Annotated in this window: 57 protein-coding genes and 3 pseudogenes (2 of these 60 cut by a window edge); 34 read left to right on the top strand and 26 right to left on the bottom strand. The window is 72.2% G+C overall.

Annotation, left to right across the window (positions count from 1 at the left end; all coding sequences use genetic code 11):
• Positions 1-280, bottom strand: partial view of a helix-turn-helix domain-containing protein gene (locus ABT112_RS07210; RefSeq protein WP_351506495.1) — the 5' portion only. Its footprint begins 1091 nt before the window's first position; 280 of the gene's 1371 nt are visible here — the first part of the coding sequence; it begins with the start codon at positions 278-280; its stop codon lies off the left edge, out of view.
• Positions 281-478: 198 nt separating this feature from the next.
• Here ABT112_RS07210 and ABT112_RS07205 point away from each other — a divergent pair, with 198 nt between their 5' ends.
• From ABT112_RS07205 to ABT112_RS07190, 4 genes and pseudogenes are all read left to right on the top strand, one after another.
• A complete protein-coding gene (locus ABT112_RS07205) occupies positions 479-1210 on the top strand; it encodes an LbetaH domain-containing protein (protein WP_351506493.1) in 732 nt (243 codons plus the stop codon).
• 5 nt (positions 1211-1215) lie between these two features.
• On the top strand, positions 1216-2535 hold the full coding sequence (locus ABT112_RS07200; RefSeq protein ID WP_351506490.1) for a UDP-N-acetylglucosamine 1-carboxyvinyltransferase: 1320 nt from the start codon (positions 1216-1218) through the stop codon (positions 2533-2535).
• Positions 2526-3560, top strand: coding sequence for a serine hydrolase domain-containing protein (locus ABT112_RS07195; protein ID WP_351506488.1), 1035 nt, complete (start codon positions 2526-2528; stop codon positions 3558-3560). Before ABT112_RS07200 ends, ABT112_RS07195 begins: the two co-directional genes overlap by 10 nt.
• Before the next feature lie 14 nt (positions 3561-3574).
• A pseudogene (locus tag ABT112_RS07190) lies at positions 3575-4009 on the top strand (FAD-binding protein); the annotation flags it as partial.
• 201 nt (positions 4010-4210) lie between these two features.
• Here the strand turns inward: ABT112_RS07190 and ABT112_RS07185 are convergent.
• The 3 genes and pseudogenes from ABT112_RS07185 to ABT112_RS07175 all read right to left on the bottom strand — a co-directional run.
• Positions 4211-4306, bottom strand: a pseudogene (locus ABT112_RS07185) (DUF5999 family protein); the annotation flags it as partial.
• 226 nt (positions 4307-4532) lie between these two features.
• Positions 4533-5006: an ATP-binding protein gene (locus ABT112_RS07180; RefSeq protein ID WP_351506486.1), complete on the bottom strand. Its 474-nt coding sequence runs from the start codon at positions 5004-5006 to the stop codon at positions 4533-4535.
• Between the two features lie 46 nt (positions 5007-5052).
• Entirely contained in the window at positions 5053-5616 is a 564-nt protein-coding gene (locus ABT112_RS07175; protein ID WP_351506484.1) for a hypothetical protein, read from the bottom strand.
• Between the two features lie 224 nt (positions 5617-5840).
• Between ABT112_RS07175 and ABT112_RS07170 the strand changes: the two genes are divergently transcribed.
• Positions 5841-6692: a helix-turn-helix domain-containing protein gene (locus ABT112_RS07170; protein WP_351506482.1), complete on the top strand. Its 852-nt coding sequence runs from the start codon at positions 5841-5843 to the stop codon at positions 6690-6692.
• Positions 6689-6934: a DUF397 domain-containing protein gene (locus ABT112_RS07165; RefSeq protein ID WP_351506480.1), complete on the top strand. Its 246-nt coding sequence runs from the start codon at positions 6689-6691 to the stop codon at positions 6932-6934. Before ABT112_RS07170 ends, ABT112_RS07165 begins: the two co-directional genes overlap by 4 nt.
• Before the next feature lie 118 nt (positions 6935-7052).
• Here ABT112_RS07165 and ABT112_RS07160 read toward each other — a convergent pair whose 3' ends face one another.
• The 3 genes from ABT112_RS07160 to ABT112_RS07150 form a co-directional block, all read right to left on the bottom strand.
• On the bottom strand, positions 7053-7895 hold the full coding sequence (locus tag ABT112_RS07160) for an EI24 domain-containing protein (protein ID WP_351506478.1): 843 nt from the start codon (positions 7893-7895) through the stop codon (positions 7053-7055).
• Positions 7896-8170: 275 nt separating this feature from the next.
• A complete protein-coding gene (locus tag ABT112_RS07155; protein ID WP_351506476.1) occupies positions 8171-9301 on the bottom strand; it encodes a hypothetical protein in 1131 nt (376 codons plus the stop codon).
• Positions 9294-9968, bottom strand: a complete 675-nt coding sequence (locus ABT112_RS07150) for an RNA polymerase sigma factor (protein ID WP_351506473.1) — start codon at positions 9966-9968, stop codon at positions 9294-9296. Before ABT112_RS07150 ends, ABT112_RS07155 begins: the two co-directional genes overlap by 8 nt.
• A gap of 247 nt (positions 9969-10215) precedes the next feature.
• On the opposite strand from ABT112_RS07150, the gene ABT112_RS07145 reads away from it, so the two are divergent.
• Positions 10216-10695: a cupredoxin domain-containing protein gene (locus ABT112_RS07145; RefSeq protein ID WP_351506470.1), complete on the top strand. Its 480-nt coding sequence runs from the start codon at positions 10216-10218 to the stop codon at positions 10693-10695.
• Positions 10696-10938: 243 nt separating this feature from the next.
• Here the strand turns inward: ABT112_RS07145 and ABT112_RS07140 are convergent, their stop codons facing one another.
• The gene (locus tag ABT112_RS07140; RefSeq protein ID WP_351506468.1) at positions 10939-11367 is read right to left on the bottom strand and encodes an organic hydroperoxide resistance protein; all 429 of its coding nucleotides are present in this window, start codon (positions 11365-11367) and stop codon (positions 10939-10941) included.
• 140 nt (positions 11368-11507) lie between these two features.
• Entirely contained in the window at positions 11508-12527 is a 1020-nt protein-coding gene (locus ABT112_RS07135; RefSeq protein ID WP_351506466.1) for an NADP-dependent oxidoreductase, read from the bottom strand.
• A gap of 164 nt (positions 12528-12691) precedes the next feature.
• Here ABT112_RS07135 and ABT112_RS07130 point away from each other — a divergent pair, with 164 nt between their 5' ends.
• Together ABT112_RS07130 and ABT112_RS07125 are read left to right on the top strand one after the other, a co-directional pair.
• The gene (locus tag ABT112_RS07130) at positions 12692-13129 is read left to right on the top strand and encodes a MarR family winged helix-turn-helix transcriptional regulator (protein ID WP_351506464.1); all 438 of its coding nucleotides are present in this window, start codon (positions 12692-12694) and stop codon (positions 13127-13129) included.
• A gap of 186 nt (positions 13130-13315) precedes the next feature.
• On the top strand, positions 13316-13939 hold the full coding sequence (locus tag ABT112_RS07125) for a mycothiol-dependent nitroreductase Rv2466c family protein (RefSeq protein ID WP_351506462.1): 624 nt from the start codon (positions 13316-13318) through the stop codon (positions 13937-13939).
• A gap of 89 nt (positions 13940-14028) precedes the next feature.
• Here ABT112_RS07125 and ABT112_RS07120 read toward each other — a convergent pair whose 3' ends face one another.
• The 3 genes from ABT112_RS07120 to ABT112_RS07110 form a co-directional block, all read right to left on the bottom strand.
• Positions 14029-14802, bottom strand: coding sequence for an SCO2400 family protein (locus ABT112_RS07120; protein WP_351506460.1), 774 nt, complete (start codon positions 14800-14802; stop codon positions 14029-14031).
• A 426-nt stretch (positions 14803-15228) separates the two neighbouring features.
• Entirely contained in the window at positions 15229-16431 is a 1203-nt protein-coding gene (locus ABT112_RS07115) for a PucR family transcriptional regulator (protein WP_502975265.1), read from the bottom strand.
• 3 nt (positions 16432-16434) lie between these two features.
• On the bottom strand, positions 16435-16602 hold the full coding sequence (locus tag ABT112_RS07110; RefSeq protein ID WP_351506455.1) for a hypothetical protein: 168 nt from the start codon (positions 16600-16602) through the stop codon (positions 16435-16437).
• A gap of 458 nt (positions 16603-17060) precedes the next feature.
• Between ABT112_RS07110 and pgfA the strand changes: the two genes are divergently transcribed.
• From pgfA to ABT112_RS07060, 10 genes are all read left to right on the top strand, one after another.
• Positions 17061-17996 (top strand): cell envelope lipid trafficking protein PgfA, encoded by a 936-nt coding sequence (gene pgfA, locus ABT112_RS07105; RefSeq protein ID WP_351506454.1) that lies wholly within the window; start codon positions 17061-17063, stop codon positions 17994-17996.
• Between the two features lie 640 nt (positions 17997-18636).
• The gene (locus ABT112_RS07100; RefSeq protein ID WP_351506453.1) at positions 18637-19962 is read left to right on the top strand and encodes a glycosyltransferase family 4 protein; all 1326 of its coding nucleotides are present in this window, start codon (positions 18637-18639) and stop codon (positions 19960-19962) included.
• A complete protein-coding gene (locus ABT112_RS07095) occupies positions 19959-20708 on the top strand; it encodes a class I SAM-dependent methyltransferase (protein WP_502975264.1) in 750 nt (249 codons plus the stop codon). The genes ABT112_RS07100 and ABT112_RS07095 overlap by 4 nt, the downstream gene beginning before the upstream one ends.
• Positions 20705-25453, top strand: a complete 4749-nt coding sequence (locus ABT112_RS07090) for an alpha-(1->3)-arabinofuranosyltransferase domain-containing protein (protein ID WP_351506449.1) — start codon at positions 20705-20707, stop codon at positions 25451-25453. The genes ABT112_RS07095 and ABT112_RS07090 overlap by 4 nt, the downstream gene beginning before the upstream one ends.
• Complete coding sequence (locus tag ABT112_RS07085; RefSeq protein WP_351506446.1) at positions 25450-26907, top strand: condensation protein; 1458 nt, start codon at positions 25450-25452, stop codon at positions 26905-26907. Before ABT112_RS07090 ends, ABT112_RS07085 begins: the two co-directional genes overlap by 4 nt.
• Positions 26904-27689, top strand: a complete 786-nt coding sequence (locus ABT112_RS07080) for a class I SAM-dependent methyltransferase (RefSeq protein ID WP_351506444.1) — start codon at positions 26904-26906, stop codon at positions 27687-27689. The genes ABT112_RS07085 and ABT112_RS07080 overlap by 4 nt, the downstream gene beginning before the upstream one ends.
• A 16-nt stretch (positions 27690-27705) precedes the next feature.
• Positions 27706-28773, top strand: coding sequence for a hypothetical protein (locus ABT112_RS07075; protein ID WP_502975268.1), 1068 nt, complete (start codon positions 27706-27708; stop codon positions 28771-28773).
• Positions 28774-29007: 234 nt separating this feature from the next.
• Positions 29008-29217, top strand: a complete 210-nt coding sequence (locus tag ABT112_RS07070) for a Trm112 family protein (protein ID WP_351506439.1) — start codon at positions 29008-29010, stop codon at positions 29215-29217.
• The gene (locus ABT112_RS07065; protein WP_351506438.1) at positions 29214-29987 is read left to right on the top strand and encodes an FkbM family methyltransferase; all 774 of its coding nucleotides are present in this window, start codon (positions 29214-29216) and stop codon (positions 29985-29987) included. The genes ABT112_RS07070 and ABT112_RS07065 overlap by 4 nt, the downstream gene beginning before the upstream one ends.
• A gap of 309 nt (positions 29988-30296) precedes the next feature.
• On the top strand, positions 30297-30812 hold the full coding sequence (locus ABT112_RS07060; protein ID WP_351506436.1) for a hypothetical protein: 516 nt from the start codon (positions 30297-30299) through the stop codon (positions 30810-30812).
• A gap of 270 nt (positions 30813-31082) precedes the next feature.
• Here ABT112_RS07060 and ABT112_RS07055 read toward each other — a convergent pair whose 3' ends face one another.
• Positions 31083-31763 carry an HhH-GDP family DNA glycosylase gene (locus ABT112_RS07055; RefSeq protein ID WP_351506434.1) on the bottom strand — a complete coding sequence of 227 codons (681 nt, stop codon included), beginning with the start codon at positions 31761-31763 and terminating at the stop codon, positions 31083-31085.
• A gap of 419 nt (positions 31764-32182) precedes the next feature.
• Here ABT112_RS07055 and ABT112_RS07050 point away from each other — a divergent pair, with 419 nt between their 5' ends.
• On the top strand, positions 32183-32728 hold the full coding sequence (locus ABT112_RS07050) for a DUF6328 family protein (protein ID WP_351506431.1): 546 nt from the start codon (positions 32183-32185) through the stop codon (positions 32726-32728).
• Positions 32729-32791: 63 nt separating this feature from the next.
• Entirely contained in the window at positions 32792-33304 is a 513-nt protein-coding gene (locus ABT112_RS07045; RefSeq protein ID WP_351506428.1) for a hypothetical protein, read from the top strand.
• 226 nt (positions 33305-33530) lie between these two features.
• Here ABT112_RS07045 and ABT112_RS07040 read toward each other — a convergent pair whose 3' ends face one another.
• On the bottom strand, positions 33531-34025 hold the full coding sequence (locus tag ABT112_RS07040) for a hypothetical protein (protein ID WP_351506426.1): 495 nt from the start codon (positions 34023-34025) through the stop codon (positions 33531-33533).
• Positions 34026-34359: 334 nt separating this feature from the next.
• Between ABT112_RS07040 and ABT112_RS07035 the strand changes: the two genes are divergently transcribed.
• A complete protein-coding gene (locus ABT112_RS07035; RefSeq protein ID WP_351506423.1) occupies positions 34360-35202 on the top strand; it encodes a MerR family transcriptional regulator in 843 nt (280 codons plus the stop codon).
• 43 nt (positions 35203-35245) lie between these two features.
• Here ABT112_RS07035 and ABT112_RS07030 read toward each other — a convergent pair whose 3' ends face one another.
• Entirely contained in the window at positions 35246-35548 is a 303-nt protein-coding gene (locus ABT112_RS07030; RefSeq protein WP_351506421.1) for a hypothetical protein, read from the bottom strand.
• Between the two features lie 419 nt (positions 35549-35967).
• On the opposite strand from ABT112_RS07030, the gene ABT112_RS07025 reads away from it, so the two are divergent.
• Positions 35968-36663, top strand: coding sequence for a hypothetical protein (locus tag ABT112_RS07025; protein WP_351506418.1), 696 nt, complete (start codon positions 35968-35970; stop codon positions 36661-36663).
• A gap of 362 nt (positions 36664-37025) precedes the next feature.
• Here ABT112_RS07025 and ABT112_RS07020 read toward each other — a convergent pair whose 3' ends face one another.
• From ABT112_RS07020 to ABT112_RS07010, 3 genes are all read right to left on the bottom strand, one after another.
• The gene (locus ABT112_RS07020; protein WP_351506416.1) at positions 37026-37385 is read right to left on the bottom strand and encodes a hypothetical protein; all 360 of its coding nucleotides are present in this window, start codon (positions 37383-37385) and stop codon (positions 37026-37028) included.
• A 354-nt stretch (positions 37386-37739) separates the two neighbouring features.
• Positions 37740-38309 carry a peptide deformylase gene (locus ABT112_RS07015; protein WP_351506414.1) on the bottom strand — a complete coding sequence of 190 codons (570 nt, stop codon included), beginning with the start codon at positions 38307-38309 and terminating at the stop codon, positions 37740-37742.
• Positions 38306-39280 carry a helix-turn-helix domain-containing protein gene (locus tag ABT112_RS07010; RefSeq protein ID WP_351506412.1) on the bottom strand — a complete coding sequence of 325 codons (975 nt, stop codon included), beginning with the start codon at positions 39278-39280 and terminating at the stop codon, positions 38306-38308. Before ABT112_RS07010 ends, ABT112_RS07015 begins: the two co-directional genes overlap by 4 nt.
• Positions 39281-39426: 146 nt before the next feature.
• On the opposite strand from ABT112_RS07010, the gene ABT112_RS07005 reads away from it, so the two are divergent.
• From ABT112_RS07005 to ABT112_RS06985, 5 genes are read left to right on the top strand one after another with little or no spacing between them, the layout of a single operon-like run.
• Positions 39427-40590 carry a glycosyltransferase gene (locus ABT112_RS07005; RefSeq protein WP_351506410.1) on the top strand — a complete coding sequence of 388 codons (1164 nt, stop codon included), beginning with the start codon at positions 39427-39429 and terminating at the stop codon, positions 40588-40590.
• Complete coding sequence (locus ABT112_RS07000; protein WP_351506407.1) at positions 40587-41291, top strand: hypothetical protein; 705 nt, start codon at positions 40587-40589, stop codon at positions 41289-41291. The genes ABT112_RS07005 and ABT112_RS07000 overlap by 4 nt, the downstream gene beginning before the upstream one ends.
• Complete coding sequence (locus ABT112_RS06995; RefSeq protein WP_351506405.1) at positions 41288-42523, top strand: glycosyltransferase; 1236 nt, start codon at positions 41288-41290, stop codon at positions 42521-42523. Before ABT112_RS07000 ends, ABT112_RS06995 begins: the two co-directional genes overlap by 4 nt.
• On the top strand, positions 42520-43383 hold the full coding sequence (locus tag ABT112_RS06990; RefSeq protein WP_351506403.1) for a glycosyltransferase family 2 protein: 864 nt from the start codon (positions 42520-42522) through the stop codon (positions 43381-43383). The genes ABT112_RS06995 and ABT112_RS06990 overlap by 4 nt, the downstream gene beginning before the upstream one ends.
• Before the next feature lie 54 nt (positions 43384-43437).
• Positions 43438-43974, top strand: a complete 537-nt coding sequence (locus ABT112_RS06985) for a P-loop nucleotide/nucleoside kinase family protein (RefSeq protein WP_351506401.1) — start codon at positions 43438-43440, stop codon at positions 43972-43974.
• Between the two features lie 105 nt (positions 43975-44079).
• Here the strand turns inward: ABT112_RS06985 and ABT112_RS06980 are convergent.
• Positions 44080-44210 (bottom strand): annotated as a pseudogene (locus ABT112_RS06980) (transposase family protein); the annotation flags it as partial.
• 194 nt (positions 44211-44404) lie between these two features.
• Between ABT112_RS06980 and ABT112_RS06975 the strand changes: the two are divergent.
• From ABT112_RS06975 to ABT112_RS06950, 6 genes are read left to right on the top strand one after another with little or no spacing between them, the layout of a single operon-like run.
• Positions 44405-44986, top strand: a complete 582-nt coding sequence (locus tag ABT112_RS06975) for an SCO6880 family protein (protein ID WP_502975263.1) — start codon at positions 44405-44407, stop codon at positions 44984-44986.
• Positions 44983-46419 (top strand): putative type IV secretion/conjugal transfer ATPase, encoded by a 1437-nt coding sequence (locus ABT112_RS06970; RefSeq protein WP_351506399.1) that lies wholly within the window; start codon positions 44983-44985, stop codon positions 46417-46419. Before ABT112_RS06975 ends, ABT112_RS06970 begins: the two co-directional genes overlap by 4 nt.
• 59 nt (positions 46420-46478) lie before the next feature.
• Positions 46479-46796, top strand: coding sequence for a DUF6238 family protein (locus ABT112_RS06965; protein ID WP_351506398.1), 318 nt, complete (start codon positions 46479-46481; stop codon positions 46794-46796).
• On the top strand, positions 46796-47059 hold the full coding sequence (locus tag ABT112_RS06960) for a hypothetical protein (protein ID WP_351506396.1): 264 nt from the start codon (positions 46796-46798) through the stop codon (positions 47057-47059). Before ABT112_RS06965 ends, ABT112_RS06960 begins: the two co-directional genes overlap by 1 nt.
• Positions 47060-47096: 37 nt before the next feature.
• A complete protein-coding gene (locus ABT112_RS06955) occupies positions 47097-48413 on the top strand; it encodes a type IV secretory system conjugative DNA transfer family protein (protein WP_351506394.1) in 1317 nt (438 codons plus the stop codon).
• 11 nt (positions 48414-48424) lie between these two features.
• Positions 48425-48673, top strand: a complete 249-nt coding sequence (locus tag ABT112_RS06950; protein ID WP_351506392.1) for a hypothetical protein — start codon at positions 48425-48427, stop codon at positions 48671-48673.
• A 149-nt stretch (positions 48674-48822) separates the two neighbouring features.
• Here ABT112_RS06950 and ABT112_RS06945 read toward each other — a convergent pair whose 3' ends face one another.
• The 7 genes from ABT112_RS06945 to ABT112_RS06915 form a co-directional block, all read right to left on the bottom strand.
• A complete protein-coding gene (locus ABT112_RS06945; protein WP_351506390.1) occupies positions 48823-51009 on the bottom strand; it encodes a heavy metal translocating P-type ATPase in 2187 nt (728 codons plus the stop codon).
• Positions 51010-51011: 2 nt separating this feature from the next.
• Positions 51012-51341 carry a DUF1490 family protein gene (locus tag ABT112_RS06940; RefSeq protein WP_351506389.1) on the bottom strand — a complete coding sequence of 110 codons (330 nt, stop codon included), beginning with the start codon at positions 51339-51341 and terminating at the stop codon, positions 51012-51014.
• 11 nt (positions 51342-51352) lie between these two features.
• Positions 51353-52285, bottom strand: a complete 933-nt coding sequence (locus ABT112_RS06935; protein ID WP_351506387.1) for a metal ABC transporter permease — start codon at positions 52283-52285, stop codon at positions 51353-51355.
• Positions 52282-53166, bottom strand: a complete 885-nt coding sequence (locus tag ABT112_RS06930) for a metal ABC transporter ATP-binding protein (protein WP_351506523.1) — start codon at positions 53164-53166, stop codon at positions 52282-52284. The genes ABT112_RS06935 and ABT112_RS06930 overlap by 4 nt, the downstream gene beginning before the upstream one ends.
• Positions 53166-54086, bottom strand: coding sequence for a metal ABC transporter solute-binding protein, Zn/Mn family (locus tag ABT112_RS06925; RefSeq protein WP_351506385.1), 921 nt, complete (start codon positions 54084-54086; stop codon positions 53166-53168). Before ABT112_RS06925 ends, ABT112_RS06930 begins: the two co-directional genes overlap by 1 nt.
• Positions 54087-54320: 234 nt before the next feature.
• Positions 54321-54839 carry a gamma-glutamylcyclotransferase family protein gene (locus tag ABT112_RS06920; RefSeq protein ID WP_351506384.1) on the bottom strand — a complete coding sequence of 173 codons (519 nt, stop codon included), beginning with the start codon at positions 54837-54839 and terminating at the stop codon, positions 54321-54323.
• On the bottom strand, positions 54811-55007 hold the final stretch of the coding sequence (locus ABT112_RS06915; RefSeq protein ID WP_351506382.1) for a GNAT family N-acetyltransferase. Its footprint extends 349 nt past the window's final position; only the last 197 of its 546 coding nucleotides appear in the window; its start codon lies off the right edge, out of view — the gene reads right to left on this strand; its stop codon occupies positions 54811-54813. Before ABT112_RS06915 ends, ABT112_RS06920 begins: the two co-directional genes overlap by 29 nt.

The following is a 55007-nucleotide window of genomic DNA, read 5'->3' as shown; positions in this document are numbered from 1 at the left end:
GGGGATAGGGCCCGGTTGACTGACCGTGTTGCGCCAGGGGGGCTGCGGCCAGCCCGAGTGCCTGCGGCGGGATGTCCAGGGCGGCCCCAAACCGCCTCAGCACAGGAACTGACATCGGGCACACCCCGCGCTCGTAGCGGGAGACCTGCGCGGCGGAGTATCCGGTGAGTCTGCCGAGATGCTCCAGCGTCATGCTCTGCGTACGCCGCGTCTTGCGGACGAGTTCCCCAGGCGCGATGGCCTCTGATGGCGTGAGCTGGACTTTTCCGACTGCATCCATGACCCGTCCCGGTGATAGCCGAGGCTGCTGCCGTCCTCAGCGTAGGGGCGCCGCGGGGCGCTGGGGGGCTTTTGCATGACATGCAAGGTTTTTGCAGTCCTAGGACTACCAGCTCCCGGTGGGACCGCCTTTGCGGTGCTCTTGGAGCGGCGGCCGGCATCTGCGGGTCGCCACCCTTCGGGCACCTGGGAGGTACTGGTGCAACTCTCCAACCCCGCCCCCTCGGCGACGGCCACCCCGTCCGTGGACGTCCGTCTCACACCCGCCTACTACGTCCAGGCACAGGGACTCGGCAGCTTCATCGAAAGCCTGCTCACCTGCCGCACGGTCTTCGACATCAAGTCCGCCATGGTCCTTGCCCTGGACATGCCCGCCGCGGCCGGTCTCCTGTCCTCGGATGAGGGCGTCGTGGAGAAGGGCGCCACCGTCGAGGGCATGGTCATCGTCCAGGCCGGAGCCCGGGTTGAGGCTGGTGCCCGGATCGTCGGGCCGGTACTCATCTGCTCCGGCTCCGTCATCTCCAGAGACGCCCTGGTGCGCGACCACAGCGTGATCGGCCCGAATTGCCAGATCGGATTCGGCGCGGAGATCACCCGCAGTCTCGTCGCCGGCGGCTGCTTCATGAAGCACCCGGCGTTCCTCGGGGACTCGGTGGTCGGCCGGGGCGTCAACATCGGCTCGTTCTGCTCGACTACCGGGCTGCGCTGCGACGGACCAGTGGTCGAACCAGCCGTCACGGAGGTCACTGTGACCCTCGACGGCCAGCGCATCGGTACGGGCCAGACGAAGATGGGCGCCGTCATCGGCGACGGGGTGGCCCTGCCGGCCGGCACGGTCCTTTCACCGGGCACGCTGATCGGCCCCGGCACGGTGATCTACCCGCGTGGCCACATCGGCGGCGTTCTGCCCGCCGGATCCAGGGTTCGGTGAGCGCCATGACCTACTCTCCCGCTCCCGTAGCGGTCACGAACGACATGGTCGTCCAGGTCACCGGAGGCCGGCCTCTTGAGGGCCGCATCACGGTGCAGGGCAGCAAGAACGTCGCCCTGCATCTGTATGCGGCGTCCCTCCTCACCGACGCTCCGGTGATGCTTCTCGGCGTGCCACTGATCCTCGACACCGACGTGTGCGCCCAGATCATCGCGCACACCGGGGCGTGGGTCGACGTCACGGGTAGCCAGTTCCTCGTGGGCCCGGGTACGCGGGTACGCCCGGAGGTCCACCAGGAACTGGGGCGCCGGGTGCGCACCACGTGTGTCCTGGCTGCCGCGGTGCTCGCCCGGTGCGGTCAGGTCACGTTTCCGCATCCGGGCGGGGATGCCTTCTGCCCCCGGCTGATCGACCGGCACCTTGCCGCGATGGAGGCAGCCGGGGCGAAGGTCAGCATGGACGGCACCGGGATGCGCGCCCGGTGCGGGCCGGGAGGCCTGCGACCGTTCACCGTGGACATGGCCACGCCCTACGGGCCGAGCCTCGGCGCGACGGTCACGGCGCTCCTTCTCGCGGCCCGCGCCCCGGGGGCGAGCCTGATCACGAGCCCATCCCGCGAACCGGAGGTCACTGAGACCGTCCGGTTCCTCGCAGAGCGCGGCGTCTCGATCGACTGGGACAGCAGCGGGTTGCACGTCACCGGCACCGACCGTATCGACGGAGGGGCATTCGCGGTGGCCGGGGACCGGATTGAAGCTGCGACCATGATCATGGCAGCTGCGATGACCGGCGGCCGTCTGCGTCTGGGCGGCATCACGACCGCCGGCCTCCCCCAAGGCCTCACCACCACGCTGGCGCGAGCAGGGGTACCTCTCACCGGTGGCCCGGGGGAGATCCGCATGTCTCTGGACGGGCCGCTGCGCGCCGTCGAGACCGCGACGGGCCCCCACCCCGGCCTGCCTACAGACACCGCGCCCCAGCTGGCCGCGATGCTCACCCAGGCCCACGGCACCTCGCTCATCACGGAGCGCGTCTACCCGCAGCGGGACACGCACCTGGAGGGCCTGGCCGCGTTCGGTGCGGAGGTGAGTTCACGCGGCCCGGCCATCCGGGTCCACGGGACTGCCCGGCTACGCGCCACGCACGTCACCGCGGCGGACATCCGGGCTGTCACAGCTCTACTACTGGCCGGATTGGCGGCCGAAGGAACCTCTACGATCCGGGGCATCTACCACCTCCGGCGCGGCTACGGACATCTCCTGTCGAACCTCGCCACGCTGGGAGCCCACATCACCACCATCCCGGAGGCCAACCCATGCCCGTGACGTTCACCCCAGACGACCTGACCCGCCTCCAGGACACCCTCGATGAGGTGGTGGCTGACGGTGCTACGCCAGGAGGCGTCATCGTGTGCGGCACGCTCGACGGTCCGCGCGAGGTGCTGACATCCGGTCTCATTGCCCCCGAGCTGGGCAACGTCGCACCGGCCGAGAACACGACGTACGACGTCGCCAGCCTGACCAAGGTTCTCGCAACGTGGCCACTGGTCGGGCAGACGCTCGAGGCCGGGCTGCTCGACCTGGAGGCCCCCGTGCGGGACGTCCTGCCGGTGATGAGCGGCGAAACCCCCAGCGGCGACGCGACCGTCCGCCAACTCATCACGCACACGGCCGGGTTGCGCGCCTCCACCCGCCTGGACTACTACCGCGGGGCGGACGCACCACTTCACGAGCTGCTGTGCCGTGAGCCCCTGGAGGACGCGCCCGGCAGCCACCGGTACATCAACCGGGGGTACATCCTCCTCGGCCTTGCGCTTGCGTTCGTCCACGGCCAGCCGCTGGACGTTCTCGCTGCCGAATTCTGGCAAGGGCTCGGCATGACCTCAACGTCGTACGGGCCGGTCGGCCGCCGCGCCTCCGTTGCGCCGACCGAGCAGCGCCTTCCCGGAGCGCCCCGGATCTGGGGCACCGCTCATGACGAGAACGCAGCGCTCATGGGAGGAGTCGCTGGTCACGCCGGCGTGTTCTCCACGCCGGCGGACCTCGCCGCCTACGCCCATGGACTGCTCTCCTCCTACAGCCAGGGGAACGGCTTCCTCGGCGAGTGGCTGCGGGCAAGTCTGGTTCCCCACGCCACCATTGAGCCGGGCCTCGACCGGGGCCTGTCCTGGATCCTCGCCTCCGGCGGTGGAGTTGCGTATCACCACGGGTGGACCGGCACCAGCGTCTACCTCGCACCGGAGGCCGGCCGCTACCTGGTGGTCGTCACGAACGCCGTCTACTACGGCACCTCCCGCACGAGGATTGCGCCGCTGCGGGCAGCGGCGCTCAAAACGATCTCTGCTACCTGACTCAGGGGGTTCTCATGGCCAAGCTATTGGCCGACTGCACCACACTGCGTCTCGGGGGGCCTGCTGACCACTTGGTCGTTCACACCGACCCGGTCGCCTGGCGAAGCCTCGCCCGGGACCTGCCGGGGCGGCCGTTCGTCCTCGGAGGCGGGAGCAACATTCTCGCGGCCGACGCGGGGCACCAGGGGACCGTGGTACGAATGGCGACCCGCGGCGTCGCCGCCCGTGATCTCGGTGACGGACAGGTCGAGATCACCGTGGAAGCCGGTGAACCGCTGTCCGAGCTTGTGGGGTACGCGGTCGCGGAAGGCCTCTCCGGAGTCGAGTTCCTCGGTGGCATCCCCGGCACTACAGGGGCCGCTCCGGTACAGAACGCGGGCGCGTACGGGCAGCAGATCGCTGACAGCCTCGTGATGGTGTCCGCCTGGGATTGGAAACAGGGCCGCTTGGTGAAACTCGGCGCGAGTGACTGCCGCTTCGGCTATCGCTCCTCCGTCTTCAAGGCGGATCCGGGGCGGTGGGCGATCCTCACCGTCACTCTGCACCTCACTCGTAGCCGACAGGCGGCGCGTGTGACGTACGGGCATCTGGCCCAGGCCCTCTGCGTTTCCCTCGGCGCACGGCCGCCGCTCGCGGAGGCTGCTGCGGGGGAGGCTCCAGCCCTGCTCCGGGTGGTGCGCCGCGGGGCGCGCGGCCTCCCGGTCGGCGGAGTCGGCCGTCGGGCAGGTGGGCTCATGCTGACACATATTCATCCCTATCGGTCAGACCTCCTCCACCAGCCCGCCGGGGGGCAGCTCCGACTGGTGGAGGAGGAGTTGAGGGCAGCAGGGGGCGGCTGCGTGGGAGGGGTGCTCCAGGGCCGCTCGGCGTTCCGCGGCGGCCTCGGCCTCGGCGATGCAGTGGTCGGTGGCGCGGCCCTTTCCACGGCGCCGTCTCGCAAGGGTGTCCGCTGAGCGAGGCCCGTTGCGGCAGTCATGGGCTCCTCCGCGTAGTGGTGGGGATCGTGAAGGTGCACCAGGTCTTGGTGCCGTCGGGACTCACGCCGCACAGGGTGGACAGCTCGCTGACGATGAACAGGCCGCGGCCGCTCTCGTCGTACGGGTCCGCTTCGTTGACGTGCGCTCGTTCGAGGGAACCGTCGTCCACTTCGAGCGCGAGCACGTTTGCGGCGAGGAGGAGCCGGAAGGCGACCCGGTCACCCTTCCCGTGTAACAGCGCGTTGGTGACGAGTTCGCTGATCACGCTTTCGGCGTCTTCGACCAGGCCGGGGATCCCCCAGTGGCGCAGCTTGGCCGTGCTGATCCGGCGGAGGCGGCCGACCCACTGGCCCTCGTGTTCGGCGATGGGCTCGCCTTCGGGCCTGGGGTCACGCCGGATGCTGAGGGCCAGGTCGTCCCATACGGCCTCGGGTACCAGCCCAAGATCCTCGACTGTTCCGACGATCATGGTGTTGTCTCCCAGCGAGCCGGCTCACGTCGGCCGGGCGGCGGCCTCACTGCGGCACCACGTTCTCGGCGTGCGCCAGGGCGATGAAACCGCTGTGCATGGCGAACCAGTTCAGTTCGGTCTCGTACCTGTCGAGCTGCGGGCTGATGGCGGCCCGGGTCACCGCCACGACTCCATCGACGAACCCGCTCTTGACCCGCTGCCTTATCTGCAACCAGCCGTAGCGGTCCTCGGGGGCGGTCAGGCTGAGGCAGTCGGTGAAGATCTGCTCACGGCCGACCTGCCACTCCATCCGCTCCGTGAACTCGCGGGCCGCGGCCAAGGAGCGGTCGGGGCTCTGTCCGTTCACGGTGCGGGCGTACAAGGCGATCCGGGGGACACGGTCACTGGCCCTCAACGCTTCGAGCCGCCGCTCCACCTGCTGCCTGCGGAGCTTCATGAGCTGGACGGCCCGGTCCGGCGAGACGGGCGGGACGCCGGGACGGAACATCGGGTCGTGGTCGTTGTCGAGGTCCATCCAGTCGGTGGAGGCACTGGAGGTGCGGGTGGCGCTCTGGCTCGTCATCGCGGCCTCGGCTTCGTCGGAGGGGGTGTGGAGGCCCGCCCCCACGGGGGCGAGAGGGCGGACCTCCGCCGGGCCAGCGACCCGGCCCGTACGACGGCAGGCGTAACTGTGCGTCACAAGTGATCGTGACTTGATGGACAGTCACGTCCGCCGCGACCCCTAGCTTGCTCCTTTTTCGCTTTGGCGCGCAACATTTCGCCGACAATCCAAAAAGGCTGGAACACGCGTGCGCATGGCCAACGGTGACGCAGGCGTGCCAGACTGCGCCCATGACGCAGAAGAGAGCGACGCCGTCAATCAAGAGGCGACGCGTGGGCGCCCAACTGCGCCAGTGGCGCGAAGCGGTTGACATGCCATCAGGCGACGCCGCGCGGGCCATGGGGTGGAGCCAGGCACGCTTCTCCCGCGTCGAGCGCGGCTACTACCGCATCTTGCGCGACGAGGTGTTCGATCTGTGCGCGAAGATCGGCGTCGACGACCCGGAAGGCGTGGCAGAGGTCGCCCGCGTCGCCGAGGAGCCGACCGGCAAGGGCTGGTGGGCCTCATACGCCGACAAGGTCGGCGTCAGCGAGCAATACCTCGACTTCGTTGAGCTGGAGGCGGAGGCCGAGAGCATCCGCATCGTTCACCCGAAGGTCGTCCCAGGACTCGTTCAGTCGCCCAGCTACGTCAGAGAGATGCATTCAAGTGCGCGGTCGAACGATCCGGAGTCGCTGATCGCCATTCGCTTGGCCCGGCAGGAAGTCCTCAGCCGCGCCAAGTTCCATGGCCTGATCCCTGAATCCGCCTTCCACGCCCGCTTCGAGTCCGCTCCCGGACTCATGAAGGACCAGCTCCGCAAGCTGATCGACGCCTCCAGCATGGAGAACGTCACCATCCAGATCCTGCCGCTCACCGCACACCCGTCGTACGGGTCGAACGGGGCAATGACGATCCTCACCTTCCGTCATCCATGGACGCCCGTCGCCTCCATCGACAACCCGATGGGCGGATCGCACACCGTCGACCCGGATCAGGTCGCCTATCTGGAAGCCGAGTTCGACAACATCGCTTCCGCAGCACTTTCCGTGGACAAGTCACGGGACCTCCTCAACGAGCATCTGGAAGGACTGCACCAGTGACCACCAACAACGGACGCTCCCTCACCGCACCACAGCTTGAAGGGGCCGTCTGGAAGAAGTCTTCCTACAGCGGAGACTCCAACGGGCAGTGCGTCGAGGTCGCAGCCCTGACGGCCGCGCCGTTCGCCGGCATGCGGGCTATCCGGGACTCGAAGAACCCGGATGGCCCCGCGCTGCTCTTCCCCGAGTCCTCGGTCGCGGGGTTCCTTGCGGACGTTCGGGACGGCAAGTTCGACAACTGACCCGCTCAACGCGCGTCGAAGCCCGTCTCCCCCATCCCAACTGGGGGAGACGGGCTTCGTCGTACTTCTGTACCCATGGGCGAGGGCAGCGCACCCCGGGAGGTCGCTTTGCTCCTGGCTAGGTGTACTGGCCCGGGGTCAGGGTCTTCTGCGCGGGGCCGGTGGCGGGGTTCCCGGTGGTGGCGTTCCCGTGTGCGGCGCCCCCGGTGGTGGCGTCCGGCTCGTCCGGGCCGACGAGGTCCCGGGTCAGCAGCGTCGCCCCGGCCACCGCCCCCGGCATCAGGAAGACCGCCACGAGCGGGATCAGGAAGAGCAGCGCGAGCGGCACCCCGAAGCCGAGACTCAGCATGCGCCGGCCGCGGAGCAGAGCGAGGCGCTGCGGCAGTCGCACACCGCGGCGCTGGAGGGCGACGGCGGTGAGTTCCTCGGTGAGGAAGAAGCCGGTGACGCAGAAGCCGAGGGCGGGCACCACCGTCTGGCCGATGAGCGGGACGAAACCGAGCGCGAAGAACAGCAGCGAGTACAGGCCCACCCGCAGAAGGATCGCCAGGCTCTCCCGTGCGGAGATGAACAGTTCACGCCAGAACGGGAGTCCGGACTCGGGGGCGGTGCCGTCCTCCGAGAGGTCGACCTGCTCGGAGAGCGACTCGTAGAAGGGCTGCCCGATGAGCAGGGTGACGGCGGTGAAGGACACCACGGCGAACAGCAGGACGACCGCGAACAGCAGCGCAACGAGGAAGCCGCGGAAGAGGTCCTGCCAGGGCGAGCCCCAGTCGTCGGCGAAGGGCGTGGCCCAGGCCGTCAGGTCGGCGCCCCAGAAGCCGAGGCCGGCCAGCGCGGCGCCGTACAGCACCACGGTGGCGAGCGCGGGCAGCAGGCCGAAGCCCCACCACCGGCTGTGTGCGGCCACCCAACGCTGGCCCTTCCAGAAATAGCCGAAACCCGCCCCGAGATCATGCATGGGGAGAGCATAGTGCGGCGTCGTCCGGGGTCCGCCGGGGCCTGCCCCTGAGCGGACGCGGCGGTTCCAGAGCGGGGCGGCGGTCGTCTCCGGAACGGGGCGGTCGTCTCCGGGGTGATCGTCCGGCGGCGTCCAGGGCGGGCGGCGCACCACGGTGGGCGGCGCGCGGTGGTGGGCTCGGCGCGGCGGTGGGCTCGGCGCGGTGGTGGGCGCGGCGCGGTGGTGGGCGCGGCGCGGTGGGCCGGACGCAGTGGGACTCGACGGGCCGGGCGCTGTCAGTGGCCGGGGGTGTCGAAGTCGGCGGTGGCGAGAACCATGCCGTCGGCGCCGACCAGGCGGGCCCCGGAGAGGGTGTCCGGATCCACCGGGGCCGGGGCGGCCCAGTGGCCGTAATCGCCCTTGAGCGTGAACGAACCGATGGTGACGGTGCTGCCGTCGTCCCGCACGAACTGGCAGGAGACCTTGCCGTACGCGTGCGGGAAGTCGAGGTCGTCGAGCGACATGTACACCCAGCTCTCCGGGCCCGGATGGGCGTAGACCTTCCCCACGTGCCGGTTCCCGGCGGTGAAGTCGGCCGTGAGCAGCTGTCCGGCGGCGGCCGTCGTGGCGGCGGGAGGCCCTTCGAGGGCCTGGCCCACCGCCCAGCCGCCGAATCCGAAGCTGATCGCGAGGATGGCGGCGACGACGGTGGCCCGCAGCTTGCGCCGGGTCCGGCGGTGCCGGTGGCCGGACGCCGGCCCGTGCCGGGCGTGCTCACGGCTGTCGGCGGGCCCCGGGCGGGCGTGGCCCGGACGGGTGTGACCTGGGGTGCGATCTGGGGTGTGACCTGGGCGGGCGTGCTCCGGGCTGGCCCCCCGGCCGCCACTCCCCCGGCCGCCACTCCTCCGGCCTTCGCTCCCCTGACTTCCGCTCCCCCGGCCGCCGGGCTCGGAGCCGCCGGGCTCGGAGCCGCCGGGCTCGGAGCCGCCGGGCTCGGAGCCGCCGGGCTCGGAGCCGCCGGACGCAGGTTCGGCGGGATCGAGGCCGACGGGATCGAGGCCGGCGGGGCCGGTGGCGCCCGTCTCCTGGCTGTCGGAGTCCCGGTCCGCGGGGCGGCGGCTGGCCGGCCGCACGTAGGAGAAGCGCCGTCCGGCGGACTCCGGGCGCGAGGTCCGCCGTCCGGCAGAGCGGGCTCCCGCCATGCCCAGGCGGCGCAGGACGCGCTTCTCGAAACCGACCGGCGGTTCACTGCCCGGCAGCAGGCCCAGCAGCCCGTCCTCGGCGAGGGTCAGATGCTCGACGTACTCCCGGCAGCTCGGGCAGCGGTCCAGGTGATCGATGGCGGCGGCACGCTCCTGGCCAGGGAGGATCCCCAGTGCCAGCTCGGCACCGAGCTCCCTCAGCTCTGCGCAGGTCAGGTCAGTCATGGCCGTCTCGCTCGGGTCGTTCCGGTGCCTGCTCAGGCCGTCCCGGGGTGGTTCGTGCGTCCGCTCGGTGTGCCACCGCGCCGCCCTTCCCTGCCGCGTCCGCCCCGGCGGGGCCCAGGGCGAGGCGCAGCTTTCCCATCGCCGCCCGGATGCGGGTCTTGGCGGTGCCGACGGGGATGTCCTCGAACTCCGCGACCTGCCGGGCGGTCATCCCGTAGATCCCGGCCATCACCAGGGCCCGCCCCTGCGCCCCGGGCAGCGCGGCGACCGCCGCCCGGATCCGGGCCGCCGTGTCGTCGGCGACCGCCCGCTGCTCGGGGGTCTCGGTGACGAGTTCGAGCAGGGAGTCCAGGTCCTCGGGGGCCACGGGGGTGGGTCTGCGGGCCCGTACCGCGTCGATGGCCAGGTTGTGGGCGATCGCCGTGAGCCAGGTCTTGACCGAGCCGCGCCGGGAGTCGTACATCTGCGCGTGCCGCCAGGCGCGTTCGAAGGTCTGCTGGGCGATGTCCTCGGCCAGCTGGGGGTCGCTGACGACCGCGATCGCGACACCGTAGACCGTCCGCTGGAAGCGGCGCACGAAGGCGACGGCGATTTCGGGATCGCCGGTGCTGAGCCCCGCCAGAAGCGTCTCGTCCGCGGCGCGCCCGAGGGGGAGGCCCGTCCTCATACCTCTGGATACGGCCCCGCCACCCCGGGGGATTGCGGGGCGACTGCGGCGAGGGACGCGGGCGGACATAAAGGGCACCTCACCGCCATTCTCCGCCCCCGCGGCAATCCCGTCACGCGGCTGCCGCCGTATGCAGTGCAGGACGGGGTTCAGAGCAGGACCGGGCGCGGAAGCAGGACCGGATTCGGAGCGGGACCCGGTTCGGATCGGGACCGGACATGACGCCGAAGGGCCGGAGGGCCGAGCCATGACACGCATCGTGACCGTGCGCAGGAGCGTTGGAGCGGGGATCGGCGCCGGAGTCCTGGCCGGGGTGCTCGCGGCCTGCGGGGGCGGCGGCTACGGGGGCGGGTCGGGCGGTGACGGGAACGGATCGACGACCTCGCCGCCCAAGAACAGCGGGACGACCCGGGTCGCGGTGACGATGACGGACTACCACTTCCGTCTGAACCCCGACACCTTCCACGCCGGCGCCTACACCTTCGTCGCCACCAACGACGGCCACCACCCGCACGCCATGGAACTCAAGGGGCCGGGCGGTGAGCAGCGCAGCGCCACGGTCGGGCCGGGACAGTCCACCACACTCAAGGTGACGCTGAAGGACGGTACGTACCAGGTCTTCTGCCCCGTCGACAACCACACGGACCTGGGCATGAAGACCACGATCACGGTCAGCGGGACCGGCACCTCGGACGGGAACACCACCGGCGGCAACAACGGCTACTGACGCCTGGGGCGCACGGGAGCGCTGTGGCACCTGTGGCGCAGGTGGCACGGGGCGCTGTGGCACAGGTTCGCCGCTGCACGGAGGCGGTGTGGCGCCGAGGCCGTGCGGCGCGGGGGGATTGCCGCGGGCCGGGCACCATGCGCGGAGGGCCGCACCCCGCTGCTGCGGGTGCGGCCCTCCGAACGGCTCGACGCCTCAAGACATCAAGACTTCAATGCCTCGATACATCGAGGCCTCAACGCCTCAGACCACGCTGAGCTCCACGGCGATGTTGCCGCGCGTGGCGTTGGAGTACGGGCACACCTGGTGGGCCGCCTCGACGAGCTGCTCGGCGGTGGCCCGGTCCACGTTCGGGATGGAGACCTCGAGGGCGACCTCGATGCCGAAGCCCCCGTTGCCGTTCTTGCCGAGGCCGACCCGGGCGGTCACGCGCGACCCGGAGATGTCGGCCTTCTGCTGCCGTGCCACGACGCCGAGTGCACCCTGGAAGCAGGCGCCGTAACCGGCGGCGAACAGCTGCTCCGGGTTGGTGCCCGCACCGCTTCCGCCCAGCTCCTTGGGCGGGTTGACGACCACGTCGAGCTTGCCGTCGTCCGAGGCGACCCGGCCGTCGCGGCCGTTCTCGGCGGTGGCGACCGCGGTGTACAGGACGTCTATGGACTCGATGGACATGCGGAATTCCTCCTGTTGTCGCGCACGGGTGTGCGCGTCCTGACTCGGGTACACGTCCGGCTCACCCTCACATGACCGGGACGGTCCGGACCATACGTCCGGAACGACGGGAGTGAGCTCGGCGGTTGAGCTGTGCGAGGTCAGTCGCCGAGGGCGACGATCATCTTCCCGGTGTTGTCGCCGCGGAGCATGCCGAGGAACGCGTCGAAGGCGTTGTCGATGCCCTCGACGACGGTCTCGCGGTACTGGAGCTCACCGGAGCGGATCCAGGCGGACACCTCCTGGACGAACTGCGGCTGGAGCGCCTGGTGATCGCTCACGAGCATGCCCTGCAGCCGCAGCCGCTTGCCGATGACCATGGCGAGGTTGCGCGGCGCGGGGGTCGGCTCGGTCGCGTTGTACTGCGCGATCATGCCGCAGATGGTGGCGCGGCCGTGCAGGTTGAGGGAGCCGATCGCCGCTTCCAGGTGCTCGCCGCCGACGTTGTCGAAGTAGACGTCGATGCCGTCGGGGGCGGCTTTCGCCAGCTGCTCGGCGACCGGTCCGTCCTTGTAGTTGAAGGCGGCGTCGAAGCCGTACTCCTCGGTGAGGAGCCGGACCTTCTCGTCCGAGCCCGCGCTGCCGATGACCCGGGAGGCGCCCTTGAGCCGGGCGATCTGCCCGACCTGGCTGCCGACCGCGCCGGCGGCGCCGGAGACGAACACGGCGTCGCCCTCCTGGAAGGAGGCGACCTCCAGCAGCCCGGCGTACGCGGTGAGGCCGGGCATCCCGAGCACGCCCAGGTACGCGCCGAGCGGGGCCAGCTCCGGGTCGACCTTGACGGCGCGCTTGCCGTCGACGACGGCGTACTCGCGCCAGCCGAGGCCGTGCAGGACGTGGTCGCCGGGTGCGAAGCCCTCGGCGTTCGAGGCCAGCACCGTGCCGACCGCGCCGCCGTCCATCGGGCCGTCCAGCGGGTAGGGCGGCAGATACGACTTCATGTCGTTCATCCGTCCGCGCATGTACGGGTCGACGGACAGCAGGGTGTTGCGGACCAGAATCTGTCCGGGGCCGGGCTCGGTGACCGCCGTCTCACGGAGGGCGAAGTCCTCGGGCTTCGGCCAGCCGTGCGGGCGGGCGACCAGGTGCCATTCGCGGCCGGTGCTCGGCAGTGCGGTCATGGTGGGCGCGCCTCCTTCTGCCCCAGATGTACTGGGCTCCTGATGTGCTGGGCTGCTGATGTGCTGGGCTGTTGCCACAGGTCTACTGGGCAATGTTTCATGTACTGAAACAACCATGCTCCTGGATGTTTCATGTTGTCAAGTAAATGGGTATCCTGGAGACCATGGCCACTCGCACTGATCCCCTGACCTTCGAGGTCGTCGAGCTCATCGGCACCGTCGTGGCCCGCTACTACGACGAGTACGAGGACGCGGCGGCCGAGCACGCCCTCACCGGCGCCCAGGCGCGCGTACTGAGTCTCCTCTCCCACGAGCCGATGCCCATGCGCCGGATCGCCCAGAAGCTCAAGTGCGAGCCGTCGAACATCACCGGCATCGTCGACCGGCTGGAGAGCCGCGGTCTCGTGGAGCGACGCCCCGACCCGGCCGACCGCCGGGTGAAGCTGGCCGCCCCGACGGAGGAGGGCCGGGCGACGGCGGCCCGGCTGCGGGACGCGCTGGGCTTCGCCCGGGAGCCCCTCGCCGGCCTCTCGACCGAGGAGCGCACCACCCTGCGCGACCTGCTGCGGCGGATGCTCGGGGAGAGCGGCGCGGGGGGCTGAGCGTTGCGGGGAGCCCGGCGGCGCGGCCTGCAGGGCGGCGTCGTCGTCGGCAGGGCGGCGCGGCCGGCGGGCGCTATGGCCTGCGGGGCGCGGGCCTTCGGCGATCGTTGACCGGCGATTGGCCCACGCATCCCGCGGTCCAGTGGCCCAGAGCACAGGGCCAATCCCCGGATAGGCTCACCGCCCATGAGCGCTGACCAGACCACCCGGCACACCATCGACTTCTACTTCGACCCCATCTGCCCGTTCGCCTGGATCACCTCCCGTTGGATCCTGGAGGTCGAGAAGCAGCGGGAGGTCGACCTGCGGTTCCGGGTGATGAGCCTCTCCGTCCTCAACGAGGGCCGGGAGAACCTGCCCGAGAAGTACCGGGAGCTGCTGGACCGGGGCTGGGGCCCGGTCCGGGTGTGCATCGCCGCGGCGCAGCAGCACGGCGAGGGCGTGCTGCGCGACCTCTACACCGCGCTGGGCACCCGGATCCACAACGAGGACACCGACGACTACACCGCGGCGATCGCGGCGGCGCTGGCCGATGCGGGCCTGCCCGCGGAGCTCGCGGAGGCGGCCGGCCGGACCGAGTACGACGACGCACTGCGCAAGAGCCACCACGAGGGCATGGACCCGGTCGGTGAGGAGGTCGGCACGCCCACCATCCATGTCGACGGCGCCGCCTTCTTCGGGCCGGTGCTCAGCTCGATCCCGCGCGGCGAGGCGGCCCTGCGGGTGTTCGACGGCGTGCGGCTGCTCGCCGGTCACCCGGACTTCTTCGAACTGAAGCGCACCCGGACCGGAGGGCTCGACTTCAGCTAGGCCCTGTCGCTCGTTCCGGCGTGCCCGCCGAGGCTTCGACCGGCCCCAGCCTCCGCCGGCGGGTCGAGCTGGCGCGGCCATGTGCCGACTCAGGTGGCGCACCACCACAGGAAGCGGGCGGTGCAGGTGGGGCGTGGTTCCGGGCGGGGCCGGGGGCGCTGCGACGACGAGGGGGCGGGGGCCGGCGCGGCGGAGGTCCGGGGCGGCGGGGGCGCGTCGGGCGCCGTTCCGGATGCGGAGGAGCCGCGCGTGGTCGTGGCGGCACCCGGCTCGTCGGGGGTGCTGCTCCGCCGCTTCCGGGCGGCGTCGTCGGAGTTCCGGTCGCCCTCGCTCCGGTCGCTGCCCTCGGTTCCGTCGCGGGGGCTCCGGGAGGCCGAGGGGCCGCCGCTCGGCGCGCCGTCGCCGCTCGCGGGGGAGGCGCTGAGGGAGCCCGTGGACGCGCCGGGGTCCCGGTCGGCCGTGGGCCGTTCCGACCGGGCCGCGGCGGTTCCGTCCTCCCACGGCGCCCGGAACGGGCCCTCGGTGGCGACCTCCGCCACGGTCAGCGCGCCCAGGACGATCCCGAACACGGCGGCGGCAGTGACGACCCGGCGCCCCCGGCCACGACGGCCGCGCCGGCCGCGGCTCGGGCGGGCGCGCGGGCCGCGGTGGCCGCTCCCGGCCTCGCGTTCCCGGGCCGCGAGCCGTTCCCGGGCCGCGAGCCGTTCGGCGCGGCGCCCTGCGGGGGCCGCGGGGATGCCGTCGGACTGCTCCCCGGACGGGGCGGTCCCGGCCCGCGGCGCGGGGTCCCCGATGGGCGCGCCGCATCCCGGGCAGGACAGGGCGCCGTTGAGGTGCCGTCGGCACAGAGAGCAGTAATCCATGGCGCCCGCAGGCTATGTGCCGTCCGGTAACGATTGGAGCGGCCTCCTGTGAGGATTCCGTGTCGACCGGCGCGCCGGGATGACGCATGCACCGCGGTACGCGGGAAACGATCACAGATCCGGACTGATGCACCGAGAACCCCCGGTTCGGGCGCGGCGAATGGGCGCGGGGAACGAGCGCGCGGAGGTGGGCGCAGGGGGACGCGGGGTCGGCACGCCGGGTCCTTCCCCGGACCCGGACCGTTTCCCCGCACCCGGGCCCTTCCCCGAACCGTTCCCCGGACCCGGAGCCTTCCCCGAACCGTTCCCCGGACCCGGAGCCTTCCCGGACTGTTCCCCGGACTCGGACCTTCCTCGGCCCCTTCCCGGAACCGGGCACGGGGCCCGTTCACCGAGCCGCCGGCCCCGACACGGTCACGGTCAAGGTCAAGGTCCCGCCAGTTCGCCCCGCAGCCGGCGGGCCCGCAGCACCATTTCCAGTTCGAAGCGGCGGTCCGGGTCGTCCACCTCGTCGCCCCACAGCTCCCTGATCTGCCGCAGCCGGTAGCGGACGGTCTGCGGGTGCACCCCGAGCCGGGCCGCCACCTCCGGCGCGCCGCCGCGGGTCTCCAGCCAGGCCAGCAGGGTCTCCGCCAGGCGCCGGCCGTGCGCCGGGCCGCAGGCGGCGAGCGGTGCCAGCCGGCGGCGCGACAGGTCGTCGATCAGTTCCTCCGGCGGCAGCAGCACCAGCGCCTCGGTGTGTTCGGTGCACTGCAGCACCTGCCCGGCGGGGAGCAGGCCGCGCTCCATCAGCCGGACCGCGGTCCCGGCCCAGCGCAGCGACTTGGCGGCCTCCACCGGAGGCACCGGGGGGCCGATCGCGCCCGACCAGCCCCGCATCGCGCGGCGCAGCAGTTCGCCCCGGCCGGCGACGTCCGGTTCGGGCACGACCATGCGCGGCTGTTCGCTCTCCATGTCCAGCAGGACGTCCTGGCCGACGGCGGGCGCGACCGCGTCCCGGGCCGGGCGCAGCAGGACCGCGACGGCGACCCGGGAGGGCAGCGGCCAGCCGATGCGCGCGGCGCGTTCGGTGAGCGCGTCGGTGGGGTCGGTGCGGTGCTCGGCGAACAGCAGGTCCATCAGGCGGCGCTGGAGCCGCAGCCGCTCCCCCGCCTGCCGGGCGAAGGCCTCGGCGTGGCCGCGGACGGACTGGGCGACGAGGCCGTCGAGGTACTCGAAGCCGGATTCGACGAGTTCGTACATGGCGGGCGGGGGGATCTCGGCCTGCTGCCCGATCTCGGCGAGCCGGCGCCAGGCCAGCCGGACGCCGAGGCGGTAGATCGCCTGGAGGGAGTCGAGGCTGCGGCCCTGGAGGAGTTCGCCGCGGCCGAAGGCCTGGAAGACCTCGGGGTGGACGGTCGGCCGGCCGCGCCCGGCGGCGAGGTGTTCGACGAAGTGCTCCAGCGCCCGCCGGATCCCGACCAGGGCCATGGGCTCGCCGGACTCGTCGAGCACCAGCGGGAGTCCCGGAAAGGTGCGGCGGATCTCGTGGAGGATGAACTCGGCCAGCTCGGGGGCCTCCTTCATGACGAGGGAGGCGAACTGCCGGACCCGTAATCGCGGGACGTCCTGCCAGGCCGACCGGGGCACGGATCAGGGCCCCGTGCCCGGGGAGCCCGAGGGTGCGTCCGGGAACGAGACGAGCGGCACATTGGGCTGTTCCGGGGTGGCGTTCAGCGCGGTGACGATGCCGACGGCTGCCCCGACGGCGAGGGCGGCGGCTGTCACGCAGGTCAGAGCCGCGGCGAGCAGTCTGCGCATGGGACGGCGAGCCTCTCTGCTCGGTGAGGAGAACGTCCGGTGCACCGGCCCCGGTCCGGTGATGGCTCAGTGTGGGAGCAATATTGACACTCCGTCAAGAGTCCGCCTACGGTTCCCGGTTCATAGACCGTCTCCCGGCACACTCCGGACGAGTCGGCTCATCCCCTCCGGGGCGGGGACATCACGGAACGGCCCGGCTCCCGGCGGCTGAACGCGCACGGTCCCGGACCCACCCCCACCTTCCAGGAGTTGCCCGTATGCGCCGTTCCTCGTTGCCTGAGAACCCCCTCGGGAACCCGCCGGGGGAGCCGCCCGGGGGCCCCGGCGGAGATCCGACCGCAGGCCCGGCCGGGCCGTCCGGAGACCCGTCCGGGAATCCGCCCGGGTCCCCCGGAGAGCGGTCCGGGAGCCCGTCCGGTCCGGGAGGTCCGGGGCGCGGGCGGCCGTGGCCGTCGCTGGTGCTGCTGGGGGCCGGGGTGTTCCTGCTGGTCCTCGCCCCGCTGCTGGCCTGGTACGTGGAGCCGCGGGCGGAGCGGACGCCCATCGACGTGGACACCACGACGGTCTTCACCGGGCGGGGAAGCTACTTCGACACCGGCTCGCTCGATGAGAAGGACGGCCGGATCACGATCACCCGGCGGGTGCTGGGCGATGTGGCCGCCAGCGAGCGCAGCGGACGGGCGGTGTGGGACGTGTCGACGGCGATCGACACCCCGGCGACGCTGCCGCTGCGGGATCCGCGGAAGTCGTTGCAGTGGACCACCGAGCGGTGGGTGACCGACCGGCGCACCAATCTGCCGGTGCACTGCTGCGACGAGCGGCCGTCCTTCAGCGGGGAGGCGTACCTCAAGTTCCCCTTCGATCTGCAGAAGCGCGGTTACCGCTGGTGGGACAGCACGCTGGGGGCGACGGTTCCGCTCCGGTTCGCGGGCACCGCCACCGTCCAGGGGTACCGGGGCTATCGCTTCACCGGGACCGTGAAGCCGACCCGGACGGGCACCCGGCAGGTGCCGGGCCTGCTGGTGGGGCGGCCGAAGCAGGGTCAGGTGATGGCCGAGGAGTGGTACGCGAACACCGGCATCGAGCTGGTCGCGGACCGGCGCACCGGCCGGATCATCAACGCGAGCATCGCGCCGCGGAAGACCCTGCGGGCCCCGGGCGCCCGGCGGGACGCGGTCACCCTGCTGCGGAGCGGCCGGCTGGAGTTCACCGAGGCGACCCAGCGGGCGCAGGTGGATCTGGCGTCGGAGGACAGCGGACGGCTCGAACTCCTGGGGCGGACCGTGCCGTTGGCGGGTGGCGTGGTGGGCGCCGTCCTGGCGCTGACCGGGGGCGTTCTACTGGCCCGGGGACGGCCGCGCGGGACGCGGGGAACGGGCCGGGGCCGGGGCTGAGGCCGAACGGCCCGCGCCGAACGAGCCGGGGCCGGGACTGAGGCCGAACGGCCCGCGCCGAACGAGCCGGGGCCGGGGCCGGGGCTGATCCGGAGCGGCGCGCCGGGGAACCGACCGGGGCCAGGCCCGAGGCCGGCGCAGCCCGCGAGCCGGGCCGGGGCGCGCCCCACGGGGGCCTGTCCGACGCGCACCCCCGGGCCCGCCCCCCACGCGCAGCCCTCACGTGCAGCCCCCACGCGCAGCCCCCTGCGCCCCGAAACCCGCCCGGGAACCGGCCCGAAGCACACCTCGCACCCCCGTCTCCCCGAGCCCCCGCCCCGGAGTCCCTCGCTCCGGCGGCGGGGGCTCGCGCGTTCCCCGGGAGGAGGTCACCCCACAGGCCCCGAAGGCCCCTCCGGCACCGCCCGGACGCCTACCGTGCCCCGCGACATCGCACAATGCTGCGCGATGTGATGACTCGTCAGGTCGATACGGGGCGGAACTTGTCACCTCGGTGAGTAGCCGCACCGAACAGAGGGGCGAAAACTGACCACCCCGCGCCATCCGCCGTCCGTGGTCCCCCGGAACGTCACCCCGCACGGGCGGTGGCAGCGCACCCCGCCCCCATAGGTTCCGCACCCTGAGACGAGTTGGAGCCCGGATGCCCCAGCACGTACCTCCGCAGGCCGCCGCTGCCCCCACCCCCGCGCCGTCCCCCTCCCCCGTACCCGAGCCGGTGTCCCCGTCCGGGCCGGCGTCCGCGCTCGGGCCGGCGTCCGCCCTCGCCCCGGCGCCGCTCGGTCCCGCCTCCCCGGCGCCGCCCGGACCCGCCACCTCGGCGCCGGTGCCGCGGCGCATCGTCTTTCTCGCCCGGCGCGACCTCGGCAACCCGGCGGCGGGCGGCTCCGAACTGCTCGTGGACCGGCTCGCCGACGGCCTCACCGCCCTGGGCCACCAGGTGACCCTGCTGTGCGGCGGGCCCGCCGCCTACCGCGACTACCGGGTCGTCTCCGCCGGTGGCGACGCGGGCCACTATCTGCGGGCCAAGCGGGCGTTCGCCCGGCAGGTCGGCGACTGCGACCTGCTGGTGGAGGTCTGCAACGGCATGCCGTACCTCGCCCCGCTCTGGCACCGCGGGCCGACGCTCTGCCTGGTCAACCATGTCCACACCGATCTGTGGGACATGCGGTTCCCCGGCCCCGCGGCCCGGCTCGGCCGCAGGCTGGAGCACTGGGCGCTGGCCGGGAGCCACCGCGGGAATCTGCTGGTCGCGGTCTCCGGGTCGACCGCCGCCGCGCTGCGCGCCATCGGAGTGCCCCGGGACCGGATCCGGGTCGTCCACAACGGAGTCGAGGAGCCGGGCCCGCTGCTGCCGAAGGCGCCGGAGCCGGTGTTCCTCGCCATGGGCCGGCTCGTCGAGTACAAGCGGATCGACCTGCTGCTGCGGCTGTGGGAGCGGGTCCGGCCGGTCACCGGCGGGCGGCTCGTCATCGTCGGCGACGGGCCCGAACGGCAGCGGCTCGCGGCGATGGCCGGGCCGGACGTGGTGTTCACCGGGCGGGTCTCCGAGGCCGAGAAGCACCGGCTGCTGTGCGAGGCGTGGCTGCTGCTGCATCCGTCGCTGGTCGAGGGCTGGGGGCTGGTGGTCACCGAGGCCGCGGTGCGCGGGACTCCGGCGGTCGGCTTCGACATCCCGGGGCTGCGGGACTCGGTGGAGAACGGCGCCACCGGCCAACTCGTCGATGGCGAGAGTGCGTTCGCCGCCGCCTGGTGCACGCTGGCGCTCAGCGGGGAGCGGCGGGCCGCGCTCGGCCGGGCCGCGCTGCTGCGGGCCGCGCGGTACCGCTGGAGCAGCACGGTGCGGCAGTTCCGGGCCGTGGCCGCCGAGGCGTGTCCGGCGTACGGCGCCGCCCTGCCGGACCTCCCGCCCGCCGGCCCGTCGTGGCCGCGTCCCGCCGCCGGCGGAGCCGCCCGCCCGGGGAGGTGACCGGGGTGCGGGAGCTCTCCCTCAAGGACCCTTCGCTCCGCCGGTCCGTCGCCCTCTTCCGGGCGTTCCTGCGCGAGCAGTCCGACCCGGAGCACTGCTACCGGCTGCTCGCCCGGGACGCCGCCGACCAGCTGGAGCGGTACACGCCGCTGGCGGACAAGGTGGTCGTCGACGTCGGGGGCGGCAGCGGGCACTTCACCGCGGAGTTCCGGCGCCGGGGCGCGCGGGGCTTCCTCTTCGAGCCCGACCCGTCGGAGCTGACCGCGCACGGGCCGCCGCCGGAGGGTGCGGTGGTCGCCGACGGCTATCTGCTGCCGCTCGCCGACGGCAGCGCCGATGTGTGCTTCTCCTCCAACGTGCTGGAGCACGTGGCCGATCCGCGGACCTTCCTCAGCGAGCTGGTGCGGGTGACCCGGCCCGGCGGGCTGATCTATGTGTCGTTCACCAACTGGCTCTCCCCGTGGGGCGGTCACGAGACCGCCCCCTGGCACTACCTGGGCGCGGACCGGGCCCGCCGGCGCTACCGGCGGCGGACCGGGCGCACCGCCAAGCACACGCTCGGCGAGAACCTCTTCCCGATCCACATCGGCCCCACCCTGCGGCAGGTGCGCGACCGCCGGGACGTGAGCGTGGTCGCCGCCCGCTCGCGCTACTGGCCGTTCCTCCCGAACGCCGTCACCCGGGTGCCGGGCCTGCGCGAAATCGCCACCTGGAACCTCCTCCTCATCCTCCGGCGGTCGCCATGACTTCGAGCAGTCTGCTGTCCCACCCGGAACCCCCCTCCCCCGCGGAGCCGGGGGCGCCGCGGCCGGGCGGACGCCCGGCGGGACCCCGGCCCGCGCCGGGGCCCGGCTTCCGCCGCCGCGGTCTCCTGTGGTTCTGGGCCGCCGCGTTCGTGGCGTTCCTGGTGCCCGCGCCGGGGAAGGTCACCTTCGAGACCAAGCTGGGCGTGGCCCTGGACCCGCTGCGGTTCCTCGGTGAGCTGGGCTCGCTGTGGCAGGACCGGGCGGGCTTCGGCGGCCTCGCCGACCAGTACGTGGGCTACGTCTTCCCCGCCCTGCCGTACTACGCGGCGGCCCGGCTGGCGCACGTCCCGGTGTGGCTGGCCGAACGGCTGTGGCTGTCGCTCGTGGTCACCGCCGCGTTCTGGGGGGCGCTGCGGCTGGCCGAGCGGCTGGGCGTGGGCACGCCCGCCACCCGGCTGCTGGGCGCCGTCGGGTACGCGCTGTGGCCGACGTTCACCATCGTCATCGGCTCGACCTCGGCCGCCGCCCTGCCCGGTGCGGTGCTGCCGTGGGTGCTGCTGCCGCTGACCGCCGCGGCGGCGAGCCCGCGCACCGCCGCCGCCCGGTCCGCGCTGCTGATCCCGTTCATGGGCGGGGTGAACGCCGCCTCGACGCTCGCCTCGCTGCTGCCCGTCGGGCTGTATCTGCTCAGCCGCCCTGCCGGGCCGCGCAAGCGGGCGCTGATCGCCTGGTGGACGCCGGGGGTGCTGCTCGCCACGGCGTGGTGGGTGGTGCCGCTGCTGCTGCTCGGCGCGTACGGCGAGAACTTCATGCCGTACATCGAGCAGGCGGACACCACGACCGCCACCATGTCGGCGACCGAGCTGCTGCGCGGGGCGGGCAACTGGGTCGGCTATCTGCACTTCGGGGAGGCCTGGCTGCCCGCGGGCTGGACCGTGGTCACCGCGGCCGTGGCCGTGCTGTCGTCCGCCGTCGCCGCCGCGCTGGGGCTGGGCGGGCTGGCCCGCCGCGACCTGCCCGAGCGCCGCTGGCTGCTGCTCACCGTGCTCGCGGTCGTCCTCGTCGCGCTGGCCGGGTACGGCGGCGCGCTGGGCGGCCCGTTCCACGGCACCGTGCAGAGCTGGCTGGACGGCGGGCTGCGGCCGTTCCGCAACATCTACAAGTTCCAGCCCGGACTGGCTCTCGCCCTGGCCCTGGGCCTGGCCCATCTGACGGCGGTGGCCGCCGAACGGCGCGGCACCCGCCCGCTGCCGGGCCGCCGCTTCGTCCCCGCGCTCGCCGCGCTGCTGGTGCTGCCCGGCCTGGCCCTGCCGTACGCCAACGGCAGCATTCTCCAGCCCGGCGCCTTCGACCGGCTGCCGGACCACTGGTCGAAGGCCGCCGCCTGGCTGGAGAAGCACGCCCCCGACGACCGGGCGCTGGTCGTCCCGGCCACCGCGCACGGCCTCTACACCTGGGGCTCCCCCATCGACCAGCCGCTGGACGTCCTCGCCGGGAGCCGCTGGGCGCAGCGGGACTACGTGCCGTTCGGCACCGCCGGGTCGCGGCGCGCCATGGACGCCGTCGAGCAGGCGCTGCTGTCCGGCGGCCACGTGCCGGGGCTGCGGGACTTCCTGGCGCGGGCCGGGCTGCACACCGTGGTCGTCCGCAACGACCTGGACCCGGACCAGATCGGCTACGTGCCGCCGCGGACGGTGAAGCGGACCCTGGAGGCCTCCGGCTACCGCCGGGTCACCGGCTTCGGGCCGCTGCTCACCGGCGGCCGCATCCCCCGCGACACCCCGCTCCAGGTGGCGGGGCTGTTCCCGCGGCAGCAGGCGGTGGAGATCTACGAACCGGAGGCGGGCGGCGGCCGGCCGGGCCCGGTCGCCCTGCGTCCGGCGGCGGACACCGCCGTCGTCAGCGGCGGGCCGGAGGCCCTGCTCCAGCTCTCCGCGGACCCGGCGCTGCGGGACCGGCCGGCCGTGCTCACCGGGGACAACCACCCGGGCGTCGGCACCCCGCCGCTCCAGGCCGTCGCCGACGGGCTGCGCCGCGCCGACACCCGCTTCGGGCTCGTCAACTCCGGTACCTCCTACACCTATACGGCCACCGAGCGGAACCACTCCGGCAGCCTCCAGGACCCGGGTGCGGAGCCCCGGCAGATCCTCCCGGTGCACGGGGCGGCGCACCAGACGGCGGCCGTGCTGCGCGGGGCGCGCTCGGTGACCGCCTCCAGCAGCGGCAACTGGCTGTTCCACCTGCCGCAGTACGACCCGGTGAACGCCTTCGACGGCAACCCGGACACCGCGTGGGCGGAGGGCAGCCCGGGGCGCCCGGCCGGCCAGTGGCTGCACGTCCGGCTCTCCTCACCCCTCAAGCTGCCGGGCTCGATCCGGGTGACCCCGCTGGCCGGTGACGGGATGCGGGCCGCGCCCACCCGGGTCCGGGTGGAGACCGAACGGGGCGGCGCGGAGAGCCCGTTGCAGCCGAACGGCACCGCCCAGACGGTCCGGGCCCCGGTCGGCGTCACCGGCTGGCTGCGCATCCGGATCCTCGCCGCGCAGGAGGCCGGGCCGGGGCTGTCCGGCGCCGGGTTCTCCGAGGTGTCGGTGCCGGGCGTGCAGGTGACCCGGCTGCTGGCGCTGCCGCGGGACGCGGAACGCAGCGAGGCGCCCGCCCAGGTGTTCTCGCTGCACCGGGGCAGCGACGCCGGCGGGCTCTCCCCGGCGTCCTCGGAGGTCGGCCTGCACCGGCAGTTCGGCACCCGGGCCGGCGGTGCGTACCGGGTGACGGCGTCGGCGGTGGCGGTGCCGGGCGACGCGCTCGACGGGCTGCTGGACCGGGTGGCGCCCGGCAAGCGGAAGCGGATCACCGCGACGGCCGACTCCACGAGCCGGACCGGCATCTCGCTCAGCCCCCGCAACCTGGTGGACGGCGATCTCACCACCGCGTGGATCGCGGGCGACCGGCCGGTGGTCCATCTGCGCTGGCCGGGGAAGAAGAAGATCAGCGAGATCGTCCTCGCGGCGGCGGGCGGTGTGTCCACCCGGCCGGAGGAGGTCCTGATCAGCTCGCCGGACGGGGCGGCGACCGCGGGCGTGGACGCGAACGGCCGGGCGCGCTTCGACCCGATCCGCACCGACCGGCTCGACATCACCGTCAGCCGCACCGCGCCGCTCACCGTCCACAATCCCGTGGCCGACGGGCGGTTGCAGCTCCCGGTGGGGCTGAGCGAGGTGTACGTCCCGGCCCTGGACGACCTGCGGGTGCCGCGGCCGGGGCCGGACGAGACGTTCTCGGTGCCGTGCGGCGAGGGCCCGCCGCTCGCGGTCGACGGCACCCTGCACGCCACCCGGGCCTCCGGGCTGGTGCGTGACCTGACGGAGCGGCGGCCGGTGCGGGTCGAGCTGTGCGCGGGCGGGGCCGAGGACGGAACCCTCGAACTGGCCACCGGTCGGCACCGGGTGGAGGCGGGTGACGCGGGGCCGCTCGCGCTGACCGATGTGACGCTGTCGCGGGGCACGCCGTCGGCGGTGTCCGGGACGGACCGCCCGGCCGAGGCCACCGACTGGCACGGCGACCGCCGCACGGTGCGGGTCGGCTCCGGCGCGGCGTCGTACCTCCAGACGTACGAGAACGCCAACGACGGCTGGAAGGCGACCCTGAACGGCAAGGAGCTGACCCCGCTGCGGCTGGACGGCTGGCAGCAGGCGTGGCTGGTCCCGGCGGGCCGGGGCGGCACGGTCACCCTGGAGTACGCCCCGGCGCGGCTCTACCGGGCGGGGCTGATCGGCGGGGTGGTGGGCGTGGCGGCCCTGGCGGCGCTGGCGTTCGTCCGCCGGGGGGCGTCGGGCCCGCGGCCGGCCGGCGGCAGGCCGACGGCCCTGGCGTTCGTCCGCCCGTCGGGCACGCGGCCGGCCGGCGGCAGGCCGACGGCCCTGGGGCACCTCCGCCGGGGAGCTGCGGGCACGCGGCCGGCCGATGGCAGGCCGAGCGCCCTGGCGTTCCTCCGCCGGGGAGCCGCGGGGCCGGTGGACGGGGAACGGCAGGCCGGTCCGGAGGGGCGGCCGTTGACGGCCGCGCCCTCGGTGGAACCTCAGCCGATCGTCCCGGCTCCGGGGGTGATCCTCGGTGTGGTGGCGCTGACCGCTGTGATCGCCGTGATCGCGGGCCCGATGGCCCTGCTCGTGCTCCCGCTGGCGGTGCTGGCCCGGCTGCGGCCGGGTGCGCTGGTGCCGGTCGCCCTGGTGGCGATGGCGGGCGCGGGCATCGCGGCGGCGACAGGAGCGGGCGAACCACCGGCCGCGAGCGAGGGCCCGTTCGGCGCCCCCGCCCAGGCCCTGGCGCTGGTGGCGCTGATGGCCGCGGTGGTGACCACGGACCGGCCGGGGCGCGCGGGCCTCGTCGGAGCGCAGCCGGCCGGGAGCGGGCCGGATACGACGGAGTGGAGCGCTGCGGGGGCGGTCGGGCCGGACGGGTCGAGCGGTTCGGGGAGTCCGGAGGGGGCGGAGAGTTCGGAGGGGGCGGAGAGTTCGGAGGATTCGGGGAGGTCGAAGGGGCCGGACGGGCCGGAGGGTCGCGGGCCGACCGTGGAACCGGACGGACGCGCACCGCGACGAGCCGGATCCGACACCGCCCACCCGTCCGGCATCACCCATCCATCAGGTGCCACCCGCCCGCACGGCACCACCCGCCCGCACGACGGCGGCAACAGCGGCGACAGCGCGGGCGGTTCCCCCGCGGGAGAGGAGACCGGCCGATGACAGCACTGCCGCACACCCGGCGGGCCGGGGCCGGGGCGCCGCCCGTGGCGCGGATTCCGTTCCCCACCGTGGACGAGGTGTCCCGGCACTGCGCCCAGGACGAGGAGCCGGAGACGGTACTCATCGAGGTGCATCTGCCGGGCAGGCCCGAACCCGGGCGGCTGCGCGACGCGTTCGGGGAGGCGCTGCGCCGCCATCCGCGCATCCTGATGCGTCAGGCGCCGGGCCACCGGTTCGCCCGGCGCTACCACTGGGAGCTCACCGGCGACGCCGATGTGGACCCGGTGCACTTCCCGCCGCCGGGCCCCGACGCGCTCGACGAGGCCCGGGCCCGGGCGCTCTCGGCCTGTCCGCCGCTGTCGGTCTCGCCCCCGGTCCGGCTCGACGTCATCACCCCCGCGGCGGACGCCGGCGGCTGCGTCCTGCTGCTCACCGTCAACCACACCGCCCTCGACGGGCCCGCCTGCCTGCGGGTCCTGGCCACCGCCGCCGAGCTGTACGGGGGTGCGGACAACTCCCCCGCGCCGCCGCCGGTCCGGCCCCCCGGCACCGGCCGGAGCGCCCCCACCGGAGCCCGACTCCCGGCGGACGCCCCCGGCGGGACGGGCTGGGCGCGGCCCGCGCGGATCGCCGCGGACGCCCGGACCGCGGGCACCGGGAACGGCCTGCTGCTCACCGAACTCCCCGTCCCGCGGCGGGCTCCGCGCGGGACCGGCGGCGGCCCCGGGTACACCGTCAACGACCAGCTCCTGGTGTGCACCGCGCTGACCGTGGCCCGCTGGAACCTGCTGCACGGCCGCCCCACCGGACCCATCCGGATCACCATGCCGGTCGACGACCGGACCCGGGGCGCCCTGATGCCGATCGGCAACGGCACCCGCCTGGTCGATGTGTTGCTCTCCCCGGAGGACCGTGCCGACGAGGAGCTGCTGAGCGCCGAACGGCCGGACCCGGAGGCCGTCGCCCGGCTGCTGCGCCGCACCGCGCGGCGCACCCGCGCCCTCAAGGCGGTGTCCCGGCCGCCGCTGGGGCGGGGCGCGGCGCTGCTCACCGCCCCCGTGCTGCCGGTCGCCGCCCGCGCGGCGCTGACCCGCCGGCTGCGGCGGGCCGTCGCGCCCTGGACGTCGACCACGCTGGTGAGCAACATCGGCCGGATCCCCTACCCGATGGACTTCGGCGACGCGGGCCGCGCCCACGCCGTCTGGTTCTCCGCGCCGGTCCGGATGCCGCGCGGGCTGACGGTGACCACGGCCGGCACCGCCGGGCGTCTCCATGTGGCGCTGCGCTGGTCCCGGGCGCTGCTGGACGACGACGCGGGCGCCGCCGTCGCCCGTCTCTTCGCCCAGTCCCTGGAGGTCACGTCGGCGGTCACCGCCGAGGCCGCGCCGGAAGCGCCACCGGACGTCACCTCGGAGGCGACGTCGCCGGAGACCTCACCCGGAGGCGCCGGATGACCGCGCCGGCCGGCAGCCACCCGCCGCGGTCCGACACCGGACGCACCGCGCCGCAGGAACCGCGGCCGGGGCTGCGGGACTTCTACGAGGATCCGGCCGTCCCCGTCGCGAGTGGCACCGAACGGTCTCTGCGGCAGGCCCGGATGCTCGCCGGGGCCCTCGGCCCCGTGGGGCCCGGCCGTCCGCCCGCGACCGTGCTGGACATCGGCTGCGGCGACGGCTCGGCCGCCGCCACCGCCGCCCGCGTCCTCGCCGGGCACCGGATCGTCGGCGTCGACTGGTCGCAGGACGCGCTGCGGCGGGCGGCACCCCGGATCCCCCGCGTCGTCCGCGGCGAACTGACCGACGGCGGGCTGCCGTTCGCCTCCGCGGGGGCCGACGCGGTGCTCTTCAGCGAGGTCATCGAGCATCTCGTCGACCCAGACTCGGCCCTGGAGGAGCTGCACCGCGTCCTGCGCCCCGGCGGCCATCTGCTGCTCTCCACGCCCAACCTGGCCGCCTGGTACAACCGGGGACTGCTGCTGGCCGGGGTGCAGCCGGTGTTCTCCGAGGTGAGCCTGCGCCGGATCCACGGCCGTCCGGGCCGCCAGGTCGTCGGCCATCTGCGGCTGTGCACGGCCCGCGCGCTGACCGGGTTCGTCGCCGCGTCGGGCTTCGAGGTGGTGCGGGTCGCGGGAGCGCCCTTCCACGGGGTGCCGGGGCCGCTGCGTCCGCTGGACCGGGCCCTGTGCCGGGTGCCGTCGCTCGCCTCCATCCTGCTCGTGCACGCCCGGCGGGTGTAGCGCGGTGTGGTGGGGGGTGGCCTCGGCGCTGCTGGCGAACGTCCTGTACAGCGGCGGATTCGTGCTGGAGAAACGGGCGTTGGCGGATCTGCCCCCGCTCCGCGCCGACCGGCCCGCCCGGGTCGTACGGCTGCTCCTCGGCAGCCCGCTGTGGATCGGCGGGTCCGTCGCCCTCGCCCTGGGCTTCGCCGCGCAGCTCGCGGTGTACCGCACGCTGCCGATCGCCGCCGCCCAGGGCCTCTTCGTCTCCGGGCTGGTGCTGCTGCTCCTGCTCTCCTCGCTGGTCCTCGGCGAACGGCCGACCGGGCGGGAGCGGAAGGGCGTCGCGGCCATCACGCTCGCCCTGCTGATGGTGGTCGGCTCGCTGCCCGGGAGCACCGAGCCGATCGGCCGCGGCGCGCCCGCCGGTCTGCTGCTCGGGCTGTGCGTGCCCTCGCTCGCCGCGGGCCTCTGGCTCTACGCCTCCGCCGAGCGCCGCGCCCGGCACCGCCACCGGCTGCCCACCACGGGCGTGGAGTACGGGGTGGCCGTGGGCCTGCTGTACGGGGTGAGCTCGCTCGCCGTGAAGGGCGTCTCGGGGCTGCTCGACGCGGCCGACCCCGCCGGTACGGCAATCGCGCTGCTCCGCTCCCCGTACCCGTATCTGCTGCTGTTCACCGGCGGCACGGGCCTGGTGCTGTCGCAGACCGCGCTGCAACGCTGCCGGGCCTCCCTGATCGTGCCCGTCTGCACCACGGTCACCTGCGTGTTCACCGTGGTGAGCGGCACGTTCGCGTTCGGGGAGCCGCTGCCGCAGGACCCGCCGCGGCTGGTGCTGCGGCTCGGCGGCACCGCCCTCGCCGTCCTCGTCCTGCTGACCCTGCCCCGGCACGACGCGCCGGAGGGAACGCCCGGGTGGGCCGCCGGCGCGCCGAGCGGGGGTGCTGCCGGGCGTTCCGACGGCGCCAGGGGCTGGGCTGTGACGCCTGGGTGGCCCGACAGCGGGGCGGACGGAGCGGCGCCCGGGTGGCCCGATGCCGCGCCGGACCGGGCGGTCGCGCCCGGGGGTGCACGGGACTCGCCGCTGCGGGAGCCCCCGGCCTGAACCGGCCGGCCGAAGCCCGGACCGAGGCCGGACCCAGGCACCGGACCGGACCCAGGAACCGGACCGAGGCCGGACCGAGACACCGGACGAAGAGCACCGGGGCGAACAGCGCCCGGCGAACGCGCACCTCGCGAACGCAGTACCCCGCGAGCAACTCAGCACCTCGCGAGCACAGCACCTCACCAACCGAGCACCCCGCGAACAGAGCGACACCCAGCACCGGAAGGAGCTGCCGTGACCCCGGACGACCCCCTGCTCGACATCCTGGTCTGCCCGCTCGACAAGGGACCGCTGACGCTGGTCGACGCCGGGGAGGCGCTCTACAACCCCCGGCTGCGCCGCCGTTACCCGGTCCTCGACGGCATTCCGCAGCTGCTGCCCTCCTCCGGCGAGCCGGTCCCGGACGAGGAGCACGCGCGGCTGACCCGCCGGAGCGGACCGTGACGCTCGCCGCCCGGCTCGCTCCCCGGCTGCCGCCCCGGTGGGTCGGCGCCGCGGCGGCCCTGCTCTATCCCCGGTTCGAGCCGGAGCTGGCACGGCTGGACGACTTCTGCCCGCCCTGCGGCACCGCCGTGGACGTGGGCGGCTGGTACGGGCCGTGGTCGCGGCGGCTGGCCCGGCGCGCGGACCGGGTCGTCGCCGTCGAGCCCGTACCGCACCTGGCCCGGCTGCTGACCGCGACCGCGCCCCCGAACGTGACGGTCGTCCAGGCCGCCGCCGCGGAGGAGGACGGACAGGCGCAGCTGTGGCTGCCCCCGGGCGACCGCGGCGACCGCGGGGTGTCCTCCCTGGTCCGCCGCGAGGTGCACGGCAGCGCGATGGAGGTGCGCTGCCTGCCCCTCGACGGCCTCGGGCTGACGGACGTCACCTTCGTCAAGGTCGATGTGGACGGCAGCGAACTGGCCGTGCTGCGCGGGGCCGAGCACACCCTGCGCCGCGACCGGCCCGCCCTCCTGGTCGAGCTGGAGGTGCGCATCCAGCCCTTCGGGCCCGTCCTGTCGCATCTGGCGGAGCGCGGCTACCGCGGCTGGGTGCTGCCGGAACGGGCCTGGGTGCCGCTGGTCTCCTTCGACCTGGCCGCCCACCAGCGCCGGACCGCGCACGTGGCGGAACACGGACTGCTGCGCCGCACCCTCGCCCCGCGCAGCCGGTCCGTCCGCTACATCAACTCCGTGCTGTTCCTTCCCCAGGGGAGGCGCCCGGCCGGCCGCTGAACCGCGCCTGTCCGACGCGGCGGCTACGGTTCTCCCATGCCGGATCCCTCCTCACGTGGGCCGTTCCGGGACCGGTCCGACCCGGGCGGGAGGTCCTTGGGCGGGCCGTCCTCGGGCGGGCCGTCCTCAGGCGGCGCCTCCCCGGGCAGGCCGTCCCCGGGTGGGGCCTCCCCAGGTGGGGCCTCCCCGGGTGAGCCGTCTCCAGGTGGGCCGTCCCCAGGTGGGGCCTCCCCAGGTGGCGCCTCCCCAGGCAGGCCGTCCCCGGGTGCGTTCGGCCCCGCGCAGTTCCAGCTCGTCCTGCTGCGGCGGATGGCCGACCACCGGCCGGAACTGGTCGAGGCCGCCCTCCGGGAGCTGGGCGCCGGGCGGGCCGAGATGCGGGAGGCGAACCGCCGCTGGCAGGCCATGGTCCGCTCGCCGCGGGCCCGCGCCGCCGTGCGGCGCTACCGTTCGGTGCTCGGGCCGCCCGAGGAGGTCCTGCGCCGGCGGGTCGGTGACCTCGACTGCGAGGCGTTGCGCTGGCCGCTGCCACTCTGGCCGGACCTGCGGTTCGAGGCGCTGACCGGGCCCGGCGGGCAGGTCTGGAACGAGTGGCTGGTGCGGGCTCCGGGCGCAACCGGCCCGGAGCTGCGGACGACCGACGATCTGCGGCCGTGGTGCTGCACGGTGGACGAGGTGGCGCGGGCCTTCGCCCCGGCCACCCCGATGGAGGGCTCGGCGCCCACCCGCTGGGGTCTCGCCTTCACCGCACCGGACGGCTCGGGCCGACGCGCCCGCCATGTCGCGGAGTTCACCTGGGGACTGCTCCAGCGCCTGGATCCCTGACGCGGCGACGGGTGCGGGGGCGATCCGTGCGGCCGCCGGCGGTTCACTGACCGCCGGCCGTCACCGCCGCCTCAGGCCCGCCCTCGCCGGTTCGCTCAAGGCAATCCCGCCGGTTCGCCCGCCCGGCCGGCGGTTCGCTCAGTGGTGTCCTGCCGCTTCACCCGCCCGGTCGCCGGTTCACTCAGCACCCTCCGCCCGGTTCGCTCAGCGCCGCCCCGCCGCTTCACCCACCCGGTCGCCGGTTCACTCAGCACCCTCCGCCCGGTTCGCTCAGCGCCGCCCCGCCGTTTCGCCCGCCCGGCCGGCGGCGGACCGCACCTCCTCCGCGGCGTCCTTGCCGAGGGCCACCCGGACCAGCGCTGCCGCGAGCCGCGGCAGGTCCTCCTCGTCGACGAGGGCGGAGAGCTCCTGCGCCGAGGCCGGCAGGCCGATGCGCCGGGCCCCGTCCAGCGCCTTGCGGTCGAGATAGGGCCGGAACTCCGGCCAGACGGCCTGTGCCTCGCGCAGGAAGATGTGGACCCCGGTGGGGCCGATCCCCGGGACCTCCCGCAGCCGCCGGGCGGGGTCCGCGCCGTCGCGTCCGCCGCTACCCTCGCGCAACCGCCGCAGGTCACCGCCGTACTCCCGGAGCAGCAGGTCGGCGCCGTCGCCGAGCTGGGTGGCGGTCCGTTCGTCGTAGCGCCGGTACCCGCCGTCGCCGAGCGCGTCGACCCGCTGCTGCCAGGTGGCCCGCGCCATCGCCCGGGGGCTGCGCATCCCGGCGGCGAACAGCGCACGGGCCGCCGACACGGCAGTCTCCGCCCGGATGCGCGCGCTGAGCAGCAGCGACAGCACCAGCAGCTGGTAGAGCGGGGCCGGGGTGTTCCGCAGCGAGATCCCGGCCTCCGCCGCGTAGGTCCGTCCGCACCGGTCGAGCAGCGCCCGCACCAGGTCGTCGTACTGGTCGCGCATCGCGCCTCACCTGCCCTTCCGGGGTGCGCCCCACCTGCCGTCCGGGGTGGGCCTGACCTGCCCTTCCGGGGTCTCACCTGACCGTTCGGGATGGCCCGGCGAGCCGCAAGGCCCGGTCCCTCGGGTGCCCCGCGCACGGGGCACTCATGCGGACCGTCCGCCTCCACGCCCCTCCCGGGAACACCGCCCCCGCGCCCCCGGGACACCGGGCACGCACCTCCGGGGAGGGCAGCCCCGCACCCTCCGGAGACGGCGGCCCGGCACCTCCAGGGACGGCAGCCCCGCACCTCCAGGGACGGCAGCCCCGCACCCTCAAGGACCGGAACACCGGCCCCGCGCCCTCAAGGGACCAGGGCGCAGGCCCCGCACCGGCGCCGCCGACCCGGTTTGTGACCCCCGCGGCAGGGAACCCGCCCGGAATGAGTGGCGACGCCCAGCCACGCGACGACTCCGGCCGGGACGGCTCAAGCCGCGACGGCTCCGGAGCGGCCCGGCGCACCGGACGCAACGAGAGCCGGGAGGAACGCGCCGACCGGCTGTGGCTGGAGCTGCTGCAAGAGGTGCGCGTCGCACAGACAGGTGTGCAGATTCTGCTCGCGTTCCTGCTCAGCGTGGCCTTCACCCCGCGCTTCGCGCAGCTCGGCAGCTTCGACAAGGGCATCTACGTCACCACCATCATGCTGGGCGCCGGAGCCACCGGGGCCCTGATCGCCCCCGTCTCCTTCCACCGCATCCTCACCGGCCACCGGCTCAAGACGGAGGCCGTCCAGTGGGCCTCGCGCTGCACCGTCACCGGGCTCGTGCTGCTGCTCGGCACGGTCAGCTGCGCTCTGCTGCTGATCCTGCGGGTGGCGGTGGACAACCAGCTCGCCGTCTGGCTGACGTTCGTGGCGCTGCTCTGGTTCGGCGTCTGCTGGTTCCTCCCGCCGGTGTGGCTGCGGCACCGCGAGCGGCGCAGCCGCTGAACCACGCCCGCCCGCACCGGACTTCCGCACCGAACTTCCGCACCGGACTTCCCGGAGGACACCATGGACCGTTCACCCGCACTGCTGGGGATCTACCTCAACGACCATCTGGGCGGCTCCACCGCGGGGGCCGAGCTCTCCCGGCGCATCGCCCGGGAACACCGCGGCGCGGCGCACGGCAACGAACTGCGGCGCATCGCCGACGAGATCGCGGAGGACCGGCGGGCGCTGCTCGGCATCATGGACCGGCTCGGCTTCCCCGCCCGCCGGTACAAGATCTACGGCGGCTGGGCCGCGGAGAAGGCGGGGCGGATCAAGCCGAACGGCCGGGTCCGCCGCCGCTCCGGCCTGAGCACGGTCATCGAACTCGAATCGCTGCGCCTGGGCGTCGAGGGGAAGGCGGCACTCTGGCGCGCCCTCCTCGGGGTGTCGGCACGGCATCCGGGCCTGGACACGGACCGGATCGAGCACTTGCTGCACCGGGCCGAGGACCAGTCGGAGACCCTGGAGAGCCTGCGACTGGCCGCCGCGTCACGCGTGTTCGACCCCAACCACTCCCCGGAGCGGACCGGCTGAACCGGGTTCGACACCGCCTTCTGTCGGCGATGGGCAACTGGCAGTGGCTATGCCCCTGCGATGACCTCCCTCCACACGTCGGGGCCGCGGGCTCAGAACTCGCCCTGCCGTATTCCTCAGGAGCATCGCTGAAGGGCAGCCGGACGAACTCCTCGGCCGAATCGATCAACTCTCGATCCCCGTCTTTCCACGGCGTTCCCAAAGTCACCCCAGCCGAAGGAACAGATCACCCGACGAGGCCGCACACGGTCCGCAGTTGGGCCATGCGGTCGAGGTCGAGTCGCACATCGAACTCGACCAGGTGTCCCAGTTCCGAGAATCCGAACACAGCTGTAGGGTCACCGACTGCCCGAGCCGCACCCTCCTCCCCGAAGCGAACACGCAGCCCATCCGTGTACAGGTGGACTCCACCCGCAGAGCCGTCTTGGATGGACTCGTCGTACGACATCAGTGGAACACCGGATTCCATGGCACCGGGCACGAGCAGCGGGGGGTCGCTGTCTTCCGGTCGGCCGACGTCGACCAGTACGAGTTCGACCACCTCACCGCTGTCGCGGTCCGTCTTCACCTCCACCAAGGATGCGCCAACATCCAGAACGACGGACTGCGGCGCCTCTCGAAGACGTGCGTAGCCCGGCCACTGAACGGTCAGAGGGACGCACTCGTCGATGTCAACGGTGTGTCCTGCGTGGGGCTGTGCACCACGGATCGTGAACGACACCGGCCCTCACAAGCCCGAGCCGACGCTGTCCATCGAGGAGTTCTCTCCGTGCGAGCGGAGGTGGGTCGGCGCGCAGCACTCGACCCGCACCCGCTGAGCCGTTCTCTCCGTGCGAGCGTGATGGGGCTCCTTGAAAATCCCCAACCCCCTGCTCGGGGGGCCATCAGACCTGCTCGACGGATCTCCCCACCCATTCCGGGCCTGTCCTGGTACGGGACACCAATAGCGAGGACCGCCCGATGGCCCGTCAGGATCTGGGTGGTGTGTAGTTGCATATGCCGTAGCGGCATGTGGTGTCGTCGAGGGCACCACAGCACGAAAGGCCCTGTCTGCGATGCACCCCTCCATCACGCCTCCCCGCGAGGTCAAGATCGGTGATGCCGCCGCCTTCGCCGGGACCACCCCGCGCGCCATTCGCCACTACCACCAGATCGGTCTGCTGCCGGAGCCCGGGCGAGGCGGAGACGGACGCCGCCGCTACGGCTACGACGACATGATCCGCCTGCTGTGGATCCGCAAGATGTCCGAGGCCGGCATCAGCCTGGACGACATGCGGGCCGCCTTCGACGAAGCCCGGGACGTTGAGGACGTCCTGGGCCGACTGGAGGAGACCCTGGCCGCCCAGGAGGCCGACATCAAGCGCCAGCGCGCGGCAGTCCAGCGCCTGCGGGTCGTGGGCAGCCCACTGGGCTTGCTCTCCCCCTTGGTCACGGACCGGCTCAGCCACCTGCCTTCTGACGCACTGCGCCCCTCCGACCTGGACGCCCTGCTGGTCACGGAACGGATCTTCGGGCCGCTGGGAGCCGCAATTCAGGCCGGCGTGTTCATCACCCTGGCCACCCACCCCGATCTACGGGCCGAGGCAGACCGCCTCGACGCGGCCGACGCCGCCCTCGATGACACCGTCGACCCCCACGACCCGCAGGTCGAGGAACTCGCCGCGCAGCACTGCGCCCACCACAAGGCCCTGCTCCAGGCCATTGAAGCGGCCGGACTGGACGCGGCCGAGGAGCAGCTCTTCGAGATCTGCGACGCCGAGGCGAGCGGTGAGGAGGACGCCCGGATGAGCGCCTTCGAAGCGGTCACCAAGATGCCCTACGGCTTCTCCGCGGCCCGGACGCGGTGCATGGAACTCACGGCACAGCTCCTTGACGGGGACCTCTCCGCAGGCAGCTGATCGCGTGCGCATCCACGGCGATCTCGAACTGGTGCCGGCGGATCTACAGGTGGCTCGCGCACGGCGTCATCCCCCGCCTCGGCTGGGGCGCCGACAAAACGGCGTACTCCTCGGGTTCGAGGAACACCTCGTCGTCCTCGGTGTCGTTGCCCTTGGGGAGTCGAGTGTGCGCGCACGGGTTCGAATCCCGGGGCGCCGGATCGGCGTCCACGGCCGACTGGAGGATGCTGAAGAGCAGGCCGTGGAGGTTGGCTACGGTCTTCGGCGCGTACGCCCGGCGCGCGGTCTCCGGAGGGTGAAGGGGGCCGGGCCTGCCGTTGTGGAGGTCCAGGATCCACTGGCTCACGTGATCGCGAGTGAGCCTGCTCCCGCGATCGGAGACCGACAGTTCTCCGAACCACGGAGTCATGTGGTTATCGATGAACTTCGTGCAGTTGGTTCGAGTGTGGTCGGAGATGTCGGTCAGCAGCCCTACGTAAAACGCGCACCTCAACCAGAGCCCCTGGGGGAGGCTGGCTTCCCCCAGGGGCGGTACCCACTTGGCACAGTGGGCAGACGGGCCCTCAGCGGCTGGCCGCAGGGGCCGCCGATCACTGCGACCGACTGTTGCGTGTGCTGGTTCTCTCCGCGCGGTCGAAGGCCAATCGGCGCCTGACGTCCGTATCTTCAGGGGTGAGTCCGATCGAGGCGGTTTCACCATTCCCGCGAGGGCCAACTCGACATAAAATCAGGGGACTTGCATAGTCGGGAGAATCAGGAGCCCGCGTGGAGATTGTTGTCCTGGCTGTGTGTGCCGCGGCCGCATACGGACTTTTCCTGAAGACCCGAACCGTGCTCCACGCCTGGCGGCTCCCCGCCCTGTCCATCAGCATGGATCGGCTGGACGTCTACCAGAAGCAGGCGTTCCAGGAGATCTGCCGAAGATCTCCGAGCCTCGGCACCCGAGTCCGCCTGGCACCTTACTTCGATGAGCGGCACTGGAACCGCGCCGACGCCCTGCTCGTCCTCGCGGAACCCGTCAAACACAAACTCGTACGCATCGAGGGATGGAAGTTCGGTTCCTACGCCCTCACTCGCAAGGGCTGGCGCGAGTACCGGAAGCACTTCATGTGGACAGGGATCAGTGACGAATCCATGCACATAACGGCCTCAGCGGGCGGCTTCGCGGCAGTCAACGTCAACAGCCCTCACGGGGTGGCCCAGAGCAGCGGGCGGGACAGCAGCGCCGACCTGTCCGGCATCTCGTATCACCAGCTGGCCACTGCCCTCACGGCCGACTCGGAAGGTGCCCAGCCCGAGGAGGCGGTCAGGGCACGGGAGTATGCCGAAGACCTGACGGACGCGGCCGGTGCGCAGGACACCGACCGGGCCAACCGTGTCCTCAGTCGCGTCAACGCCCTTCTTGCGACTGCGAGTTCCGCCTTTACCCTGACCAGGAACCTGCTGCCGCCCGGCAACTGAGCCCGGACCCACCTCGCACCGCTCGGCTTCCGGAGGTCGGTGACGGCCGAATCAGAAGCTACGTCAAGCACCCCAGCCATTGAGATGCGTCCCGCCCGGAATCGGGGTACTGGTGGGCTCGCGTCATCAACTATCGCTGGTTCCGCTGGGGACCCAGCCTGCTAGTGAAACCGGTTTTAGCGGTAGGGCTCAGCGCTCTCCAGTTACCGGCCGCCGAGGCGGCCGACCTGCCAGTGCCCCCGGCCCGTGACGTCCACGAACCATCGCGTGAGCGACCAGCACGTCCAGGACGGCCGCCATCCGCCCGGTGTCCCCGGCACCGGGGACGGCCTCACCCAGACGCTCCACGATCGCCGTACGGGTCAGGGGCTCCCGGGACTTGCCCAGCGTCCGGGCGACCGGTGCAGCAGCGTGTCGCCGGGCGTCCCCAGCTCCGCCTGCCCCCACCGGTCCTCGCCGCGGGTGTGTCGATCGGCGTGTGCGGCCATCCGCGTCGAGACGCGCTCCAACATCACCGGCCACACCGGCTGCCGCTGCGAGGGGACTCGCGGGCGCTTCTGCTGTCGCCAGTACAGCGCCCCGCCCACCGCCCCGGCCGCCACCGCTGCGGCCGCCAGACGCTTCGGGCTGCTCTGCCGGATCACCCCTTTGACCAGGTGCTCCGTGATACTCAGGAAGACGCTGGCCTGCCGTTCCAGGTCGATCATCTTGCCCTCTGTCACCCCCATGTCCCCCAAGGCCGAGCGAGGTCGGCCTTCTTGGTGGTTTGTGTCGGCCCCCGTTGGGGGGGTTCTCTCCGCGCAGGCGGAGGTCAGCCGAACCGGACCTCGCCCAGCGCGCTTATGCCGCCGTTCTCTCCGCGCAGGCGGAGGTCAACCTCAGGTGGTCGGGCACGTCCTCGGTGAGGCGACGTTCTCTCCGCGCGAGCAGAGGCCAGCCGCGATCACACGTACCACCGTGGCCTACTCGCAGTTCCCAACGGCCCCGGGGAGCGGCGGGCGTGCGCCCTGCAGCCACCGGGCAGCCATGACCCGCGCAGGCGTCAGCTCTCGTGCCAAGAGTTTGGAATGGGGCGGTCAGGCGTCCTCGTACGCCCAGGCCCGTCCGGTCTGCCGGTACTCCCCCACGGGGATCGGGGCGAGGCCGGTCCGCATGCGGGCGGTGTACAGCAGGCCGTCGAGGTGGTCGACCTCGTGGCCGATGAGGCGGGCGGGTCCGCGTTCGTAGACGGTGGTGACCGTCTCGCCAGTCAGGGCGACGGTCTCGACGGTGATCCTCAGGGGCCGGGGGACGAGGCCGCGGACGTCGAAGAAGCTGAGGCAGCCCTCGTACTGCTCGTCCATCTCGGAGGAGCGGTCTGTGATCTTCGGGTTGAGCAGGACGATGGGAGGCGCGTCGCCCGGTGGCTGGACGATGGCTGCCGCGCGGCCGATGTTGATCTGTGGGGCGGCGATGCCCATTCCCTTGGCGAAGGGGTGGACCTGGCCGATCCGTGCCATGGCGGCGAACAGCTCGTCGGTGATGCGTTCGGCTTCGTCACGCTCGGCCGGCAGGTCGAAGGCTCGGGCTGGTTCGGCGAGGATGCCGGCGTCGTGCTGGACGACTCCAAGGTCTCGCATGCGCTGGCTGGGCCGCACGTCAGTCACCTGAACTCCTCATTCTTCATGTCGCGTTCGGGACGCGCCCGGAACCGCCACTCAAGACGGTACCGAGCGTGGAGAGCGGGTGAGGTCGTGATCCATGTGAACCGCCGTAGCTCACCGTTGTCGCTGCGGACGGGCGGAGTGCGCAGCGGTGAGGCTTCGGCCGTCATCGAGGTCTCGGTGCCCCAGACCACCGGGTCGAGGGCGGCGGGAAAGGCGAGCTGGACTTCGAGCTGTTCGGTGGGCAGGCGGACGGCCCGCTGGAACCAGTTGCCCCACTTGTCGTCGCCGACGGTGTAGGCGTACTCGATCCACACGCACTCGCGCGGGTAGAGACGGAAGCGGCCGTCTTCGTTGTCGAACAGCAGCCAGAGCTCTTTGAAGGCGTCGCGGTCGTGCTTGGCCTGCCAGCGCATCGGCTCGCCGCGGCAAGTGGCCGTGAGGTCGAGTTCATCCCAGGTCAGCGGATGGGCTCGGTAGTGCGCGTTGGACCGTTCCGGGTCGCCGGGGTAGCGGTCAACGGAGATGCGAATCAGGTAGCGGGTCACCGGTTCGGTACCGGTGTTCCGCAGCAGCCGGCGCATGGTGAGGCGGTAGGAGCGGCCGTCGTACTGGAGGCGGGCGGCGTCGTGCTCGACCATGAGGGCGGAGCCGGTGGCGTACGGCTGTTCGGGCCTGCGCGGGGCCGGCTGCGCCGCGGACGGCCGCCGGTTCCAGATGCGAGCCTGCTCGTAGTCGCACCACCGCCGCCAGATGGCCTTCCCGGCGTTGAGGGCCTTGTCGGCGAGCCGGGCGAACTCCTCGCTGGGCTTGTGACGGCCGGACTCCATGTGGCTGACGTACGACGGGTCGAAGCCCATCGCCTGGGCCAGTGCCCGCTTGGACATGCCCCGCACTTCCCGCCACCGTGCCACCTCGGCCGCAAAGTCCTCAGCCGCCTGCTCGGCGGTGGTCTCCTCGCTGCGCCCGTCCATCGAAGCCCCACCCCGTGTCATCTTCAGTGAGCATGAATGAACCGTGAGTGATCCCAGTTCATCATCCCGTCACGGTGTGCGCCGCCGCTTTCCTTCCCTCACCGCCCCGGATCGACCTGTCCGGGCACTTGAGGAGGCGACGCCCCATGCGTGTGCTGTATCTGCTGAACATCTCCAACCCCGACCGGCTGTCCGCTGATTCAGGATGGATCTTCGCGGACCTGCTTGCTCCGGCTCTGGCGGATGCCGGGGCCGAGGTGGCCGTCGCGGCTCCGGCGCCGGCGGGGGATACCCGCTGCGGCTTTCACCGCACGCGGACGCCGGGGACGAAGTACCGAGCCCGGTTCTCGGCGGACATCGACGAGCTGGTGGCACTGATCCGGACTGAGCGGCCGGATGTGGTGGTGGCCAACCAGATCGAGGAGGCCCCGGCGGTCCGCACGGCCCTGCTGGAGGCCGGATCGGATGCGCTGCTGGCCGGGTATTGCCACTACCTGCCGTTCTCCTTCAGCGAGGGCGACCAGATCCTGCTGGATCCGTCCCTGAACGATGCCGGGCTCGGCAGGCCGGTGCTGCTGGCGTTCGCCGCCGGCCTGGCCGCGTGCGACCGGGTGATGGTGCACTCGGCCACGGCCGCCTCCTGGGTTTCGGCGTTGGCCGCCCGGTTGGCCATGGACCTGGGTGACCGTCTGCGGGTGGTGGCCGCCCCGCGGGATGAGCGCCTGGTGCGCGACCCGGCCACCACCCGGGCCGCCGCCTCCGGTCCCGGCGGGGCGATCGGCGTCTACAACCACCGCTTGTACGCGCACTACGGCAGCGAGCAGTTTGTCGACCTGGCCCGTCACCTGGTGTCCTCCGGAACCCTCCGGCTGCGGGTGATGGACCTGTTCGGCCGGCGTCGGGCCGAACGGCAGAGCCTGGACGACAGCCCCGAGAAGATGCGCGAGAGGCTGGCCGCACTGCCGCACGTGCAGGTCGTCTCCGACCGAGGTGACCGCGTCCGCTACAAGAGCCTGCTGGCCGGAGCCTGCTTCGGCATCGCCCCGTTCCGCCCCGGCTGCCCCTGGTCGATGAGCGTGATCGACTGCCAGGGCATGGGCCTGCCGGTCATCTCCCCGCGTCTGGGCTGGCTCGCCGAGCACATCGACCCCGAGCTGTGCTTCACCACCCCGGCCGAGGCCTTCGCCGTGGCCGAACGCCTGGCCACCGACGCCGAGTTCCACGCCGTGCACGCCAAGCGGGCCCACGCCTCCACCGCCGACTTCACCCCCACCCTGGTCGCCGCCCGCTACCTGGAGGCCATCTCGTGACAAGCTTCGACGCCGTCTTCCTGTCCTACGACGAGCCGATGGCCGACTCCCTCCACTCCCGGCTGCAGCGGACGCTGTGCGGCACGGTCAAGCGACTGCACGGGGTTCATGGGATGCGCAGGGCCTACCGGCTGTGCGCCGAACTCGTGGACCGCGAGCAGTTCTTCCTCGCCGACGGCGACTTCGCCATCGACCCCACCTTCGACCCGGCCGCCGTCGAGCCGCTGGCCGAGGGGCTGTCCATGCGGGTGTGGCGGGCGGTCAACCCGGTCAACGGCCTGACCTACGGCTACGGCGGGCTCAAACTGATCCGCCGCAGCGCCCTGCGCGAGATGGGCGAGGCCGTGGACGTCCTGGCCGCCCTGCCCGGCCGGATCGAGTTCACCCAGGAGACCGCGGGGATCACGCGATTCAATCAGAGCCCCTTCCACGCCTGGAAGGCCGGTTTCCGGGAGTGCGCGATGCTCGCCCGCGGCAGCGAGTACGGCATGGCCGACGACGACGCCCGGCAGCGGGTGGAGGCCTGGACAGCCAGCCGCAGCGGCGAGTTCGCCGCCTACGCCGCCGCCGGAGCCCATGAGGGCATCACCTTCGCCCGAGACGCCGCCCGGGGCACGGCGCGGTTCGGTCTGCTGAACGACCCTGCCTGGCTGCGCCGGCAGTTCACGGCCGCACACGGCGACCAGGCGGTGGCCGGATGAGCGGCAGCGGCCCTCTCGTGCTGATCGAGCCGAACGCTCACCGGCTCGGCGGGCACTACCAGACCACCTTGGCCGCCCTCGCCACCGCCAGGCCGGGAAGCGTCGTCATCACTCCGTCCGGGCTGGCCGCCGACCCGGCGCCGCTCCGAGCGGCCGGCACCCGGCTGGTCAGCGGCGCCCGCGGCCCGATGGCTGCCGTACTACTGGCCGCCGCCCGGGGAGCCTTGGCCGTATCGAGAGCCGGGCAGCGCGCGTTCGCCTCGCGACGGTGGCCGCTTGCCCTACGCCGGGCACCGCACCAGGTCACGCTCGTCGCCCGGTGCCTGACCGAGGCCGCGTGCCTGCATACCGCCCGTAGGCTCGTACGAGACCCTGCGAGCGTGGTGGTGCTCACTGCCAGCGAGGCCCTGCACGGAGCAGCCGCCCTCCTGGGCGGCCAGCCGCACCTCCGGTTCGTCCACGAGCAGGTCACCACCGAGGACACCCCGGTCCGGCTGCTCGGTCGCCTCGCCCAGCGCGGCGAGAAGCGGGTGATGGCGCTGTATCCCACGGCGGCCGTGCGGGAGGAACACGCCGCTGCCTTCCCCCGCCTGCCCGGCATGGTGCGAGCCTTCGCGGTCGACGACGGCAGTCGGCTCACCGACGCCGAACGGACCGCCGCCCGTGAGGCCTTCGGTATTCCCAGCAACGCGGTGGCAGTGTCCGTGGTCGGCTCCTGGTGGCCTTGCAAGGACATCGCCACCATCGACGCCGCGCTTCCCCGCGTGCGCACACCGCTGCACCTCCTGGTCCTCACCGGCAGCCCGCTGGACGAAGCCGTGCTGCATCGATGGCAGTCCCTGCCGCGGATCCGCGCCCACATCGTGCGCGGACCAGTCGCCGAGACGGACCTGCGGCGCATCTACGCAGCCTCCAGCGCCGTGCTGGTCGCCCGCCGGCCCGGGGAGGGAAAGGAGTCCGGGCTCGCCATGGACGCCGCCCGCCACGGCGTGCCACTCCTCGTCTCCGACCATGACCCGCATCTGACTGCACAGCTGGCCGGACGGTCCTGGGCGAGAGTGTTCCCCGCCGGTGACCCGGCCGGACTCGCCGCAGCCTTCGACCGGCTCGCCACCAGGCCCCTCGCCACGCCGGCACCTGGCGACGGCCGTGTGCTGGGCATGGCTCCGGCTGCCGAGCAGGCCGCCTTCCTCACCGACCTCTACCACGACCTGATCAAGGAGCGGCCGTGATTCCCGCACTGATCGCCGTAATCGGGCCCGTCGAACCGGACTTGCTGACTGCCTGGACCGCGCACTACCGGTCCCTGGGCATCGAGCGATTCCATATCGCCTTCCACTTCACCTCACATGTCCCCGACGGCCGTCAGGAAGAGCTGCTGGAGACCAGCCGTGCGCTGGGCCACGGCCCGTCCCACGTCAACACCGGCCCCTGGCATGAACGCATCCACTCTGACCTGCGCGACGCCCTGCGCCACGAGGCCGGGCCCGGCTGGCACCTGATCGCCGACTCCGACGAGTTCCACCACCACACCGAGCCCATCGACCGCGTGATCTCCACAGCGGAGGCGTCCGGCCGCACAGTCGTAGGCGGGCTGATGCTCGACCGCGTCTCTCCCGACGGACGCCTCAGCCCCTGGCAGCCCCATAACGGCCTGGACCGTGCCTTCCCGCTCGGCGGCCACCTCACCCACCGGCTCCTCCACGGAGACCCCCGCAAGATCGTCCTCGCCAGCTCGCAGGTAGCTCTCGCACCCGGAAATCACCGCGCACCCGGCCACAAGCCCGCCCCGGACTCCCTGGCCTGCGTGCACCACTTCAAATGGCGCTCGGGCGTCGCGGATGACCTGCGACAGCGAGTGGCGAAGTTCAGCTCGGGCGAATGGACCGAGGACACCTCGGCCGTCCGTACAGAGGCCGGACGTCTGCTGGACCACATCGACCAACATGGTGGCCGCATCAACGTCGCCGACCCCAGCCTCCGCTTCCGCAACGTCACCCTCGACCGGATGCCGGACGGCTGGGCAGCCGAGGCTGGCTCGATCGTCACCCGCTGGCGCCCGCCCGGCCTGGCCGAAAACCAGCGCAGCTAGGCCAAACCCGCGAGAATGGGGGCGCTGCGAACGACCGAGAGGGGGAGAGCCGACGTGGCTGCCGACACACCGCAGGCGGTGCTCCTGGTGGGCATCACCGGCTCCGGCAAGACCACCCTCGCCCAGGCCCTCGCCCGCCATGGCGTGGTCCGCCTGTCCGTGGACGAGGAGGTCCACCGCCTCCACGGCCGATACGGCGTGAACTACCCCGAACATTCCTACTTCGAGCGCGAGCGGCCCGTGGTCGAGGCGACCCGGGCACGCTTCGTCAGAGAACTGGAGGCGGGGAACGACGTCGTCCTGGACCACGGGCTGTGGCGTCGCGCCGAGCGCGACGCCTGGCGGCACGCTGCCCGCGAAGCGGGCGGCCACCCCCTGGTCGTCTACCTCCCTGCCGAACGCGACGAGCTGCTGCGCCGCCTGGCCGGCCGCAACGAGCGCGAGGATGCCAACGCCCTGACCGTCACCCCTGAAGCCCTCGACGACTTCTTCGCCCGCTTCGATACGCCCGCCGAGGACGAGCAGGTGATCGTCTACAGCGGAGACGTCGACGCGCTCATGACGACGCTCCGTGACGCTCGCCGGGGCTGAGCCCGTCACCTCACATGGCCGCCGAAGGGTCCTCTCCTCCTCTGAGACGGGGACCTGGGCAGTCGGGGGCGGCGATGCCAAGTGCGTCAAATGTGCCGGGCGTTGCTCGATGGTTCGGCCGGCGGCCGACTTGAAGATCCCGAAGAGCGACGCTATCGCTGGCGCATCGTCAAGTTCATGCGCCAGTACGCTGCGGCCATCAGAATGCGGTCGCACCCGGAGGGCCGTCCTTGGCGCAGGCAGATCACGAAATGGCAAAGGCCCATCATTACCGCAGGTCGGGAAGGGTTCTCTCCGCGCGAGCGGAGGTGGGTCGTACAGGTGCATGCCGCCCGAGGGGGTCAGCACGTTCTCTCCGCGCGAGCGGAGGTGGGTCGGTGTATTCCTCCGCCGCCTGCCCGTCTCTGACGTTCTCTCCGCGCGAGCGGAGGTGGGTCATCAGGCCCGATCAGGTCACCTGATCGCGCAGGCGCACGCCTTCCCCCGCAACGTCGACGTCCGCAACGGCGCCCACGTCGCCACCCGGGCCGCAGGCTCCACCGACAGCTGGTTCCACGCCACGGCTGCCGTCGTCGGGTGGCCCACCACGCCCGTGGGCCCCGACTTCCTGTCGCCCCTGCTCATCGGGATGCCCGACGTGATCCGCACCATCTCCATCACGCAGCAACTGGAGCCCAACGACAAGGCCGTGGAACGGATGCTCGCGGAGGACACGAACAACCAGGCGGAGATGGACCGCGACCGTAGGCACGGAAAGAACATCGACCCGCGCGACCAGATTGCCGCGAGCGCCACCGGATCACGGGGCATGGCCCTGGCCTCCTCCGGCGCGGCCGGCTCCGCCGTCGTCGGCTACATCACCATCTCCTCCCGCAGCGCCGAGGAGCTGGAGCGCTCGAAGCGGACGACCGCTTCCCGTGCCCGCAATGCCCGCCTCCGGATCGAATGGCTCGACCTCGAACACGCTCGCGCCTTCGCCACGACCCTCCCCCTCGCCGGAGGCATCAAGTGACTGACCTGCTCGACCTCGCCCCGCTGTCCCCGATGCACGAGACGGTGCGGCGCCCGCTCTATACGGAGACGACCACCAGCCAAGCCCTGTATCTGCCCATCGCGCCACCGACCCTCGGCTCCGCGGGCGCGATCATCGGCCGGGAGCTGTACTCCGGCAAGGCCTTCATCTACTGCCCGTTCTCGGCGTTCGGCGACGGCCTGCCCGGCGGGAACATGATCGTGATGGGCGACACCGGCCGGGGGAAGTCGGCGCTCACCAAGACGTACACGGCGCGACAGATCCGTCTCGGCCGTCAGGTGGTCGTGCTCGACACCAAAGAACAGAAGGAGCGGGAAGAGGGCGAGTGGGCCGCGCTCGGCCGCTCGCTGACCGGCAAGACCCCGGTCAAGTTCGCCCCGGGCGGCGGTCGCGGTGCCTCGTGCATCAACCCGATGGACCCCGCCATCGCGGGCAAGCGGCAGATCGAGCTGGTGCGGACGATCGTGGAACTCGGCCTCGGCAAGTCCCTGAACGAGTTCGCCGGCTCCGCGCTGCGCATCGCGATCCGCCGGGCCCACCAACGGGCGGGCGACCTCGGCCGCACGCCAGTCCTCGCGGACGTCGCCGCCGCACTCCGGTCTCCGGAGGAGTCCGACGCCACGGACAAGCAGCGGACCCGGGACGAACTCCTCGGTGACGGTCTGGAGGCGTCCTATGTACTGGACCGGCTCTGCGGGACCGAACAGGACGCGACCGGCGACCTCACCGGCATGCTCGACGGACCGACGAGCCTCGGTGTGGACCTCGACGCCGACATGATCGTCTTCGACCTGACGAAGGTGCCGTCCGGCGGTGTCGCCATGACGATCCTCGTCGCTGTCATCAGCGTCTTCCTCGAAGAGGTCTGGCTGCGCCCGCTGTGCGAGTGCGGGACGGAACCGGGACAGCACGACCGCGTCGTGCTCGATGCGAACTCCGGAGCCTGGGAACTGGGGCCGAACCCCGAAACGGGCTGCCGCCGCTACACCCAGCGCAAGCGCATCCTCGTCTGCGAGGAAGCGTGGCACATCCTCGGGACTCCTCAACTCGCAGCGCTTCTGGAGAAGTTCCTGAAATTCGCTCGGGGCTACGGGCTGAGCTGCATCTTCATCGTCCACCACCTGTCGGACATCGATGACAGCCCGGAGACCCAAGCAGCCCTGACGATGGCGGACACCATCGTCATCTACTCGCAGAAGAAATCGGAGGCAGAGGCGACGGTGTCCCGGCTGGGCCTGCCGTCCTGGACGGCGGAGCACATCATGCGGCTGCGCCGCGGGATCGCGCTGTGGAAGGTCGGCGACGTCATCTACCCCGGTGTCCAACACCTCCTGGTCGAAGCCGAGCAGCACCTCTGCTTCTCCTCCGGCTCGATGACCGACCTCACCAGCACCTCCCCGGACGCCGAATGACCAGCCCCCGGCTCTCCGCCACCGACCTTTCCCCCGCAGATTCGGAGCGCGTCCCCTCCATGACGATCAACCTCGAGACCACCTTCCCCACCGACGAGCACGCGGCGCGACAGGACATCGACCATCTGCACGCCGATGCCCTCGAACTCGCCCGGCGCACCAAAGCACTGGCCACGGCCCTGGACCACGGCGACTACTCCGCCGCCGGTGGCCGCGTGCGCACGGCCGTATCGCACATCTGGCGGGCTGCGGAGGACCTGCACAGCGCCTTCCACACAGCTCCGCCGCGCTGCGCCGGGCCCCACGCGTCCCTCTCCCGGCTGTGCGGCCGACGGATGCGCTACCTCGCGGCCCGCGTCGCCCGGAGGGCCGAGTAGTGGACTTCCTGCCGAGCACCATCTCCCTTGCCCTGTACGCCCTGACCGCCATGAGCGCGGTGGCCCTGGTGACGGTCTGGGTCCTGACGAACCGGGGCCGACGCAACGCCGGGTTCGCTACGAAGGCCCACCTCAAGCGCCACATGTCGGCCAAGGCCGTCGTGAGAGCTACGGAGATCCGGCCCTCCCTCGCGCGCGACGCAGACCACCCCGCCCGCACGTCAACGGTGAGCTTCGCGAAGAACCGCTCCGCCGGATCCTGACCCGCCCACTCACCTCGTATCTTCCCCGGAGCACGTCATGCGCCACCCCCTCGATCCTCACGACTTCGGCTACTCGCTGGGGACCTCGCAACGTCCGAAGGGCGTAGAGCTGTGGTCCCGCGCGGACAAGGCGTGCCGGGTCATCGGCCCCATGGGCAGCGGAAAGACTCTGCGCTTCTTCGCTCCCACCATCCGCAACTGGACCGGGCCGGTCCTCGCCACCTCGACCAAGCCTGACCTGGTCGAACTGGCCCTGGATGCACGTCGGCGCGACGGCCGCCCGGTCATGGTCTTCGACCCTCAGAACATCGCCCCCTCCCTGCCGCGGTTCCGTTGGACGCCGATCACAGGCGCGTCCGAAACGGAAGTCGCGATGATGAGGGCCAAGGCGTTCGTCGCCGGCTCCCGGATCCCGGGGTCCGCGGCGCAGTCCAGCGAAGGCAGCGCCTTCTACAAGGGCCAGGCATCCAAGATCCTCGCCGCGTTCTTCCACGCTGCCGCCCTCGACGGCGCTGACCTGGACTGGGTGCTGAAGTGGGCCCGCAAGCTCACCGACCCCGCTCCGCTCGGCATCCTCAACGCCCACCCCGGCGCCGGCCCCGGCTGGGCGGACATGCTCCGAACCGCGACCACAGGCGACAGCCGTACCGTCGGCAACACCGCCTCGACGCTCGATGCAGCGCTCGAACCTCTGATGCACCAGTCGGTGATCCGCGCGCTCCAAGGCGACGGAGAGAGCCCTACGGACTTCCGCGAATTCCTCGACGCACAAGGCACCATCTTCCTGCTGGGCAAGGGCTCGGAGGTGAACAGCGTCGCGCCGCTGACCACGGCGATAGCCGAGGACCTGCTGGACCTCGCCGAGGCCCACGCCATCGCGTCCCCGGCAGGGCGTCTCGACCCGCCCCTCCTGGCCGCCCTGGACGAGGCACCGAACATCGCGCCGATCCCCTCCCTTCGCCAACGCGTCGCCGACGGCCGAGGCCGCGGCATCACGGTGATCTACGGCCTTCAAGGATGGGCCTCCGCCCGCGCCCGCTTCGGCGAGGACACCGCGAACGAGCTGGCGTCGTTCACCAACCACGTCGTGGTCTTCGGCGGAGCGAAGGACCCTGCCTTCCTCAAGGACACGTCCGACCTGTGCGGCCAGGTCGAGCGCGCGCGCACCACGAAGACCACGACCGGAGGAGACCGCGGCGGACACTCGACCGCCACGCACATGGCACTGGAACCGGTCCTGCGCCCAGACGAGATCCGGGCTCTGCCCGAGGGCCACGCCCTGGTGCTCGCGGACAACCTCCCTCCTGTCGTCACCCGCCTCGACGGATTGCGCGAAGCGGCTGGGAGCAGGTAGCGGCTCGAACCGTGCTCCGCGATCTCGGCTGGAAGCGGGCTGAGGAACTGCACGCTCTCGTACCGCCGGAGGACGTGCCGGAGGTCGACGCCGAGTTTCAGGCAGTGGAGGAACTGCACCTGCACGGTCACCGCACCGGGTACGCGGTGGGACCGTACGGAACGATGCGGCTGACTCTGGACGGCGCGGAGCAGGTGCTCACGAAGGTCGCCGCGCGGGAGACTTCCGAGGCTCGACCTGACATGACCACTCAAAAATGATCAACCCGCAAGGCAACAAGAGGGGCCCACTGCGGAACGCGCAAAGAGGGTGATCACCACAAGACGGCAACGGCGAAGGTGGTGTCGGCGGCCATCCCGCCCACAACGTCCGCGAGTCACGCGTGCGCCCGGACCACGGCTCAGGCGGGTCAGTGCACCCGGCGGTCCTCCAGCGGGGCCGCGGTCAAGAAGTCGTCAGCGGGCTGCGGGAGATGCGGAGTGTGGTTGACCAGCCGGGCGGAGTTGGCGACAACGGCGATGCTGCTGGTGTTGTGGAGCAGGGCCGCGAGGACGGGATTGATGGAGCCGCCGGCGCCGGCGACCAGGCCCATCAGGTTGACGCCGATGGCGAGTCCGTAGTTCTGGCGGACGACGCGCAGGGTGTGGCGGCTGAGTTCGACGACGGCGGCGACCTGTCGCAGGTCGTCTCCCGGCAGCGCGATATCGGCGGTCTCCAGGGCGACATGAGAGGAGTGGGCTCCCATGGCGATCCCGACGTCGGCGAGGGCCAGGGCGGGGGCGTCGTTGGTGCCGTCGCCGACCATGGCGACCGTGTGGCCCTCGGTCTGCAGATCGCGGATCAGCTGGAGCTTCGCTTCGGGCAGGGCATGGGCGTGCACCTCGGTGATGCCCAGCCGGTCGGCGACTACCTGGGCGGTCTCGGGTGCGTCGCCGGTCAGCAGCACGAGACGGGAAACCCCCAGTTCTCTGAGCTGTTGGATGACGGTGCCGGCCCCGGACCGTACGGCGTCGGAGACGCCGAGCAGACCGATCAGCTCGTCGTCGTGCGCGATGCAGATGACGGTCTCGCCGTTGCCGCGCAACCGCTCGGTCCAGCCCTGGGCTTCCTCGGTCAGCTCGACGCCGTGCTGTCGCAGCAGTGCGGGACTGCCGACCAGCAGCCGGGTGCCGTCGAGCTCTGCGCGCATGCCCATGCCGAGGACCACTTCGCATGCCTGGTGGATGGGGGCGTGCAGATGCTGCTCCTCGGTGTGCTCGACGATGGCCTGGGCGAGGGGATGCCGGGCGTGCAGCTCTCCTGAAGCGGCCAGGCTGAGGACCTCGTTGGCGGTGAAGTTCTCGCTGAGTGAGACCACGCTGGTGACCAGCGGCCGACCGAAGGTGAGGGTGCCGGTCTTGTCGAAGACGACGGCGCTGACCCGCCCGACGCCCTCCAGGTGGGTGCCGCCCTTGATGAGGGTGCCGCGCCGCGCGCCGTTGCCGATGGCGGCGCTGATGGCGGTGGGCGTGGCCAGGCCTGCCGCGCAGGGGCATGCGATCAGCAGCATGGTCATGGCGCGGCGGGCGTCGCGGGTGACGGCGTACGTCAGAGCGGCAAGGCCGAAGGAGACGGGGACGAAGCGCTGGGTGAAGCGGGTGGCGACGGTCTGGATCGGCGCCCGGTCGGACTGTGCTTCCTCGACCCGGCTGATGATCCGGCCGACCGTGGTGTCCCGTCCGACGGCGGTGGCACGGACGGCGAGTGAGCCGGAGGTGATGATGGTCCCGGCGTAGACCTCGGCGCCGGCGTGTGCGTAGACGGGCAGCGCCTCGCCGGTGATCGCGGCCTGGTCGACGAGGGCTTCGCCACTGAGGACCTGCCCGTCCACCGGGATCCGGTGGTGCTCGTACACGGCGACCAGGTCGCCCGGCGCGATGTCTTCGAGCGCCACCTCGACCTCGACGCCTTCCTCCCGTACGAGCCAGACGCGCTCCTCGCCGATGGTGAGCAGTTCCTCGATCGCCCGGCGGGTGCGGCGCAGGGTCAGGGTCTGGAGGAATTCGCCGATGTTGAGCAGCCAGAGGACGGTGAGGGCGACGACGTTCTCGCGCAGTACGAGCGAGATGACGGTCGCCGCGGTGACAAGGGTGTCGGTTCCGGGGTGGCTTCGGCCGCGCAGGGAGCGCAGGGCGCCGCGGAAGAAGGGCAGGCCGGTGAAGAGGGTGATGGCGCCGAGGAAGCCGGAGGATCCTGCGGTGATGCGGGGGCGCCTGAGCAGTCGGCGCAGTGCTACGAGTGCGAGGACCGCGCCGCCGACGACCAGCCGGGCCAGCTCGCCGGTGGAGGAGTCGGGTGTGGAGCGGGTGGGCTTGGCGGGCGCGGAGGGGGGCGGGGCCTCTTCGAGTGCGGCTACCAGACGGTCCACGTCGAGGCGGTCCGGCGCCATCCAGATCACCACGCTGCCGGTGCGGGGGAAGATCCTCAGGGCGCGGAAGCCGCTGATGCCCGTCAGGCGCTCATCGACCAGTCCGGCACTGCCCGGGCGGGCGCGTACCCAGGGAACGGTCAGCCGGGCCCGGCCGGCGGCCACGGAGCATACCGTCACGCCGGACATGGTCAGTGCTCATGCCCGTGGTCATGGTCCTCGGTGGCTACCGCGGAGGGCGGCGGGACTTCTTCGCCCAGAGACGTACGGGCCTCGGCGAGGACATCACCGGCCTTGAGCCGGGCCTCTTCCGCGGCCGAGGCCAGCCACCGGCCGGCCACGATTCCGCCGGCCAGGCCGCCGACGACAGCCTTGCGGGCGGCGGGCTTTGCCTCGGGGGCGCGCTTGGCGGCGCCTTTGACGATCAGGGCGCCCACCACTCCGGAGACCGCATAGTGAGCGAGCCGTCCGGCTGCGACGCCGACGAGTGCGACGGGGTGCATACGAACTCCTTCCGTCATGACCGGCTCCTTCAAGTGTGCGTCCGTACAGCGGTCCGGGGCGAGCCGAGCCGCGGGGCCGGCGTCCGCCGGGCACGCCGCGCCTCCGTCAGCCGACAGCCGAGGTAGATCAGGAACGAGAGGGTCGTGACGTACGGGCTGATGGGGACGCTGCTGCCGAGCGCGAGCAGAATTCCGCCCTCCATCGCGCACAGCGCGAAGACGACACTCAGCACGGGCAGCAGCACGGGAGAGGCCGTGACGCGCGCGGCGGCGGCCGCGGGGGTGACCAGGAGCGCGAGGACCAGCAACGCACCGACGATCTGCACGCACAGGGCGACCGCGAGGCCGAGGACCAGCATGAAGGCCAGGGACAGCGCGCGTACCGGGATGCCCCGTGCCTCGGCCACGTCCGGGTCGACGCCGGCGAAGGTCAACGGCCTCCAGACCATGGCGAGGGCCATCAGCACCACCACCGACGTACCGAGGAGCCAGGCCATCTGCGGAGTGTTGACGGCGATGATCTGGCCGGTCAGGAGGCCGAACTTGTTCGCCGCCCGCCCCTCGTACAGGGACAGGAACAGCACACCGAGGCCCAGTCCGAACGGCATGATGATGCCGATGACCGCGTTACGGTCGCGGGCACGGGCGCCGAGTACACCGATCGCTCCGGCTGCGATCAGGGATCCGGCGATGGACCCGGCGACGATGTTCACCCCGAGCAGCAGCGCGGCCGAGGCGCCGGCGAAGGACAGTTCACTGATGCCGTGCACGGCGAACGGCAGATCCCGCATGATCACAAATACCCCGACCAGCCCGCCGACCAGGCCCAGCAGCACCCCGGCGAGCAGCGAGTTCTGCACCAGGCCGAGCAACTCGCCGTAGTTGTCGAAGTTGAAGATCTGATGCCAGACGCTGGTGTCCTCCCCGCTCCGGGCGAGCAGCCCCACCCCGGTCCCTGTCACTGGTCTTCTCCCCCCTCCGCCCCATCGGCGTGGCTGTGGCCGGTGCCGGCATCCGGCGCCCCGACCACCACGATCCGGTCCCTGACGCGGACGACATCGACCTGCGTGCCGTAGAGATCCGACAGGGTGCCGGAGGTCATCACGTCCTCCGGCGGCCCGATCCTGTATCCGCCCCTGGCCAGATACAGGACGCGGTCCACCAGGCCCAGGACGGGGTTGATCTCGTGCGTGACGAAGACGACGGCGGTGGCCGTGGAGCGGCGCCGCTCTTCCACCAGGCCGGTGATGGTGCGCTGGTGGTGCAGGTCGAGGGAGAGCAGAGGTTCGTCACAGAGCAGGATCCGCGGATCGGTGGCCAGCGCCTGTGCGATGCGGACGCGCTGCTGTTCGCCGCCGGAGAGCCGTCCGACCGGCACATCCGCGTACGGTGCCGCGCCGACCGCAGCCAGCAGGTCGTCCACACGGCGGTGCACCGCGCGGCGGGCGAGCGGCAGTCCCCATCGATGCCCGTCCAGCCCGAGGCGCACCAGGTCACGGGCGCGCAGCAGCGTGTGTGCGGGCTGGAACGTCTGCTGAGGAACGTAGCCGATGTGCCGCCCGCCGTTTCGGGGGGAGCAGCCAGGGACGGTGAGCGATCCTGCGGTGAGCTGCTGCCGGCCCAGGAGCACGCGCAGCAGACTGGTCTTGCCCGAGCCGTTCGGGCCCAGTACGGCGAGGAATTCACCGGGCCGGATGTCCAGGTTCAAGCCGCGCCACAGTACGCGGTCCCCGTAGGCAAGGGCCGCGTCCCGCAGGGAAAGCACCGGTGCCGCAAGGTCCGCGGGCCGCCCGATGGCTCGGTCCGGACGGGAGAGTGGGGTGTCGGTCTCCGTGCGTTCCATCATCTGTCCAGTGCGCTCTTGACGGCCCCGACGTTGGCCGTCATCCAGCTGATGTAGTCCTCGCCCTGGGGGAGGGTCTCGGTCACCGCGACCACCGGGATTCCGTTGCCCTCGGCTGCCGCCTTGACCTTCTCCGTCTGCGGCCCGGTGGTCTGCTTGTTGTAGATCAATGCCTTGACCTGCTGATCCGTGAACAGCGCGAGCGTCTGCTGCAGGCTCTGCGTGGAAACGTCATCGCCTTCCTCCACAGCCTCGCTGAAGTCCGCCGGCGTCTTGTTCCGCAGTCCCATGGCCTCGGTCATATACAGGGGAACGGGCTCGGTGGCTGCCACGGCGGCACCCCCGTGGTCCGCCTTGATCTGCTGTTCCTTGTTCTCCAGCACCGTCAACCTGTCGTTGAACGTTTCGGCGTTGCGCCGGAAGACGTCGGCGTCAGCGGGGGCGGTCCGGGCCAGGGCGGCCGCGATCCGGTCGGCCAGCTTCCCCATCGTGGGAAGGTCGTACCAGACGTGCTCGTTGAGTTCCGGGCCCGCTGACGGTGTCTTCCCCGAGACCTGCACGGCATTGATGACAGCAGGTGAGGAGTTCTTCGCACTGTGCAGCATCCTGCCGACGAAGTCGTCATAGCCGCCGCCGTTCTCGACGACGACCTTCGCCTTGGACAGCTCCAGCCGGTTCTGCGTACTGGCCTCGTACGCGTGGGGATCCTGCGACGGATCACTGATGATCGAGACGACCTCGACGTGCTCGCCGCCGATCTGCTCGACGATGTCGCCGTACACGTTCGTCGAGGCGACCACCGGAATGACGGGAGAGGAAGTGCCGCTCCCGGAGTTCTCGGGGGAGCCTGCGCAGCCCCAGGTCAACGCCAGCGCCACGGTCATCAGCACAAGCGGGCCGCGCACCGAGGACACCCGCATCGCGCCCTCCCAACCAATCGGTAACCGAAACGGTTATCAATTCATTATCGGCCCGATGTCCACCGTCATCCACCGGAGCCGATGGGAGCCCGCTGGGGCCGACCGCGTTGATCACCGCTGGCGCCATCGGTCATACGTCCGGCCACGACATCCACAGAGCGATCCAGAACAGGATTCTTAATGACTGCGGTCAGCGTTCGAGGAGCCTCCAGGGCCCCTCGAACACCGCAGGGTTCACTGCCCAGCTTCGGCGGCCAGTCTCGGAGCGATCCGCGCGCACCGAGCGGCGTATTCCTGGAGATGACGGGCCCGGAACTCCTCGGCATCCCAGACCTCGTCGCATACCTCGCCGTCCGGCCAAACATAAGCGAGCCCGGGCCCGCCCGAGGTCAGCGAAACCTCGCGCAGGTCGTAGCGATCGTCCTCGAAGGCGTCGAGAATCGCCCACTCCCTCCGGCTGAGGTCGGCGAGCAGCACGCCGGGCGCCGTGGAGCCGGGGGCCGCTACAAGCCCTGGGTAGACGCGCCCGGCCAGAGAAGCTGCGCGCCAACCGGGCGCACTGGCCTTGAGGCGCTCAGGTATCCGGCCGATCAGAGCTTCGAGAACCGAATCGAACTGAAGCGTGCCGTATGCGAACAGGGCAGTGCCCTCGGGCGAGAAACGGTCCCGGCGATTAGCAGTCCCCGGGACCGGCGCGGGCTGAGCGGTTGGTTCATTCCAGTCGTCACGAGCCGGGCAGGTACATGGCGTCATAGGTTGGCGATTCGGGGGCGTGCTTGATCTCCCCCATCACCGAGTATCCCCACCGCACGTATGCATCGTGCGCCGGCTGGTTGTCGATGATGCACGTCAGGGTTGTGGCGCTCTCCGCGCGCCCCGTGATCACAGTGTCGTGGATTTTCCTGCCGAGGCCCTGGTTCT

Origin of the sequence: Streptomyces sp. NPDC002055 (assembly GCF_040296705.1) — a bacterium.
In the GTDB taxonomy this organism is placed as follows: domain Bacteria; phylum Actinomycetota; class Actinomycetes; order Streptomycetales; family Streptomycetaceae; genus Streptomyces.
This window is presented reverse-complemented; position numbering and strand designations above follow the sequence as displayed.

Bases quoted from the DNA above. Each gene is read 5' to 3' on its own strand.
- ABT112_RS06995 (WP_351506405.1), top strand. From the start codon at position 41,288: ATGAGCGGCAGCGGCCCTCTCGTGCTGATCGAGCCGAACGCTCACCGG.
- ABT112_RS07135 (WP_351506466.1), bottom strand. From the start codon at position 12,527: ATGACCGCACTGCCGAGCACCGGCCGCGAATGGCACCTGGTCGCCCGC.
- ABT112_RS06925 (WP_351506385.1), bottom strand. From the start codon at position 54,086: ATGCGGGTGTCCTCGGTGCGCGGCCCGCTTGTGCTGATGACCGTGGCG.
- ABT112_RS06945 (WP_351506390.1), bottom strand. From the start codon at position 51,009: ATGTCCGGCGTGACGGTATGCTCCGTGGCCGCCGGCCGGGCCCGGCTG.
- ABT112_RS07155 (WP_351506476.1), bottom strand. From the start codon at position 9,301: ATGACTGACCTGACCTGCGCAGAGCTGAGGGAGCTCGGTGCCGAGCTG.
- ABT112_RS07045 (WP_351506428.1), top strand. From the start codon at position 32,792: ATGGACCGTTCACCCGCACTGCTGGGGATCTACCTCAACGACCATCTG.
- ABT112_RS06965 (WP_351506398.1), top strand. From the start codon at position 46,479: ATGACGATCAACCTCGAGACCACCTTCCCCACCGACGAGCACGCGGCG.
- ABT112_RS07055 (WP_351506434.1), bottom strand. From the start codon at position 31,763: ATGCGCGACCAGTACGACGACCTGGTGCGGGCGCTGCTCGACCGGTGC.
- ABT112_RS07085 (WP_351506446.1), top strand. From the start codon at position 25,450: ATGACAGCACTGCCGCACACCCGGCGGGCCGGGGCCGGGGCGCCGCCC.
- ABT112_RS07125 (WP_351506462.1), top strand. From the start codon at position 13,316: ATGAGCGCTGACCAGACCACCCGGCACACCATCGACTTCTACTTCGAC.
- ABT112_RS07060 (WP_351506436.1), top strand. From the start codon at position 30,297: ATGGCCGACCACCGGCCGGAACTGGTCGAGGCCGCCCTCCGGGAGCTG.
- ABT112_RS07145 (WP_351506470.1), top strand. From the start codon at position 10,216: ATGACACGCATCGTGACCGTGCGCAGGAGCGTTGGAGCGGGGATCGGC.
- ABT112_RS06940 (WP_351506389.1), bottom strand. From the start codon at position 51,341: ATGACGGAAGGAGTTCGTATGCACCCCGTCGCACTCGTCGGCGTCGCA.
- ABT112_RS07160 (WP_351506478.1), bottom strand. From the start codon at position 7,895: ATGCATGATCTCGGGGCGGGTTTCGGCTATTTCTGGAAGGGCCAGCGT.
- ABT112_RS07050 (WP_351506431.1), top strand. From the start codon at position 32,183: ATGAGTGGCGACGCCCAGCCACGCGACGACTCCGGCCGGGACGGCTCA.
- ABT112_RS07180 (WP_351506486.1), bottom strand. From the start codon at position 5,006: ATGATCGTCGGAACAGTCGAGGATCTTGGGCTGGTACCCGAGGCCGTA.
- ABT112_RS07010 (WP_351506412.1), bottom strand. From the start codon at position 39,280: ATGGACGGGCGCAGCGAGGAGACCACCGCCGAGCAGGCGGCTGAGGAC.
- ABT112_RS07090 (WP_351506449.1), top strand. From the start codon at position 20,705: ATGACTTCGAGCAGTCTGCTGTCCCACCCGGAACCCCCCTCCCCCGCG.
- ABT112_RS07100 (WP_351506453.1), top strand. From the start codon at position 18,637: ATGCCCCAGCACGTACCTCCGCAGGCCGCCGCTGCCCCCACCCCCGCG.
- ABT112_RS06955 (WP_351506394.1), top strand. From the start codon at position 47,097: ATGCGCCACCCCCTCGATCCTCACGACTTCGGCTACTCGCTGGGGACC.
- ABT112_RS07080 (WP_351506444.1), top strand. From the start codon at position 26,904: ATGACCGCGCCGGCCGGCAGCCACCCGCCGCGGTCCGACACCGGACGC.
- ABT112_RS07140 (WP_351506468.1), bottom strand. From the start codon at position 11,367: ATGTCCATCGAGTCCATAGACGTCCTGTACACCGCGGTCGCCACCGCC.
- ABT112_RS06930 (WP_351506523.1), bottom strand. From the start codon at position 53,166: ATGGAACGCACGGAGACCGACACCCCACTCTCCCGTCCGGACCGAGCC.
- ABT112_RS06920 (WP_351506384.1), bottom strand. From the start codon at position 54,839: ATGACGCCATGTACCTGCCCGGCTCGTGACGACTGGAATGAACCAACC.
- ABT112_RS07150 (WP_351506473.1), bottom strand. From the start codon at position 9,968: ATGAGGACGGGCCTCCCCCTCGGGCGCGCCGCGGACGAGACGCTTCTG.
- ABT112_RS07170 (WP_351506482.1), top strand. From the start codon at position 5,841: ATGACGCAGAAGAGAGCGACGCCGTCAATCAAGAGGCGACGCGTGGGC.
- ABT112_RS07035 (WP_351506423.1), top strand. From the start codon at position 34,360: ATGCACCCCTCCATCACGCCTCCCCGCGAGGTCAAGATCGGTGATGCC.
- ABT112_RS07130 (WP_351506464.1), top strand. From the start codon at position 12,692: ATGGCCACTCGCACTGATCCCCTGACCTTCGAGGTCGTCGAGCTCATC.
- ABT112_RS07110 (WP_351506455.1), bottom strand. From the start codon at position 16,602: ATGCGCAGACTGCTCGCCGCGGCTCTGACCTGCGTGACAGCCGCCGCC.
- ABT112_RS07195 (WP_351506488.1), top strand. From the start codon at position 2,526: ATGCCCGTGACGTTCACCCCAGACGACCTGACCCGCCTCCAGGACACC.
- ABT112_RS07120 (WP_351506460.1), bottom strand. From the start codon at position 14,802: ATGGATTACTGCTCTCTGTGCCGACGGCACCTCAACGGCGCCCTGTCC.
- ABT112_RS07005 (WP_351506410.1), top strand. From the start codon at position 39,427: ATGCGTGTGCTGTATCTGCTGAACATCTCCAACCCCGACCGGCTGTCC.
- ABT112_RS07200 (WP_351506490.1), top strand. From the start codon at position 1,216: ATGACCTACTCTCCCGCTCCCGTAGCGGTCACGAACGACATGGTCGTC.